The organism is Priestia megaterium (assembly GCF_041941685.1).
Lineage (GTDB): Bacteria > Bacillota > Bacilli > Bacillales > Bacillaceae_H > Priestia > Priestia megaterium_C.
In genome coordinates this window covers 1-57671 of record NZ_CP130966.1, presented here as the reverse complement: position 1 = coordinate 57671, position 57671 = coordinate 1, and the positions used below count along the sequence as shown (strand labels likewise).

General features: G+C 33.7%; 60 protein-coding genes and 5 pseudogenes (1 of these 65 running past the window's edge). 31 read left to right on the top strand and 34 right to left on the bottom strand.

What is annotated here, in order from left to right:
• Positions 1 to 21 carry the 5' portion of a hypothetical protein gene (locus Q5794_RS31135; protein ID WP_374989606.1) on the bottom strand. 219 nt of this gene lie to the left of the window's left edge, so only the first 21 of its 240 coding nucleotides appear in the window; its start codon is at positions 19 to 21; its stop codon lies off the left edge, out of view.
• A gap of 315 nt (positions 22 to 336) precedes the next feature.
• Here Q5794_RS31135 and Q5794_RS31130 point away from each other — a divergent pair, with 315 nt between their 5' ends.
• From Q5794_RS31130 to Q5794_RS31115, 4 genes are all read left to right on the top strand, one after another.
• Positions 337 to 648: a hypothetical protein gene (locus Q5794_RS31130; RefSeq protein WP_374989605.1), complete on the top strand. Its 312-nt coding sequence runs from the start codon at positions 337 to 339 to the stop codon at positions 646 to 648.
• A 235-nt stretch (positions 649 to 883) separates the two neighbouring features.
• On the top strand, positions 884 to 1720 hold the full coding sequence (locus Q5794_RS31125; protein ID WP_374989604.1) for an STAS domain-containing protein: 837 nt from the start codon (positions 884 to 886) through the stop codon (positions 1718 to 1720).
• Between the two features lie 643 nt (positions 1721 to 2363).
• Positions 2364 to 2636 (top strand): HU family DNA-binding protein, encoded by a 273-nt coding sequence (locus tag Q5794_RS31120; protein WP_116079361.1) that lies wholly within the window; start codon positions 2364 to 2366, stop codon positions 2634 to 2636.
• Between the two features lie 282 nt (positions 2637 to 2918).
• On the top strand, positions 2919 to 3083 hold the full coding sequence (locus Q5794_RS31115; RefSeq protein WP_374989603.1) for a hypothetical protein: 165 nt from the start codon (positions 2919 to 2921) through the stop codon (positions 3081 to 3083).
• A gap of 140 nt (positions 3084 to 3223) precedes the next feature.
• Here the strand turns inward: Q5794_RS31115 and Q5794_RS31110 are convergent, their stop codons facing one another.
• The 3 genes from Q5794_RS31110 to Q5794_RS31100 all read right to left on the bottom strand — a co-directional run bounded on the left by Q5794_RS31110 (position 3224) and on the right by Q5794_RS31100 (position 5873).
• Entirely contained in the window at positions 3224 to 4069 is an 846-nt protein-coding gene (locus Q5794_RS31110; RefSeq protein ID WP_214989226.1) for an STAS domain-containing protein, read from the bottom strand.
• 200 nt (positions 4070 to 4269) lie between these two features.
• Entirely contained in the window at positions 4270 to 4392 is a 123-nt protein-coding gene (locus Q5794_RS31105) for an FbpB family small basic protein (RefSeq protein ID WP_328257585.1), read from the bottom strand.
• Positions 4393 to 4820: 428 nt separating this feature from the next.
• The gene (locus Q5794_RS31100; RefSeq protein ID WP_374989602.1) at positions 4821 to 5873 is read right to left on the bottom strand and encodes a fatty acid desaturase; all 1053 of its coding nucleotides are present in this window, start codon (positions 5871 to 5873) and stop codon (positions 4821 to 4823) included.
• 937 nt (positions 5874 to 6810) lie between these two features.
• On the opposite strand from Q5794_RS31100, the gene Q5794_RS31095 reads away from it, so the two are divergent.
• From Q5794_RS31095 to Q5794_RS31075, 5 genes are all read left to right on the top strand, one after another.
• Positions 6811 to 7014 carry a cold-shock protein gene (locus Q5794_RS31095; protein WP_047934552.1) on the top strand — a complete coding sequence of 68 codons (204 nt, stop codon included), beginning with the start codon at positions 6811 to 6813 and terminating at the stop codon, positions 7012 to 7014.
• Positions 7015 to 7579: 565 nt separating this feature from the next.
• Complete coding sequence (locus Q5794_RS31090) at positions 7580 to 8980, top strand: DEAD/DEAH box helicase (protein WP_374989601.1); 1401 nt, start codon at positions 7580 to 7582, stop codon at positions 8978 to 8980.
• Between the two features lie 338 nt (positions 8981 to 9318).
• On the top strand, positions 9319 to 9489 hold the full coding sequence (locus Q5794_RS31085; RefSeq protein ID WP_214989313.1) for a hypothetical protein: 171 nt from the start codon (positions 9319 to 9321) through the stop codon (positions 9487 to 9489).
• A gap of 26 nt (positions 9490 to 9515) precedes the next feature.
• Positions 9516 to 9710 carry a hypothetical protein gene (locus tag Q5794_RS31080; protein WP_374989600.1) on the top strand — a complete coding sequence of 65 codons (195 nt, stop codon included), beginning with the start codon at positions 9516 to 9518 and terminating at the stop codon, positions 9708 to 9710.
• A 104-nt stretch (positions 9711 to 9814) separates the two neighbouring features.
• Positions 9815 to 10339 carry a hypothetical protein gene (locus tag Q5794_RS31075; protein ID WP_374989599.1) on the top strand — a complete coding sequence of 175 codons (525 nt, stop codon included), beginning with the start codon at positions 9815 to 9817 and terminating at the stop codon, positions 10337 to 10339.
• Positions 10340 to 10553: 214 nt separating this feature from the next.
• On the opposite strand, the gene Q5794_RS31070 is transcribed toward Q5794_RS31075, so the two are convergent.
• Positions 10554 to 10763 carry a hypothetical protein gene (locus tag Q5794_RS31070; RefSeq protein WP_374989598.1) on the bottom strand — a complete coding sequence of 70 codons (210 nt, stop codon included), beginning with the start codon at positions 10761 to 10763 and terminating at the stop codon, positions 10554 to 10556.
• Between the two features lie 749 nt (positions 10764 to 11512).
• On the opposite strand from Q5794_RS31070, the gene Q5794_RS31065 reads away from it, so the two are divergent.
• Positions 11513 to 11713, top strand: coding sequence for a hypothetical protein (locus Q5794_RS31065; RefSeq protein ID WP_374989597.1), 201 nt, complete (start codon positions 11513 to 11515; stop codon positions 11711 to 11713).
• Positions 11714 to 12010: 297 nt separating this feature from the next.
• The gene (locus tag Q5794_RS31060; RefSeq protein ID WP_374989596.1) at positions 12011 to 12190 is read left to right on the top strand and encodes a hypothetical protein; all 180 of its coding nucleotides are present in this window, start codon (positions 12011 to 12013) and stop codon (positions 12188 to 12190) included.
• A 339-nt stretch (positions 12191 to 12529) separates the two neighbouring features.
• Here the strand turns inward: Q5794_RS31060 and Q5794_RS31055 are convergent, their stop codons facing one another.
• Positions 12530 to 13711 (bottom strand): IS256-like element ISBame1 family transposase, encoded by a 1182-nt coding sequence (locus tag Q5794_RS31055; RefSeq protein WP_374989595.1) that lies wholly within the window; start codon positions 13709 to 13711, stop codon positions 12530 to 12532.
• Positions 13712 to 14052: 341 nt separating this feature from the next.
• On the opposite strand from Q5794_RS31055, the gene Q5794_RS31050 reads away from it, so the two are divergent.
• On the top strand, positions 14053 to 14217 hold the full coding sequence (locus tag Q5794_RS31050) for a Spo0E family sporulation regulatory protein-aspartic acid phosphatase (RefSeq protein ID WP_374989594.1): 165 nt from the start codon (positions 14053 to 14055) through the stop codon (positions 14215 to 14217).
• A gap of 193 nt (positions 14218 to 14410) precedes the next feature.
• Here the strand turns inward: Q5794_RS31050 and Q5794_RS31045 are convergent.
• Positions 14411 to 15420 (bottom strand): annotated as a pseudogene (locus Q5794_RS31045) (NADP-dependent oxidoreductase).
• Between the two features lie 117 nt (positions 15421 to 15537).
• On the opposite strand from Q5794_RS31045, the gene Q5794_RS31040 reads away from it, so the two are divergent.
• On the top strand, positions 15538 to 16125 hold the full coding sequence (locus Q5794_RS31040; protein WP_374989593.1) for a TetR/AcrR family transcriptional regulator: 588 nt from the start codon (positions 15538 to 15540) through the stop codon (positions 16123 to 16125).
• Positions 16126 to 16246: 121 nt separating this feature from the next.
• On the opposite strand, the gene Q5794_RS31035 is transcribed toward Q5794_RS31040, so the two are convergent.
• Positions 16247 to 17578, bottom strand: a complete 1332-nt coding sequence (locus tag Q5794_RS31035; RefSeq protein WP_374989592.1) for a DUF4179 domain-containing protein — start codon at positions 17576 to 17578, stop codon at positions 16247 to 16249.
• A complete protein-coding gene (locus Q5794_RS31030) occupies positions 17568 to 17777 on the bottom strand; it encodes an RNA polymerase sigma factor (protein ID WP_374989648.1) in 210 nt (69 codons plus the stop codon). Before Q5794_RS31030 ends, Q5794_RS31035 begins: the two co-directional genes overlap by 11 nt.
• Before the next feature lie 389 nt (positions 17778 to 18166).
• Here Q5794_RS31030 and Q5794_RS31025 point away from each other — a divergent pair, with 389 nt between their 5' ends.
• The 4 genes from Q5794_RS31025 to spxA all read left to right on the top strand — a co-directional run bounded on the left by Q5794_RS31025 (position 18167) and on the right by spxA (position 20830).
• Positions 18167 to 18442: a GlsB/YeaQ/YmgE family stress response membrane protein gene (locus Q5794_RS31025; protein WP_374989591.1), complete on the top strand. Its 276-nt coding sequence runs from the start codon at positions 18167 to 18169 to the stop codon at positions 18440 to 18442.
• A 30-nt stretch (positions 18443 to 18472) separates the two neighbouring features.
• Positions 18473 to 18598, top strand: a complete 126-nt coding sequence (locus Q5794_RS31020; RefSeq protein ID WP_255286116.1) for a hypothetical protein — start codon at positions 18473 to 18475, stop codon at positions 18596 to 18598.
• A gap of 379 nt (positions 18599 to 18977) precedes the next feature.
• Entirely contained in the window at positions 18978 to 19457 is a 480-nt protein-coding gene (locus tag Q5794_RS31015) for a site-2 protease family protein (protein WP_374989590.1), read from the top strand.
• A gap of 971 nt (positions 19458 to 20428) precedes the next feature.
• Entirely contained in the window at positions 20429 to 20830 is a 402-nt protein-coding gene (gene spxA / locus Q5794_RS31010; protein ID WP_374989589.1) for a transcriptional regulator SpxA, read from the top strand.
• Between the two features lie 177 nt (positions 20831 to 21007).
• On the opposite strand, the gene Q5794_RS31005 is transcribed toward spxA, so the two are convergent.
• The 6 genes and pseudogenes from Q5794_RS31005 to Q5794_RS30980 form a co-directional block, all read right to left on the bottom strand.
• Positions 21008 to 21184: a hypothetical protein gene (locus Q5794_RS31005; RefSeq protein ID WP_374989588.1), complete on the bottom strand. Its 177-nt coding sequence runs from the start codon at positions 21182 to 21184 to the stop codon at positions 21008 to 21010.
• 224 nt (positions 21185 to 21408) lie between these two features.
• Positions 21409 to 21777 carry an SAVED domain-containing protein gene (locus Q5794_RS31000; RefSeq protein WP_374989647.1) on the bottom strand — a complete coding sequence of 123 codons (369 nt, stop codon included), beginning with the start codon at positions 21775 to 21777 and terminating at the stop codon, positions 21409 to 21411.
• A 41-nt stretch (positions 21778 to 21818) separates the two neighbouring features.
• Positions 21819 to 22469 carry a hypothetical protein gene (locus Q5794_RS30995; protein ID WP_374989587.1) on the bottom strand — a complete coding sequence of 217 codons (651 nt, stop codon included), beginning with the start codon at positions 22467 to 22469 and terminating at the stop codon, positions 21819 to 21821.
• A gap of 326 nt (positions 22470 to 22795) precedes the next feature.
• Positions 22796 to 22984, bottom strand: a complete 189-nt coding sequence (locus tag Q5794_RS30990) for a spore coat protein (RefSeq protein WP_374989586.1) — start codon at positions 22982 to 22984, stop codon at positions 22796 to 22798.
• A gap of 17 nt (positions 22985 to 23001) precedes the next feature.
• Positions 23002 to 23199 (bottom strand): spore coat protein, encoded by a 198-nt coding sequence (locus Q5794_RS30985; RefSeq protein WP_374989585.1) that lies wholly within the window; start codon positions 23197 to 23199, stop codon positions 23002 to 23004.
• 97 nt (positions 23200 to 23296) lie between these two features.
• Positions 23297 to 23425: pseudogene (locus Q5794_RS30980) on the bottom strand (stress-induced protein, KGG, repeat-containing protein); the annotation flags it as partial.
• 176 nt (positions 23426 to 23601) lie between these two features.
• Between Q5794_RS30980 and Q5794_RS30975 the strand changes: the two are divergent.
• Positions 23602 to 24501: a YsnF/AvaK domain-containing protein gene (locus Q5794_RS30975; RefSeq protein ID WP_374989645.1), complete on the top strand. Its 900-nt coding sequence runs from the start codon at positions 23602 to 23604 to the stop codon at positions 24499 to 24501.
• A 128-nt stretch (positions 24502 to 24629) separates the two neighbouring features.
• Here the strand turns inward: Q5794_RS30975 and Q5794_RS30970 are convergent, their stop codons facing one another.
• From Q5794_RS30970 to Q5794_RS30955, 4 genes are all read right to left on the bottom strand, one after another.
• Positions 24630 to 24920 (bottom strand): YolD-like family protein, encoded by a 291-nt coding sequence (locus Q5794_RS30970; RefSeq protein ID WP_374989644.1) that lies wholly within the window; start codon positions 24918 to 24920, stop codon positions 24630 to 24632.
• Positions 24921 to 25428: 508 nt separating this feature from the next.
• Positions 25429 to 25602 (bottom strand): hypothetical protein, encoded by a 174-nt coding sequence (locus tag Q5794_RS30965; protein ID WP_374989643.1) that lies wholly within the window; start codon positions 25600 to 25602, stop codon positions 25429 to 25431.
• Positions 25603 to 25792: 190 nt separating this feature from the next.
• Positions 25793 to 27028, bottom strand: a complete 1236-nt coding sequence (gene fabF, locus Q5794_RS30960) for a beta-ketoacyl-ACP synthase II (protein ID WP_374989642.1) — start codon at positions 27026 to 27028, stop codon at positions 25793 to 25795.
• A 655-nt stretch (positions 27029 to 27683) separates the two neighbouring features.
• The gene (locus tag Q5794_RS30955) at positions 27684 to 28274 is read right to left on the bottom strand and encodes a recombinase family protein (protein WP_374989641.1); all 591 of its coding nucleotides are present in this window, start codon (positions 28272 to 28274) and stop codon (positions 27684 to 27686) included.
• Positions 28275 to 28944: 670 nt separating this feature from the next.
• Here Q5794_RS30955 and Q5794_RS30950 point away from each other — a divergent pair.
• The gene (locus Q5794_RS30950) at positions 28945 to 29415 is read left to right on the top strand and encodes a DinB family protein (protein ID WP_374989640.1); all 471 of its coding nucleotides are present in this window, start codon (positions 28945 to 28947) and stop codon (positions 29413 to 29415) included.
• Between the two features lie 376 nt (positions 29416 to 29791).
• Here Q5794_RS30950 and Q5794_RS30945 read toward each other — a convergent pair whose 3' ends face one another.
• Positions 29792 to 30778 (bottom strand): DUF3231 family protein, encoded by a 987-nt coding sequence (locus tag Q5794_RS30945; protein ID WP_374989639.1) that lies wholly within the window; start codon positions 30776 to 30778, stop codon positions 29792 to 29794.
• 243 nt (positions 30779 to 31021) lie between these two features.
• On the opposite strand from Q5794_RS30945, the gene Q5794_RS30940 reads away from it, so the two are divergent.
• Both Q5794_RS30940 and Q5794_RS30935 read left to right on the top strand, forming a co-directional pair.
• Complete coding sequence (locus tag Q5794_RS30940) at positions 31022 to 31150, top strand: hypothetical protein (RefSeq protein WP_374989638.1); 129 nt, start codon at positions 31022 to 31024, stop codon at positions 31148 to 31150.
• Between the two features lie 994 nt (positions 31151 to 32144).
• Complete coding sequence (locus Q5794_RS30935) at positions 32145 to 33164, top strand: DUF3231 family protein (RefSeq protein WP_374989637.1); 1020 nt, start codon at positions 32145 to 32147, stop codon at positions 33162 to 33164.
• Between the two features lie 686 nt (positions 33165 to 33850).
• Here Q5794_RS30935 and Q5794_RS30930 read toward each other — a convergent pair.
• Together Q5794_RS30930 and Q5794_RS30925 are read right to left on the bottom strand one after the other, a co-directional pair.
• The gene (locus tag Q5794_RS30930) at positions 33851 to 34309 is read right to left on the bottom strand and encodes a DUF3888 domain-containing protein (protein ID WP_374989636.1); all 459 of its coding nucleotides are present in this window, start codon (positions 34307 to 34309) and stop codon (positions 33851 to 33853) included.
• 248 nt (positions 34310 to 34557) lie between these two features.
• Positions 34558 to 35424 (bottom strand): hypothetical protein, encoded by an 867-nt coding sequence (locus tag Q5794_RS30925; protein ID WP_374989635.1) that lies wholly within the window; start codon positions 35422 to 35424, stop codon positions 34558 to 34560.
• A gap of 161 nt (positions 35425 to 35585) precedes the next feature.
• Between Q5794_RS30925 and Q5794_RS30920 the strand changes: the two are divergent.
• Positions 35586 to 35778: pseudogene (locus Q5794_RS30920) on the top strand (DUF4083 family protein).
• A gap of 118 nt (positions 35779 to 35896) precedes the next feature.
• Positions 35897 to 36244, top strand: coding sequence for a DUF3889 domain-containing protein (locus tag Q5794_RS30915; protein ID WP_374989634.1), 348 nt, complete (start codon positions 35897 to 35899; stop codon positions 36242 to 36244).
• Between the two features lie 54 nt (positions 36245 to 36298).
• Here Q5794_RS30915 and Q5794_RS30910 read toward each other — a convergent pair whose 3' ends face one another.
• The 5 genes from Q5794_RS30910 to Q5794_RS30890 all read right to left on the bottom strand — a co-directional run bounded on the left by Q5794_RS30910 (position 36299) and on the right by Q5794_RS30890 (position 40285).
• Positions 36299 to 36487 carry a PhzF family phenazine biosynthesis protein gene (locus tag Q5794_RS30910; RefSeq protein ID WP_374989633.1) on the bottom strand — a complete coding sequence of 63 codons (189 nt, stop codon included), beginning with the start codon at positions 36485 to 36487 and terminating at the stop codon, positions 36299 to 36301.
• A gap of 22 nt (positions 36488 to 36509) precedes the next feature.
• Positions 36510 to 37097 carry a PhzF family phenazine biosynthesis protein gene (locus Q5794_RS30905; RefSeq protein ID WP_374989632.1) on the bottom strand — a complete coding sequence of 196 codons (588 nt, stop codon included), beginning with the start codon at positions 37095 to 37097 and terminating at the stop codon, positions 36510 to 36512.
• A gap of 997 nt (positions 37098 to 38094) precedes the next feature.
• Positions 38095 to 38364 carry a hypothetical protein gene (locus tag Q5794_RS30900; protein WP_374989631.1) on the bottom strand — a complete coding sequence of 90 codons (270 nt, stop codon included), beginning with the start codon at positions 38362 to 38364 and terminating at the stop codon, positions 38095 to 38097.
• 574 nt (positions 38365 to 38938) lie between these two features.
• Positions 38939 to 39361, bottom strand: coding sequence for a MerR family transcriptional regulator (locus tag Q5794_RS30895; protein WP_374989630.1), 423 nt, complete (start codon positions 39359 to 39361; stop codon positions 38939 to 38941).
• 180 nt (positions 39362 to 39541) lie between these two features.
• Positions 39542 to 40285 (bottom strand): SDR family oxidoreductase, encoded by a 744-nt coding sequence (locus Q5794_RS30890; protein ID WP_307600171.1) that lies wholly within the window; start codon positions 40283 to 40285, stop codon positions 39542 to 39544.
• 334 nt (positions 40286 to 40619) lie between these two features.
• Here Q5794_RS30890 and Q5794_RS30885 point away from each other — a divergent pair, with 334 nt between their 5' ends.
• Entirely contained in the window at positions 40620 to 41078 is a 459-nt protein-coding gene (locus Q5794_RS30885) for a hypothetical protein (protein WP_374989629.1), read from the top strand.
• 295 nt (positions 41079 to 41373) lie between these two features.
• Positions 41374 to 41997 (top strand): annotated as a pseudogene (locus Q5794_RS30880) (recombinase family protein).
• Positions 41998 to 42602: 605 nt separating this feature from the next.
• Here the strand turns inward: Q5794_RS30880 and Q5794_RS30875 are convergent.
• Positions 42603 to 43916, bottom strand: coding sequence for an MFS transporter (locus tag Q5794_RS30875; protein ID WP_374989628.1), 1314 nt, complete (start codon positions 43914 to 43916; stop codon positions 42603 to 42605).
• 139 nt (positions 43917 to 44055) lie between these two features.
• A complete protein-coding gene (locus Q5794_RS30870) occupies positions 44056 to 45444 on the bottom strand; it encodes a PLP-dependent aminotransferase family protein (RefSeq protein ID WP_374989627.1) in 1389 nt (462 codons plus the stop codon).
• A gap of 582 nt (positions 45445 to 46026) precedes the next feature.
• On the opposite strand from Q5794_RS30870, the gene Q5794_RS30865 reads away from it, so the two are divergent.
• The 4 genes from Q5794_RS30865 (at position 46027) to epsC (ending at position 50073) form a co-directional block, all read left to right on the top strand.
• Positions 46027 to 46929 (top strand): kinase, encoded by a 903-nt coding sequence (locus Q5794_RS30865; protein WP_374989626.1) that lies wholly within the window; start codon positions 46027 to 46029, stop codon positions 46927 to 46929.
• 19 nt (positions 46930 to 46948) lie between these two features.
• Entirely contained in the window at positions 46949 to 47647 is a 699-nt protein-coding gene (locus Q5794_RS30860) for an alanyl-tRNA editing protein (protein ID WP_374989625.1), read from the top strand.
• A gap of 319 nt (positions 47648 to 47966) precedes the next feature.
• Positions 47967 to 49004, top strand: coding sequence for a cysteine synthase family protein (locus Q5794_RS30855; protein ID WP_374989646.1), 1038 nt, complete (start codon positions 47967 to 47969; stop codon positions 49002 to 49004).
• Between the two features lie 154 nt (positions 49005 to 49158).
• Positions 49159 to 50073 (top strand): serine O-acetyltransferase EpsC, encoded by a 915-nt coding sequence (epsC, locus tag Q5794_RS30850; RefSeq protein ID WP_374989624.1) that lies wholly within the window; start codon positions 49159 to 49161, stop codon positions 50071 to 50073.
• A gap of 300 nt (positions 50074 to 50373) precedes the next feature.
• Here epsC and Q5794_RS30845 read toward each other — a convergent pair whose 3' ends face one another.
• The 3 genes from Q5794_RS30845 to Q5794_RS30835 are packed head-to-tail and all read right to left on the bottom strand — an operon-like array spanning position 50374 to position 54116.
• Positions 50374 to 51582: an ATP-grasp domain-containing protein gene (locus tag Q5794_RS30845; protein WP_374989623.1), complete on the bottom strand. Its 1209-nt coding sequence runs from the start codon at positions 51580 to 51582 to the stop codon at positions 50374 to 50376.
• 57 nt (positions 51583 to 51639) lie between these two features.
• On the bottom strand, positions 51640 to 52902 hold the full coding sequence (locus Q5794_RS30840; protein WP_374989622.1) for an MFS transporter: 1263 nt from the start codon (positions 52900 to 52902) through the stop codon (positions 51640 to 51642).
• A 14-nt stretch (positions 52903 to 52916) separates the two neighbouring features.
• On the bottom strand, positions 52917 to 54116 hold the full coding sequence (locus tag Q5794_RS30835; protein ID WP_374989621.1) for a MalY/PatB family protein: 1200 nt from the start codon (positions 54114 to 54116) through the stop codon (positions 52917 to 52919).
• A 661-nt stretch (positions 54117 to 54777) separates the two neighbouring features.
• Here Q5794_RS30835 and Q5794_RS30830 point away from each other — a divergent pair.
• Positions 54778 to 55851, top strand: coding sequence for a SagB family peptide dehydrogenase (locus Q5794_RS30830; protein WP_374989620.1), 1074 nt, complete (start codon positions 54778 to 54780; stop codon positions 55849 to 55851).
• A 760-nt stretch (positions 55852 to 56611) separates the two neighbouring features.
• Here the strand turns inward: Q5794_RS30830 and Q5794_RS30825 are convergent.
• Positions 56612 to 56833, bottom strand: coding sequence for a DUF3006 domain-containing protein (locus tag Q5794_RS30825; protein WP_374989619.1), 222 nt, complete (start codon positions 56831 to 56833; stop codon positions 56612 to 56614).
• Positions 56834 to 56835: 2 nt separating this feature from the next.
• A pseudogene (locus tag Q5794_RS30820) lies at positions 56836 to 57137 on the bottom strand (ComEC/Rec2 family competence protein); the annotation flags it as partial.
• A 16-nt stretch (positions 57138 to 57153) separates the two neighbouring features.
• Between Q5794_RS30820 and Q5794_RS30815 the strand changes: the two are divergent.
• The gene (locus Q5794_RS30815; protein ID WP_374989618.1) at positions 57154 to 57333 is read left to right on the top strand and encodes a hypothetical protein; all 180 of its coding nucleotides are present in this window, start codon (positions 57154 to 57156) and stop codon (positions 57331 to 57333) included.
• The last annotated feature ends 338 nt before the right edge of the window (positions 57334 to 57671 follow it).

Below are 57671 nucleotides of genomic sequence, written 5' to 3'. Positions count from 1 at the left end.
TTTGATTTTAATTATTGTCATGTATCACCAAACCCCTTTCTCACTATTTAAAGAAATTTTACAAATTAAAGTTTAATCTATTTTAACATAGGGTATATTTATAAGTTATTACCTCCAATAACTGAAATAAAGATTTAAAAACTGAAATAAATTTGTAAAAAAGGTAAAAATTTAATTTTATATTAGGATTAAACGCTATACGACAAATGCAACATAGGTAGGAACTACAGATATATATGGTAAAAAAGATGTAAATAAAATATATGTTTTAGGGGTAAAGATACAAAGAATCTTATTTAAAAATGACATTTTTTGAGAGGTAGGAGGTATCTGAAATTGAGTAGTGCATCTAAATTTAAAATGCAAATTTACAGTCCTAGATGGGGGCAAAATGACCTTTATCATTTTATAAAAACAAAAGATGGTTGGAAGTTTGAAAACTATAGATGTAAGGGTGAAGTAGATAAAGGCGGTAATCCTTTGTTCTATAAAGCACTTGCTTCTGATTCTATTTCCTATCCTGATTATTTAGAAGGTTATATGTCTATCGCCTGGGAGAACGTTGACGGGTTAAATAAAAAACAAGTTCAGATTATTTTTGATGAACTATCTGAATGGGTATCGGCTAGCGAAAATGACCTCAATTAACCCTTTATCATGTTGAAAAAAATGAGCATGACCATGGGTATATCCAGGTTTAAAGGTTCATTATAAAAGCCTTGTTGTTTTTTATCTAAAAACATATCTAGTGTGGGTAGTACAAGGAAGGAGGACTTTTCTTTATATACAAAGAATGAAAATGAAAATAGATAATAATTCATTTAGAGATATTGATTACTTAAAGATAACTATAATCAGAAAACAAATAAGGGGCGTATTCAAAATGGAAATTATTTATAACCAGAGAGAGAAAATGACCGATTTTATTAGAGATAATAAACAAAATTTCCAGGATAAACTCTTATCAGAGGCGGTTAACGTAGCCACTAAGATTACTGACATTTTAGAAACTGGAAATATTGATCTTTTAAAAAATGCTCAAAAGTTAGCTCTATATGTCGTAGAACAAAAAGAAGAACAACTCATTGCTTTCGCTAAGCAAGAAGGGGTAGCCTGGGCGGAGTACTCCTTAACTCTTGCCTTCAAACTAGAATGGGTACAGGCCATTAGGCGAACCTTGTGGCATTTTCTCTATCAATATGATCGAATCAATAACCATTTTAATAGCCGTGAAGAATTTTATGATTTAGAGAAGAGTATTAATGATATGATTGATCAATTTCTTAACACTTTTCTCATTAGTTATTCAAAGTATAAAGATGAATTAATTGCCTCCCAGAGGGACTTAGTTGAACATCTATCAGTGCCCGTTATCCCACTTAGCCAATCTGTAGCTGTATTACCGTTGATCGGAATGGTTGACATCTATCGTATCCAAACGATTGAGGAGAAAGTTTTGATAGCCATCTCGGATTTAAAGATTCAAACATTAATTATAGATTTGTCCGGAATGGCTAATATGGAGATGCATGTCATTGACCATTTTCAAAAAATATTAACTGGCATTTCAATGATGGGAAGTAAAGCCATTCTTACAGGTTTACGTGCTGACTTGGTGCGGACAATGATTCACTCAGGAATCTCTTTTGAGGAAAAGGCAGAAGCAAAAGGGACGTTACAGCAAACATTAAAAGAATATCTAGAACTCCACCGAATGTAGGAGAAATAGAGACGTTTTCTCTATACGCGGAAATGCAGATGAGTTTGTGAAAATACATTCGTATTGAAAAAGGAAATAAGGTCTATTCTATCTTAGCAATGATTACTTAGATAACCCTAGAGTTATAACTCTAGGGTTGTTTTGCTATAGTATCGATAAAATACTAATTCTGCATATGATATACATCTTAAATCAACTTAATGAAAAAAAGCTGAGAACCTTAATTTCCTAGCTTTTTTGAGTTTCTATCGCTTGTTTAACCGTTGCATAGGTTTTAATAGATGAGAAATCGATCCCATTTCTAACAACGGTTTGGGCAAGTTCAGGTCGTATGCCTGTATACTAACTCCAATGATTTGTATTTTGTTTTATGTCTACTAATAAAGAGATAATTCTTTATAAATAATTTGACTATACTGAAGTAAATAGATAAATAAATCTATAAAAATTATAGTTATACTTTTCATCTAAGTACACTTATGCGGAATTTATCATACTAAACAATATATGGATTTTCGTATGTAAATCATACAAAAAAAGGGTTTTTTCACTTTCTATCTAATGTTATAAGGTAACAAGTGTGTAGAAGCTGTGTTAACATCTCTACATACTAATTTAAAATAATAGGAGGAGGTGTTTGAATATGAATAAAATGGAACTAGTTAGGGCTGTTGCAACAAAAGCAGAACTAACACAGAAAGATGCTGAAAAAGCTGTAAATGCGCTACTGGAAACAATTTATAACACACTTGCCAAGAAAGAAAAAATCCAACTGATTGGATTTGGGACATTTGAAGTGCGGGACCGTGCAGCACGAACAGGTCGTAATCCTCAAACAGGTGAAGAAGTAGATATTCCTGCTTCGAAAGTGGCTGCTTTTAAAGCAGGAAAAGAATTAAAACAAGCTGTTAAATAACATCGTATATTTGCAATTATTTATAGAAAAGTTCTGGGAATATTCCATAGAGCTTTTTTATTTACAAAATTGTATAAAAGTTTATGTGTTGATTTTAAAAGATTGAAACTTAGTTTTATAAATTAAATATTCATTTTTATTTATCTCTTTCACTTTTATACCTACAAATATATCATGCTTATTCAGTACCCCCTTAACAAGGATAAATATTTGAAAGTCTCAAAGTCCATTTCCTCTTTAAGGTAGAACTTTTTATAATTTATTCATAAGGGAGCTAATTTGATGTTAAAAGAAATCGAAATGTTGAATTTGGGAATTAATTTATGTAAACAGATTAAAGATTTATTAGAAGAAATCAATCGGGAAAATTCAGGTGAATATAATATATACCCAAAGGAGCACAAACCACATGTGGTTTGTGCTCCTTTGGGTAATAAATACAAATAAAAGAAAAACCTACCAATAGATTGACAATTTAATGCTTTATGGTATTAAGTTAGCTTATCATTATTGATAACTTGTCTGGCGTTAAGTAGTTTTTTGAAGGTAAATAGAATTCAATTCGTATACTATTTGGATAAGACTATTTATTCTAACGTATCTATGGTTAAATTCAAACTAAGAAGTGCTTGTTCGAGGTTTGATTTTACAGTTATTTTACTAAAATTAATACCAAGTTGTATCATGGTCTGAGCAACTTCAGGACGGATACCAATTAACATGGTTTTTACCCCAAGTAAATCTAATGCCTCAATGATTTTAAAAATTTGATGGGCAACCATAGTGTCCACAATCATAACACCAGAGAGATCAAATAGAAGGTGAGATAATTTCAATTCATTTGCTTTCTTCAACGTTTCGTCTAGTAAGAGAGAGGCTCTTTCCGTATCTACCTCTCCAATTAGAGGGAGTATAGCAATTCCTTTTGTGATAGGGACCATAGGGACGGATAATTCAAGGAAGGCACTCTTCGCTTTTTTTAATGTTTCATGATGGAAATTAACATAAGTCAAACTAAAAGCATAAACAGCCTTATCTAATAAAGGATCAATAATCGAGCTTAATTCAAATACAGTGTCTATCGGCATGTTGTATTTTTTTATTTCTTCTTTAAGTACTTCCCATATAAATTTCCGATAATAACTTGTGGTCTCTAAAGCCTCACTCAGAGAAACCCCTAGATTTGATGCCAATTCTCCTGACTCTTTGCCCCATTTCAATATTCGATCGAAACTTGTATTTTGATCGAGGTTTAACATGATTGCTTCTCCAAAATTGTTGATGAAGTTTGCTCTCATTTCAATAATTTTTTCATTTGTGAGATTGAAATTCCTTGTTTGTTTAAGGTCTACCATTCTATTTGTATGTACTTTATGTGCAATTTCATACTTTTTTTCTACGATTTTTTCTCCTAGAAAGTGCAAATTATTCATTAAATTTTGTCCTCCGATCTTACCTTATCTAAAAAGGTAATTTTCATTATTTTAACATTTAAAATATGGGCTACGTAATTAGTTTTTTAAGATAAGTAGGTTGTTCCTATCGTAGTAAAAGTCATTGTACTTAATTCTTTAATTTCGAGAATTCGCTTTATGGTAACTAGCTCTATAAACTACAAATAAAGCTAGCTGTGTTAAGCTAGCTTTATATTTTCATGGCACTTTTCTATAAGTTTTTCAATTGCTTGTTTATCTTTAAGCAATTCTTCTTTATTCTCTTTTACTAGATTTTCAAATAATTTTGTATGCTTACGCATGTTGGCATTTCTTTCTTTTATAGTGGACGGCTTTAACTATACCTTATCTAGGGGATTTCAGGTAATAAAACAACTTCACTGTTTACACTGGTTCTCGTACAAAATAGGTATATTCTTTTTATTTTCTCCTATTTTGTATTTCGATAAGATTCCCTTCAGGGTCTTTTGCAAAAACAATAGTTATAATACCAATATCTCAGTAGTTTTTCAATGATCTCCTCCCCATTTGGTACAAAAAACAGAACTTCATGATTGATGATACTAAAAGACGAAAAGAAATGATGTAATCGTACGAAAATCTCACAAAGTGCTCAAGTGAAAAATCCCGAATAAGGGACACTTTTTGTGTAGTGACCTTTATTCGGGTTATAGTTCAACTAATCCAGGTATTTTTTTATTAAAATTGAATGATTTTATCGTCTGGATATTCAATTTTCATCGAGGTTTGGTCTTTTGTTATTCAAATTCACGCGCGATTTTTTATTGTCTACGAGATGCTTAATTTCTTTGAAGCTTACAAAACGTTTATTTTGGTGATCTAAAAGTCGAAAACGAAGGGACTTCAAGCTTGTGCTTAGTGTAATGGTTGTTGCTTTCTGTAATGGTGGCGTAGACTCATGCGCCTTTTCTAGATTATAGTTTGGAACCCTTGGAGCCAAATGATGTACGTGATGGAAACCAATATTACCTGTTACCCATTGTAAAACTTTAGGGAGCTTGTAATAGGAGCTACCATCAACCGCAGCCTTCACGTAATCCCACTCCTTTTCGTTTTCAAAGTAGGAATCCTCAAATTGATGCTGTACGTAAAATAGCCAAATTCCAAGTGATCCTGTTACAAAAAGGATGGGAGCTTGAACGAGCAGAAAAGCTTGCCAACCAATAGCCCAACATAAAAGTGCATATACTGCAACAATTGAGAAATTGGTTAAATATGTGTTCAATCGTTCCTTTCGTTTCGCGTCTTTTCGATTCAATCGGTTAGAAACGAAGAAAAGATAGATGGGACCTAGTCCAAACATAACAATTGGATTGCGGTAAACTCGGTATGCTAACCGGCCCCAGTAAGAAGCTGCAACATATTCATCAACCGTCATGACCCACACATCACCAGTTCCTCGTTTATCTAAGTTACTACTCGTGGCATGATGAATGGAATGGCTTCGTTTCCACTGTTCATACGGAAACATGGTGATAACCCCACTGATTGTACCAAGGATATTATTCGCTTTTCGGCTTTTGAAAAATGATTGATGACAACAATCATGGAAAATAATGAAGATTCGGACCACGAACCCGGCTGTAACAATACATAATGGTAGTGTTAGCCAATAAGAAACGGACAAACTTTGATAAGCTAGAAACCAAAGTAGGAAAAACGGAAGGAATGTGTTTATTAATTGCTTTATACTCGATTTCGTATTGGATTTTTCAAAAGGTGCTACATTTTTTCTTAATTCAGTCGTTTTTTGTTTGCTCATGTGTTCCTCCTTGCCTCTTTACCGTGTTTAATATTCAACTCTTCTTTATATTAATAGTACATTATAGTAGCTGGTAATGAAAGATATAAACGTCAAGTAACTAGTATGACAACTGTCATACATGTGTGAATGTATTTTCTTAATGAAAGGAAAAGGATGTGGAGAAAAATTCAGTTTCATTAAAAAAGTATTAGCACTATTTCAGCCATAGCTATTTAAAAGTGCTCATAAACGTGTACCTTTCCAACAGGTTTTGAGCCACTATTTTTTTAATATAAGGCGAACAAAAAACTACCTCTACTATGATTGAACTATAGGATAAGGTAGTTTTTTCAGAGCTATGAATGTTCAACTGTCGTTCATTTTGGTATAAAAACTTTTTAACAATTTCATCATGTTACGCCCCGAAGTTCTTGACATTTTATGAATATCTTCATCATCACGCGTACTCAGGTACCAGCTTCCCTTGTCATCTTCATTTAATCTATATACCTTATTGGTTCTACTATCTGTATAAAAGTCTCTATCCTTCAGTCTCAAACGATCCCCCCTCTACCACGTATATACCCGGTATTATACCCAAGATATCCATTTTATAAAAAATTTCATCTACACAAAAACAGCAGGTTTCTTAACACGCTTACTATTTTGTATGTAAGCTACATATGTGCACAAATGGTGAAAGTCAATTGAATTTATGTACCATTAGTAGATCTTAAATTAATCTTTTTACAATAGAATTTTCACGTTTGAAAGGGCCGTTTTTCCTGCATTTGCTATATTCGGTTCTATATGTTATGATTAAGTTAATTATTTTTGTTCGGTGTAGGATTAAGAGAAGAGAAATCTCTTCCATAGAAATTTTCATCTTAAGATAGTATGGTTGGACAAGGGTAGTAATACAAGTGTGGAATATTCCACACCAGGAGGCAATATTATGGAACAAGGTACAGTAAAATGGTTTAATGCAGACAAAGGGTTCGGTTTTATTGAAATTGAAGGCGGAGACGATGTATTTGTACATTTCAGCTCTATTCAAAGTGAAGGCTTTAAATCGTTAGACGAAGGTCAAAAAGTAACGTTTGATATCGAACAAGGTCAACGTGGAGCACAAGCTGCTAACGTTCATAAAGTAGCATAATCAAAATGAGTAAAAAGACTCCACCTGGGAGTCTTTTTTACTTTTAATTCCACTAGCTAGAAAAACCAGACTTAAAAGTCTGGTTTTTTAGACAAAACGAACGGTACAAGGTGTAGACTAGTTAAAACATACACTGGAAATATAAAGCAAATAAGGATATCAATTTGTTAAGGAGTTTAATTGTAGTTAAAAAAATCAGAAGTTTTCGGTAATTTACACAAAAATGTAGGATATGAATTATTTTTGATGCAGATTAGAAGACTCATCTAAAAACCGTTCTTGAGCTCTCATTTTATGGCCACACAAAGGACCCTTTTGATGATTTTAATAAGAGAAATTTTTTCTCATCCAATCTTTATAGATCGGTCCTATAAGAAGTTATAAATACACGTAGGCGTGGTGGATAAAATAAGGCATGAATTCGCCTTGTACGGATACGTTAAAACAAGATGTTCGTTGATCGTAACATTGATTTATTAATACGCAGGAATGAAAAAGCGACATCTCTTTTTAAAGAGTGCTTTGCTCGTTTCTGAATTTAAGTAAGAGAAGGAGCACGAAATAGTTGAAAAATTTTTCTGATTTTCACTTAAGTAAAGAAATTGAAAAGGCCATTCATACCTTGGGTTTTGAAGAGGCTACGCCGATTCAGGCTGAAGCTATTCCAATAGCTATGACGGGGAAAGATTTAATTGGACAAGCTCAAACAGGGACTGGAAAGACAACAGCTTTTGGTATACCCCTTATAGAGCGAGTTGAGCTTGATGAAGAAGCGATTCAGGGAATCGTTCTAGCGCCGACGCGTGAACTGGCGATTCAAGTAGCTGAGGAGTTAAATCGAATTGGACAGGTAAAAGGAGTTAAAACGTTACCCATTTACGGGGGGCAGGACATTAATCGTCAAATCAAGGCCCTTAATAACAGACCGCATATTATCTCGGCAACCCCTGGACGTCTTATGGACCATATGAAAAGAAGGACGATTCGTTTAAATCATATTCGCACGGCTGTTCTAGATGAAGCAGATGAGATGTTAAACATGGGCTTTATTGAAGATATCCAAACGATTCTTGGTGGCATCTCTTCTCCCCATCAAACCTTACTATTTTCAGCAACCATGTCGAAGCAAGTACAAAGTTTAGCCCAGAAATTTATGAACAATCCTGAACTCGTGAGAGTAAAAGCGAAGGAGTTAACAGTAAAGAATATTGAGCAACGTTATGTGGAAATTCCAGATAATCGAAAGTTTGATGTTCTTTGTAATCTTGTAGATCTTCAAGCACCAGACCTTGCTATTGTGTTTGGACGAACAAAAAAACGTGTGGATGAACTTGCCGAAGGGTTGAAAAAACGTGGGTATGCAGCAGAAGGCATTCATGGAGACCTTACCCAATCAAAACGTGCCGATGTGATTCGTCAATTCAAGGAGCATACGATTGAGATTATGGTCGCAACCGATGTTGCAGCAAGAGGACTTGATATTACAGGTGTCAGTCATGTCTATAACTTTGATATTCCTCAGGATCCTGAAAGCTATGTTCATCGCATTGGTCGAACAGGACGGGCAGGTAATAAGGGAATGGCGGTTACATTTATAACTTCGAGAGAACGTCATCACTTAAAAGTGATTGAAGATGTTACGAAAACAAAGATGTCTAGACAATCGCCTCCCACTTCTAGTGAAGTAATGGCAGGAAATCAGGAAGCAATCATACACCGCGTTTTGAACACCATCGACAAGAGAGAGTTCGGGGAATATAAACCTGTGGCGGAAAAGTTATTAGAAGAAGTGGATTCTGTTACTTTATTGTCAGCCACTTTAAAGCTCTTAACAAAAGAATCCAATATGGCTCCTGTCCAATTAACGGAAGTGGCACCACTTCGTAATGAAAAGGCAAAAACGGAGCGTAAGAGAAGTAGAGGCAGAAAAGAAACCGTATGGCGTGAAAAAATGTATAGAAAATAATCCCTTACTGTTTTATGACTATGTACTTCATGAGTAGGTATTGAGGTTTATCACACCGTAAGGTGTCAAACTACAACTATCCCTTCGTGAACCAACTATCGAAGAAAGGTTGCTTACTTTTTTAACACATATATCAGAAAACCTATACGAATTGATGTAAGCCTTTCTCAGCTCCATTATAAGAATCACACGGCAACTTTAATTGGTAATCCTTATGATTGTGGAGAACTAAAAAAATATCAGGCAAAAGAACTGGGTAAAAATAAAGAATCTTAAGAGATTTAAATTATGTCTTAAGATAAATTTTATTATTTCTGATACGAGAGAGGATGAGGGCTATGAGCGTAAAACCATTTACTAATGGAGAAATAGTAAACATAAGAGTATCGAATGAATTAGTGACAATCTTAAAAAGTCATTATGTAAAAAACATGAAAAGATACTCTTATACGGTCAATAAATATCCAAGTACTTTTTTCTTTGAAGAAGAATTAATGAAACAAGAATAATAAGTAGATAAAGAGGTGCTACACCTTTGCTTAAATTTAAAGTTATTTTTGAATTTATAAATGGCAGGTCAAAGGAATTAAAATTTGAAGCCATATCAAAGAAAGAAGTCATTAGTCATATAACAAAAGATGAAAGATTCATTTCGAATGAAAAAGAGCTAGTGCATATCAATTTAAATAATGTGGTACAGTTTATGGTTACAGAAGAAAAATTTAATTAAATTTTCCTTTAAGGATACTGATTCCTCAGTGTCCATTTTTATTTTGAGAAAACAGGGAATCTTTTAAGACTCGTCGTATTAATATAGATAAAGAGGTGGTTGAATTGAAACTGGAACAACTAATTATCAATAATATTGAATTTAACGTTGAAAATTTCGAAGAAAAAACAATTACACATTCCACTACAGGGGAGCAGCTAAAAAAGATTGGTTTTGCATTTTCGGTTATAGGAAAAAAAGAGTATAACTTATATGACTTATTTTTTGAGAGCCCAAATTTTGAACTTACTATTGTTGATACAAATGAAAAACTTAAAATGAAAAATATTTCACACAGTACTTTCTATCAAGCAGCAGAGATATCAGATGACACAAAAGTCGTATTTAGAATTAAGTTACAACAAGAACCAGCCAAAGAAAAAGAACTTACAGAAGATCAGAAGTTGATGGTTAATGCCGTAAATGAGGTTGTGTTATCTAGGATAAGATTTAAAGTGTTAGTAGAAGTACTAGAAGAAAAAGGATTAATCAAAGGTGATGAATTATTTGGTGAGATTGAAAAAGTAGCTAAAAAAGACTTTGACACGTTAAAGAGAGAATTACTTTATGAAAAAGAGCTACTAAAATGAAGAAAAAAGCTGCCAGTCCAGACGGGCAGCCCTTCCTTAAACTCCAATTATTAGTTTTTGTCTAACAATTGGGGTGCAGTTCAATGGGAGTAGGGTAGTTTTTTCGTTTGCACCTCAGAAAAAAGAAAATGTCGGGAGGATAAATCCTCTCTTGTAGTTTGCTCAAAATTTAATGTCTCATTCACTCTTTTTCTTATGTCTTTGAGTTATATGTTTAAGATGAAAAGGGGTTGAATTCTAAGACTTTTACATCTTGAATGAATACTCTTTCCTTTGTAGATATATCTAATTTAGCTAATTTTACAATTTTATCTGTATCCTTAACAGATTTTATAATGACAAAGTCATTAACTATTTTATTATTTTTTAATACTGAGTAGTCTATCTTAAACATTTGTAGGTTTTCTGGGTTGTTTTTTAACATTATAGTTACCTCTTTTTTAGTAATTCTCATATCCTTCATTATACTTGGTCTAGTGTATATTTCTATAGGTGTTATGAAGGAGTATTGTAACATATATATATTAATTACTGTTTATTACAAAATAATAAAGTATTGGAGAATAAATAATCTATACATCAAAAACAGATAACTACCCCAATGCAGTAGGATAATAATATGCTGGAAAGTAAAACTAAGCATAATCAGCTTTATATAAACTAGCATATTGTATACATAGTCTAAGTATATGACATAACGTATAAAAAGGTTAATTACTTTTTATACGTACAATAAGGTTTATTTTAGAAGTTAAATAGACGTTTTTTTAATAGTTTTCTTATCGTATAAAAAGGTGTACCTTTTTAGACTATGTTGTACTTCAGAATTATCTGTAACAAAAGTAATTGTTTTTGTTACGTTAGATAAACACTACGAACAACATTCTGAAAGATACTTACTCATAAGTTATCAATTGACTTATACAATCGATTTACGTTACCATTGAACAAACTTAATACTCCAAAGGGGAGTAGCTGTACAACAAAAGTCGTCATTACGAAACAGGATGTTTCCGGCTTTGTTGGCAATCTTAATTGTTAGCAAGACCTTTGCCTACATTTTTAGTTAGGTGAAGTCTGTGTTTATACATCAAGCGCTTTTATCTACTAAAAAGATAAAAGCGTTTTTTGTTTTTTTATAGATTTAAAATAATTATGAGGAGTGATTAAATCATGTTCAAGAAACTGTTTGATTCACTAATGAATAATAAACATAAGCATTACAGTAGTAGTGATTACAAGAGAGGAAAATCAAAACCTTTTAAGAGTTATAGCAGTAGTGATGATTATAAAAAAGGTCGTGATCATCACGGAAGTTATGGACATCATCATTATAAGAGAAAAAGAAAGAGTGGCAGTTTCTTTAGTAGTTAAATAAGAAAAACCAAAGGCATTGGAGTGGTACTTTTTAAAGGAATCTATAACTGGAGTTAAGTAATAACATATATTTTTTCTTCATAAAGACTATTTTTTGTAGTGACAAGCATATGTATAAAAAACTCCATACTCCGGAGAAAGAATCCTTGGTGGAAGGCTGATGCAGAAGGGGCAGTCTTTGTTGTAGTTATTCTTTATAATTTGTATTAAATATAAATAAATATAAGCTAATTCTAGAAGCATATGTTTTACCTATCTAAAAGAAGGGAATAATATGATAAAGGGAGTGATTTTATGCAAGCCGATATGACGGTCGAAGAAGTCAAAGTCCAAATCCAGTACTTAGGAACAAATGGACAATCTCTAAAAAAGAAAAAAGTAAAGCAAACGCATCCAAAACTAATGAAAAATGCACTTTATTTTTTCCCTAGCTGGGACCATGCTATGGAAGAAAGTGGTGTAAATAGCGTATAATAAGCAGAAACTCAGTCTTTTTGACTGAGTTTTTTTATTAAATAAGGAAAGCTTTTATCGTAACAAATGCAATAAAGAAAATATTAAATGTCAGGCATTTAATAAATATCTTTTTACATAAAAGAATAATAACCAAAGTGTTAGATAATAAGTAATGTTTAACTTCATGTTACATATAAAAGTAAATGTTAAAGTATTTTAATTAATATTAGTTTATAAATTATTCAATTTGTAGAAAAAGCGTCCATTTTTCTATAATATATATAATAGTCAATACTTTTTGGGACCGTCAATAATTTTGTGTAAATACGAATTTCCTTTTCTTATAGACGTTATTCACTAGTTTGTTTTAAACATCATTTGTAACTCTGCGCGAGCTTGGTCAAAACCAATGTGACATCTTGTAGAAAAGCGCTGATTATACTGGTCAAATTGTGAAACGAGGAAGCGTTCAAGTGACTCTTCGTTTGGGAATTGTTCCTTACGCTTACTATATTTCTTGATTTGTTTATTAAAAGATTCAATGAGATTGGTCGAATAAATACTGCGCCAAATAGACTTAGGAAAGCTATAAAACGTGAACAAATAAGAGTTATTGAGCAATGGCTTTGTAACTTTTGGGTACTTTGACTTCCACTTTTCAATAAACGAATGTAGGGCCTGTTGGCCCATTTCAAGGCTTTCTGCACGGTACACAGATTTGAAGTCTTCACAGATTTCAGCTCGGTCGGATACACGAACTTTATGAGCAATCGTCCGTGAAAGATGGACGCAGCATGTTTGATAAGAAGAAGCTGGATAGATAGAAAAAACACTGTCTGAGATTCCTTTTAACCCGTCGGAAATAAACAACAGAATCTCCTCTGCGCCACGGGATTTGATGTCTTCTAAAAGTTCTTTCCAGACAAAGGCGGATTCGTTAGGAGCGATTGTATAGCCAAGCACTTCTTTTGAACCGTCTTCGCGAATGCCAACGGCAATATAGACAGCTTCTTTAGACACTGTATCCCGTTTTAAAGCAATATATGTAGCGTCTAGATAAACGCACGCATAGCGTGCACATAACGCTCGATCTCGGAATGCTTCTACCTGTTCAGACATCACCTTTGTCATATTTGAAATGGTTTGAGGTGTGTAATAGTGACCATACATGCGCTCCATCAAATGGGCAATTTCAGCAGTCGTTACACCTTTTTGAAACATATGAATAACAAATGCTTCAAGCGTATCATTGGCTCTTTTATAAGGAGCCACCGTCTGTTGCTTAAAGTCGCCATTCCGATCACGAGGAATAACGAGATGAAGTTCTCCAAACTCTGTGTGCAGTGTGCGTTCGTACGAACCATTTCGTGAATTCCCGGTATTAAATCCAATACGGTCATATTTTTCGTAGTCCAAAAAAGCCGTCAATTCGCTCGCTAAGAGCGTATTAACCGCATTTTCTAAGTGAGAACGGAAAATTTCCGTCACATCTTCTTTTTGGACTAGAGCTTGAACAAGATCTGTTGTAAACTGATTCATAGGAAGACCTTCTTTCTTTGAATTGGTTGTGGTGACTTAATTCTACAAGAAAAGGTCTTCCTTTTTGTATTTATTCATTTACACAAGATATTTTACCCTCTCTACTTTTTTTAAGAAAGTATGTTAACTATTACATACATTTTTAAAATAAAATCATTAAATTTAATCATTTATTACATAGTACTTCACCGTTATAAAAATTATAATTTTCGCCTTCCCAAATCATCAATTTTTAATAGCACTCAAAATTGTAAAAATTTGAGTGTTGAAAAATAAATTATAAAAAGTTAATGTGAAATTTATCAATATTTAACATGGAAAATAATTAGGTGATTATGGGGATGAGAAATAAACATGTAACACAGGAAGTCCTATTAGAAGAAATAGAGCGTATTAGGGAAATTATGATATATACGGCTTTAAAAGAAGGGCTTGTAAGTGATAACACGGTAAAGGTAAGTCAAGAATTGGATATGAAGTTAAATGAATTAGAAGAAATTTATTAAAAAAAGCCCTTACTTCATAAATAAGGGCTTTTTTGCATGTGGTTTCTGGTAACCATGGTTATGTTAACTAGCTCTGTATATCGTATTAAGTTAGAAAATTTTTTCAAAGTTTATTCGCGGTCCTCGCTAGTGGAACTCCGCAAAGTTTTGCGATGTTCCACTAGGAGTGCGATAATCATTCGAGCTGTCGTCCTTACACAACCGTGAGCACGATCTTGCCTTGGATGTGCCCACGGGCGGCTCGTTCGTGCGCCTTGCGAGCATCGGCAAGTGGAAACGTGCTGTCGATGGCGACACGAACCGTCCCGGTATCGAGCAAGCGCCCTAATTCCACTAGCTGCGGGCCGTTTGAGCGCACTTGGGTCATCGATACCGTGACGTCCAGCTTTGCGGCCTCCTCGGCGTCCGAGAAGCCTATGAATACTGGGAACAAAGCGCCGCCACGCTTGAGCGTACGCAAGAAACGACCGGTTGTTGAACCGCCGAGGGTATCGAGGACGAGATCAACGTCATGGACGATTTCCTCGGGAGGGCTCTTGGTGTAGTCAATGAATTCGTCGGCACCGAGCTCGCGAAGGAACGACTCATGCTTGCCCGATGCCACCGCGATGACATGTGCCCCCTTCCATTTAGCCAGTTGCACTGCTAAATGCCCCACGCCCCCGCGGCACCATTGACGAGTACCGTCTTGCCGTTGAGTGGCAGCGGGCGATGCGACTCCGGTTGAAACGGATTCGCTTCATTGTGCCCCAACTCGATCAGGAACTGCCAGCCGGTGAGACCTGCCATCGGCGCCCCTGCGGCGTGCACATGATCGATGCCAGCAGGTTTGAGTGCAAGATCCGACGCTGGTGCGGTAACGTACTCGGCATAAGCAGCGCTCTCCCCCATGCTAGGAAAGCGAACCATGCCGAAAACTTCATCGCCGATGGAGAAGCCTTGCACATCCGTGGCTACCGCCTCGACGACGCCCGACATGTCCGAACCCAGAATTAAGGGAAAGGACACCGCCGGCTGCCACTCAGGAGGAAGATCTTTATACCCCTCGCGCAGGTACCAGTCGGGGGGGTTGATGCCAACCGCGTGAACGCGGACAAGTACTTCCCCCGGTTTCAGTTCGGGAAACGGGGCCTCCTCGTAACGCAGTACCTCAGGGCCGCCGAATTCGTGTTGCCGAATCGCCTTCATTGTGTTTGTAGACATCGCTTTCTCCTTTCACACACATGTGTTATCCTTATTAGAGCAGTGCTCCACTTAAACGGAGCGCTGTTCCATTTATCATTATACGGAGCACTGTTCCGTTTGTCAAGGAGGAATCATATGCGAGCTGATGCGAAGAAAAACTATGAGCACATACTCGCAGTCGCGAGCGTCGTTGTAACCGAGCATGGCGTCGATGCATCGCTGCGCGATATCGCTCGCAGAGCTGGTGTGGGGCTCGGCACACTGTATCGTCATTTCCCGACGAGAGAGGCGCTGCTGGAAGCTTTGCTCCGCGCAAGCTTCGACGAGTTTACGACAAAGGCACGTGAGCTCGAAACTGCGAGTTCATCCGATGATGCACTTGTGTCGTGGCTACGCGACGTCGTTGCATTCACAGGAAATTATCAAGGTGTTGTGGACGCGATGATGGCAGCCAAGGAGGACCCGGAGTCTGCACTCCACGCTTCATGCGTCACGATGCGTACGGCAGGCACGCGACTTCTCACTCGCGCTCAAGCCGAGGGTCTGGCGCGTACCGACATGGATGGTGATGACCTGTTTTCGCTAGCTGCTGCGCTTGCGTGGCTCAGCAACCAGCCTTCGTCCGCGCCACGAGCTGATCATCTCTTCACTATTATCGCGAGCGCGATCTTGACGAATCGAGCGAGCAGCGATTTCAGGGCCAGCTGCACAACTGATGATTAAAAACAAGCCAGATTTTCCTTAGCGTACGTTTTCCGCGTTTTATTGGTGGTACCCCTTGAAATAGTGAACAATAAAAAGCTAAGTTTCTTAATCCTAGGAATAAGAAACTTAGCTTTATCTTTTATTTAGATACTTTAACAACTGTACCATTTACATTGATTGCTTTGATTTTCGATAAATCTAATGGAGAAGAAGGTAGAAATTTAGCTTTAACACTGTTATTGTTACTAAAGTTTTGCAATGGGTCGAGTGATTGACTGCTTCCATTTTTCATTTTCACACTCACTTTTATGTTATCAGTATCTTTAAATTGGCCTTTTCCGTATAGTGTTACACCTAGTGATGAAAGAGTCATTTTAGTTGCTTTCCAACTGCCAAAGTCTTCATTAAAGCTCAGACTCATTTCATTTTCTACAGAATGCAGTTTAAATGTAGTGCTCCAATCACCCTTTGTAAAATTACCGTTAGATACAAGGTCTCCCATTAATTTTAACTTACTAAAATCTTCATTATTTGCATTAAAAATATATTCCACATAGTTATTTCCGTAAACGGTTTTCCCCGATTTATCTACGCCATAATAGACGTTAGAAGCAGCATTTATCTTCTTTCCGGAAGGATCAACTAAATAAAAATCTCCGTGGCTATCTATATCTTCATCGGACCACTTTGTTTGAACGTGAAGTTGACCATCCACAAATCCAATATTTGATACATGCATAAATTTTATTTTTGGCAGAGAAAGAGTGGTTTCATTAGGCTTTAAGATTTCTATACTTTCTCCCTTGTCGAGTTGGTCAGTAATTTCCCCACCTCCTCCGGATGTACTATCCGTGCTAAGAGAAATTGTCTCTACTCTTTTATTCTTTAACTCTGACAGATCAGTATCTATCTTGATTCCTTCATGCTTATGCTTTTGGCTAAGGAAAGAGCTTATTCGCAAATTGATTTTTTTATGATTAAAGTTTGTGCCTCCGTTTGCTTGAATTCGTAATGTGGCTGTATTTGTATCTTTATTGTAATCAACAATTTGGCTATTAAACATATGCCCTTCAGTTAGTGTGTAATCATAAAGATCTAGCGTTTTATCTAGGCGGTTACCGGTTAAATCTTGCATCGTAACATAAATAACAGCCATTTCGTCATCATTCATGGCACCTACAACTTTCATTTTTATTCCTTTATCTTCACTAGTGGTCTCAATAGGTTGAAGAAACAAGGCAATGTCGGGACTAACAAGAGATAGTAAGTGGTTGAAGCTTGGAAATGTCGCTGCGCCGACACCTGCGGAACCCATAAGGAATAAAGCTGCAGCAGCCGGAAATACAATTGCTTTTTTAAACGTTCTTCTTGGTTGCTCTGATTTAGCCTTTTCTACACCGAGTTTGGCTCTCATATGTAATTCTTTTGGAATTTCAATTTGTTCAAGTTCTTGTTTTAGTTTATTCTTCATAAATACCAACGCCTTTCACTTGTTTACGAAGTTTAGCTAAAGCACGATATAAAATAGATTTGGCCGTGCCTAAAGGAATGGTCAACGTCTCAGCTATTTCCCTAAAAGAATAGCCTTCATAAAATTGTAAAATAACGACACTTTTTTCATCTTCATTTAATTCTTCCACTAATTGGTGAAGGGATAATGTAAGGGGAATATCTTCTTGTATTAACGCGGTAGTGATACTGAACTAGATACTAATTAGATAATGAAGTTAAGATTCTTTAGATACTATGTAGCTACTGCGGTAAGCTTGCCTGTCCACTCAAAAAATAACAAAGATCCCTTACTGCAGTAAGAGATCGGTAGATGATTGTGTAAGAGGTGCTTGACTTATAGATGCTAGGGGTTGTCCTAATGGTTTATTCTTTTTATGAAGTAGACGAGACATTGGAAGTTGTCCAAAAGAATAAAAATAGAGCGCAAGCAAAGCTATATGATCTTATTACATAAGGAGAAAAAATTATTGAGGAAAAAAATAACAGGATTAATGGATTTTAGTCGAGGGTAAAGCCAACTAACTATTTTAAAAGGAGAGAATGATTTATGGGAATTATATGGATGCTAATTGTAGGTGGAATTATCGGCTGGCTCGCTGGTTTACTTACAGGACGTGACGTTCCTGGAGGCATTATTGGTAATATTATCGCCGGTTTTATTGGGTCTTGGTTAGGTAGTCTGATCTTGGGAAGTTGGGGACCAGTCATTGGCGGTTTTGCAATCATCCCAGCCATTATTGGGGCAATCATTTTGGTGTTAATTGTAAGCTTTGTTCTAAGAAAAATGGGCCAAAAAAAGAATCATGGTCATCATGCAAAATAAATTGAAAAACATAAATTGGAGGGACTAAAGATGAGAGAAGAAAGTAAGTCTGTGTTAGATGGTTTTGTTGAAGATAATCAATTCGAATTAGATTCTTACCTTACTTATTTATTCGATCAACTTAATCATGAGAGCGAAATTCCGTCAGAAGCTTAATGAGAAGCCAGATATTTTGTTATAAAGAAAAAGACAAAAAAATAATAAATCAGAATGTAGGATAAGCGACCTTAGTAACTTTGTTTACGCTACATAGGGTCGTTTATTGTTATGGAGAATGTTTAAAAATAAAGTGAAGATATTCTTCTTTATAGGCCATGCTCAAAGATTATTGATCACTTTCACTACTGCTTTGTTAAAACCGATTGGTCCTATCCTTTGATTGAAGCCTTTTCAGAGTGTCAAACGGAGGATTGCATATATGATTAAAAAAGGCAGACCCTCTGCTGGAAAAATTCTGTCCACTATCAAAAAGGATTTACATATCTTAATAAGCTAGCCATTTATTAAATCATTTCATAATAAAGGAGGTGGAAGTGTGTTTGGATTCAATGATATGCCTAAATTTTTGTTTTCTTTCTTACTTGTACTACCACTTGTATCTCTTGTTCACCAATTAGGTCATTCTATCATGGCAATCTTTTTCGGAGGGAAAGTGGATTTTACCATTGGAAAAGGAAAAACGATTTTTAAATGGAGGAAAATTAAAATAAAATCTGTTTACTTTTTAGATTCTTTTTGTGTATATGAAAAACTAAAATACGATAACCGATTCACCCATGCTTGTGTCTATGCTGGAGGTGCCATTGCTAATTTAGCTTCTATTTTCCTTATAAATGGTTTAGTTATATCCGATATCCTTTCAGCAAGCCTCTTTTCTTACCAGTTTGTCTATTTTTCTGTTTATTATATTGTCTTCTCGCTGCTGCCTATTAAATTTACAGAAACAACTTCAAGCGATGGACGTGCTATTTATGATGCATTGAGATATGGAAAAATAACATGTAACCCTGATTAATAAAGCTGGAATAATGATGTGAAGCGCTGGGTTTGCGAAGCTACATGGGATTCCTTTTTACGTAATAAATTAGATGATAAAGATAAAATTACTTTAAATAATATGGTTAATTCAGCAATTAGTGTTGATGTTGATAAATAATTGATATCAAAAAACCTTCTACTCCTGTCAGGTAGAAGGTCATTTGTGTGATTGAAATGTCATTGTATACCCTGTTAGAAAGGTAACACATTTATTCATTGCCAATAAAATCATAATTTAAACAGATTACATAGGAAAACCCTCTATCCTATAGATAGAAGGCAAGATAGAAACATACTATAAACAAAGGTAGATGACTTAGATAACTTTACATTTATTTTTATACCCAAAAGGAAAGAACTTAAACAAATAAAAAACCCTTCTACTCATAGAGAGTAGAAGGTCACATGGATCACATACTGTTAAAAAAAAGTTAGTTGATTATAGATTTTAACCGAAAAAATAAAATTCAAACATCTTACATAAAAAATATCAATATGTAAAATACATTGTATTTCTTCTGATGCTAGAGGTTGGGCTATTGGCCTTTATTTTTCATGAGATAGTCGAAAAACCAAAGAATTTCCCGCCAACTGAATATATTAAGTTAGAGTCACCATTGAAAGACGTTTGTATAAAATATTGGTTATGAATGGCTATTCTATACGAACACAAGTAAAATGTGATCTATATCAAATTGGCCTTGTCATAGGTAGGCTTGCGATTGAATGCGATGGAAAAGAGTATCATTCTTTAAGAGCGCAAAAAGCATATGAACAAACTATGTTATAATAGTGGTGGGAATAATACGTGAATTATCTAATGTGTTCAACGCAGCAAAAAGCCATTTGTAGTATGCAAGTGGCTTTTACTTATTAGAAATCTATATACTTTTATTTACATTGATTAATTAAAGATAGAAAAAAATGCATATAGACGAGGTGTAAAAAATGATTAATCTATATACGACAACAAGCTGTGTTTCTTGCCGAAAAGCAAAGGCTTGGCTTGAGGAACATCAAATTGATTATATTGAGAGAAATCTATCGTATGAACCTATTACAGAAGATGAAATTAAAAATATTCTTAGTATGACAGAAAAGGGTACAGATGAAATTATTTCTACAAGATCAAAGATCCCTCAAAAGTTAAATATAGAGATAGATGCACTGTCGTTACAGGGTCTGTATGATTTGATAAAGAGCCATCCTATTATACTTAAACGACCTATTATTATACAAGATCGTAAAATACTGCAAATCGGATATAAAGAAGAAGAGATAAGAGCTTTTATTCCTCGGAAACTTCGTACTTTCACGATGACAGAACAGGCAGTAGTAGGTGGTCATTAGAGGGTAATAGAAGAGCGATCAACGGATGCCTTAACTTCTAAAGTAGATTGTAATAAAAGGCACCGGCAGTGTAGTAAGGTATATATTTCAGATTCTAAAAATGAGTAAACCAACTACATCTACATAAAAAGGAGAAGGGTAAAAAACCTTCTCCTTTTACTATATAATCCTTTATACTTAGATACTCTTCTTCATGCCGCATTCCCGACATTCGCGTAAAAAAACGCCACCTTTTACAGAACTTTTGAAGTAAGATGAATTGCAGTTGTCGCATCTGCCACTGAGCTTATCTGGATATTCAGCGTAGTCATATACTTTATCAAGATCTATTTCTTGCTGCTGTTTCTCTTCCATGTTGGTCACTCTTTTCTAATTGACTTTTATTAGATTACCACAAAAATTGAAGGTGGAATTATTTTATGTAAAACGAACATCAATTAGTTCACTTAACTTCATTTTGTTTTTTAATTCAAATACTTCATCGTTCGATGAAATATTATAGCTTTTCCCGATTATTGCATCTTTATAAAAAATGAATAAAAAGCCACCATGGAGGTGACTTATGTATGATTGATATTTTAGATTTCTATATATGTTCCTTTACGATTTCCATTTAGGACAATTCCCCATGGATATGAAAGGTTATTTTGTCGCATGTAATGATAGCATGTAATTTCTACCATTTGCTGATCGTTCATTAGTTTTCCTACTTCAAAAGCTAAACAACTTTGACCGGAATATACGAGATGAACCTTTTTTAAACTACTAAAATCATTTGGAATATTTATTAAAAGCTGATAAATAGTTTGAGTATACGTTTCAAGTTGATCCGTGTATTTAATTATATTATCATTGGGCTGGCTAACAGCTAAATGAATGATTGGACATGAAAATTGGTTTAGATCAGCATCCAAAATTTGTTGTGTTAAGCTGATGGCTATAACAATTTCTTCTGCAGAATTATTAGGATTTATTGGTGTAATGGTTTCTAGGGTGGGATAAGTTTTTCTTTTTTTCTACAAGGTGTAAGAGCATAATAAGTTTGATTAAATTTATCATATTCAAAATATTTATTGATATTTTCTCTTTCGAATAATTTTCCAGATAAAAAGATAAATGGGATAGGAGCTATTCCCGTGTACGCTCTGCTTTTATCTTTACTTTCTACTTTGAATACGGACATTTTTTCACTAATTATTTCTTGAATTTCTTTAGAAACAGTATCATTTATGCCTTTACGAAATAATCTTGTAAAATCTATTTCTCTTTCTTTAAATTCAAAAGAACTTAAGTTTAAATCTTGATGATGTTGTTCAATTCTTTTATCGAAATAACCATTAATATTCAAAATATAAAGACGATTTTTTATGTAGAAATAAAAAGCAACACCTAAAAGGAAAAGAACTAAGCCGACACCAAGTTGAACATAATTAGTTTCTACTTTCGTGTGATTCAAATAGGCAAAAAGTTTATCATCTAACATTCCGAAAGAAAAAATCATCATTTCTATACCTACAGTTATAAGAAGATCGGATAAGGCCTCTTCCCTTCTTCTTTGATTAAAATGTTTTATAAAGAATATTACTCCTAAAACTAGAACAATAGCTGCTATGACAAGGAAAATTGTACTTAAAGTCATATAAAAACCCCTCTCTAAAAATATGCAAAGATTGTAATATTATTGATTTTGGAAAATAAAGTCGTTTAACTTTATTTTTCTTCTTCAAGATATACAAAAATAGGACATAAAATATTTTTTATGTTATTTTATGGGAACATCTATTTTTTTCTTGCCACACATACACCACGTTTGACAATATAGCATTCTACATACTTATTTCCAAGTAATGTGGAGGGTATGCGTTAACCTTTCGCTAAATCTAACGCTTTATCGACCTTTTTTAAATCATGATTTACTTGCTCTTCAATATCATAGGCATGATACATTTCATTATCAATCATATATTAAGCGATCTTTTCACGAAGCTCAACAATTTCATCTAATTGCTTTTTTAATACTTTGCGAACTTCTGGTGTTGCCGTTTCTGTAAGCGATGCCGTATATGTTCGTACACCATTCTTGGCTGATAATAATAAATCTGTTGCAATAGCAAGATCATCTAATGTTTTAGTAAGAGTACTTTTAGTAGCCATTCTTCGATCCCTCCTATTTATTGAGCTTTCTTTAAATTTTTTTGTAATTCATCAATCGCTTTAGTAGATGTTTGGACGTCTTCTTCAAGAATCTTTTTTAATTTCTCATCCCCTACCAACTCCAACATCGCTGTGCCTTTCGTTACACACGAAGTTTTAAGCGTTAAGATTTCATGAACTTCTAGCGTTTCGTGCATGGCTAATTTTTTTGTCATGTCTCGATTCCTCCTTGTCATATTATGTGTTTCAGAACCTTATGTGTCTAAATAAGTATCTAGACAGGCTACCTTTTTAGATTTTTTAATTGTTAGAATTTTTATTGGTAGCTTTTTCGCCTTTTTCTCCAATCTCCTGGAAAAATTCTTTATCGTGATTTTTAGAAGTAGTTTCTCCACCTTTTCGTCCAGCCTCTTTTCTACTCATTTTTTCATTCTTTACCATGTTTGTTTCCTCCTGATGATTTTTTGACTTGTGAACTATATTCCTAACTTATTTCCATTTAAACAATGATTGTCTAATTGTTTAAATGTTTTAGAAAAAGATATCGGGGTATCACAAGTAGCATAAATAAATTTATTTATATAAAACATTTACTATACTAAGAGGAGGAACTACTCATGACAAAAAATGTGATAGGCACGTATGACAATGAAGAAGCTATTGTAACAGCTATTCAAAACTTAAAAATACAAGGATTTCAAGAGAAGGATCTTTCTCTGGTAACCAGCAAGGATATCGATAAAGAGGACTATTCGGAATTAGAAAGCAAAGAGGGAATTGATGTAAAGAAGATTGAAACAACAGAACAAAATCATCAAGATGAGTCGATTATGGATAAAATTAAACATATGTTTTCACCAGATTACCATAAAGAACCTCATAGAGATAAAGCAAGAGTAGAAAAGCGTTTAATTAACTTAGGTATCCCCCTTACAGAAGCAGGGTCTTATGCAGATGATCTGCAAAAAGGAAAAGTATTATTGTTAGCAAGAGCTAATAGAGAGACAAAAACAAATCCGTTCCTAGAAAAGAGAGAGGATTCTCCTTTTGCGAAGGGTGACTCCGTTTATGATAAATCATTATATGGGGAACATCGTGAGCGTGAACAGAACGTTCCAAAAAGTGCAGAAGAACATATTGAGCTAAAAGAAGAACAATTACATGTAGATAAAGAACGAGTCCAATCAGGAGAAGTTCAGGTCGATAAGGAAGTACTTCAAAAAGAGGAAACCGTCAATATTCCTGTCGAGCATGAGGAAGTGTATGTAGAACGTCGTCCTGTATCTGATAAAAGAACCAACGCACAGATTAGAGAAGACGACGAGACGGTTCGTATCCCTCTTGAAGAAGAAAAAGTTACTGTATCAAAAGAACCAGTGGTAACAGAAGAAGTAGTTGTAGGTAAACGAAGAAAAGAAAAGAATGAAAAAGTATCAGAGACTTTAAAGAAGGAAGAAGTAAATATTAAAAATCAAGAGACTCCTCTCACATCAAATCACGAAAAGTTAAATAAATAGGATGTAAAAAAGGAAGAAAAAAATTTAAATTTTAGAGCAAACTAAGGGGATAGGAACCTCAATTCCTACTATTCTTCATGTATGAGGTTCTAAGGAAAAAGCTACTTCTAAGGGTAGCTTTTTTCTTTTCAAACAAAACGAGCATCAATTAGCTCACTTAACCTCATTTTATTTTTCAATTCGAATACTTCATCGATAAAAATAAAGAGATCCCCCAGGGAATCAACAAATTGGATGAATCCTGTTTCGGTTATACGTTGCCCGTTCTTATAATATGTAAGGTATACTTGTTTATTGGTATGTAAGGCTTCAATCAAGGTGAAATTGATTTGTTCCATTTGCTCTTCTGTTAAAAGAGGTTGAGGTACTTCTACTTGCTTGTTTATGACTTCCTGTAATCCTATGTATTGCTCTGGCATACTGGCGAATGGGTACTTCTAAGGCTAGTTTAATGGGGGCAAATACTTCTGATTCCTTACATGTTAATTCAGCTACACATTATATAATTAATCAAAATAATGACATATACCAGTGTGCCAATAAAAAAGAAACAACAAATATGATTATACAAGCCCTTAATCAGTTATTTTTACCGAAGCTTACAAACCTTCACTTTCGTTTACCATACCTATCTTCTCCTAGCAGTATTCTGGACCATGCATTTGTCCTCTGTTTCCGCATTTCCTCATGCAACCGACAGACTCGTTACCAAGCATGCCGTTTCGGATGGAGATCATCCCCGCGTCTAGATGAGTAGCCCTAGCTACACTGTAAGAAAGCGACTTCTTGTCGCACTATAATCACTCTTTTAGGAACACACATCAAAAAAGAACCCTTGTCGCAGAACGGTTCTGGAGATGGTACGATATATGCTTTATATATTCTTAGTTACCGTAACAGAAATTATTAGTGGAATAAGCACTTGAATTAATTCAAGTGCTTTACAAATAGAACATTATCTTGACCTTGTTCAACTTCAAATCCCATTTTAGTATGATAAGCAACTGAGGCTTTGTTAACAAGAGAGATCATACAACGAACAATACTACGGCCATTTAGTTTAATTACATCAAAAAAATTGGTTATATAACTGTCTTCCAATGCCTTTCCCCCTATATTTAGAGTGAATGCCAACAAAGTTGTTTTTAAGACGATAAAGTGAAATAAAATTGATCCATTAGGTCATCTTGTAATACCCCCTAATGTTAAAGGACAATCATTCAAATATTAAGATAGTTAAACGTTAAGATAATGCTTAACCTATCAATTAATTCTCTTACTATCGTTTTATTTATACCGACAACTTTTTAAATAGCAACACGGCATTATGTCCGCCGAAACCAAAACCATTAGAAATTGCGTAGTTTACCTTTGTCTTAGCTGCATAATTTGGCGTATAATCTAAATCACAATCCTCATCTCGCGTTTCATAATTAATAGTAGGAGGAACTATATCTTCCATAATACTTTTGAGGGTTATAATAGCCTCGATCCCACCAGCTGCCCCAAAAAGATGTCCAGTCATTGATTTCGTGGAACTTACCTTTAAGTTATAAGCATGATCACCAAAAACACTTTTAATCGCTTTGGTCTCTGATTTATCTCCTTCAGGGGTGCTTGTCCCATGAGCATTTATATAGTCCACATCAGTGGATTTTACATTTCCCATATCTAAAGCCAATCTCATTGCATTTGCGGCTCCGGTATAATCAGGGGAAGTTATATGATAGGCATCTGTTGTCGAACCATATCCTACAATTTCTCCTAAAATTGTTGCTCCTCGTTTTCTTGCGTGTTCATACTCTTCCAGGAATAAAATACCTGCTCCTTCCGACATGACAAAACCATCACGACCTCTGTCAAATGGACGACTTGCCTTTTCTGGTAAATCATTAAAAGTGGACATTGCTCTCATTCTAGAGAACCCAGCAAAAGCCAATGGATTAATGGGAGCTTCAGCCCCTCCTGCTAGTATGCCATCGGAATATCCGTGTCGAATATTTAAAAAAGCCTCACCAATCGCTTGATTTCCTGTTGCACAAGCAGAAACAGGAGAAAAGCTAGGCCCCTTAAAACCAGTTCTTATAGAAATAATTCCTGACGCCATATTACTAATCATCATAGGAACCATAAATGGAGAAACCTTTCTTGATCCTCTTTCAATGAAAGCTTTATGATTATCTAATGTAGTATTAATTCCTCCAACACCAGAACCAATATAAACCCCCAATCGCTCCTTATTCAAACTTGGTAAATCTAGATTCGCCTGGTCTAGAGCTTGTTGAGCAGCAGCAACAGCATATTGTACGAATAAGTCATATTTCCCTAATTCTTTTTTATCGAGATATTGCTCTCCATCAAAGTCGGTAATATAACCTGCAATTTGGGTGCTAATATTATTAAAGTCATCAGACTTAATTTTTTTGATACCTGACTTACCTTCTTTAATACTTTCCCAGAACGCTTGAACCGTATTTCCTAACGGTGAAACGACTCCATATCCTGTGATTACAACTCTTCGTTCCATCAAAAACACTCCTCTAACCTTCTTTTTTACATACTATTTTAAAAAATCTTTAAGTTGTTTTAATATTTTACAAAAGAAATCATCTCTTAATACACGCTTATATTGTAATCAACCTTTGATGCATGTTTTATCTCAGAAATTTTTACGCTTGGATCATACTTTTTCACACTATGTCGGCTTTCGATCAGTTCAGTTAATGTGCTGTATATAGTTACATTGTTCAATTTTGTCACTCCTAATAAAGTAGTATGTTACTTTAAACAAATGGATACTTTCAGAACTCAATTTCTACTTACAAGTTACAAGTATTGCTATCATTTCCTCCGCAAAGAGTTTTGTATCTACTCCTACGTTGTTAATATTGTTTTCTCTGAAAATAATGGTTATGGCTTTCCCTCTGTATCCATCGCTTCGAACATTGCTTTTGTAAGATTTTCTACAAGTTCGTATTCTTCTTAGGGTAGTGATTAAAATCCAATTATTCCCACATTGAAAGTGGGTGATAGTCAAATTGTTTTATCATTTACCGTTTGTTTTAAGCTTAAAACCCTATTTTATAGTGACCATCCACTATATTACAACTAAATAGTTAATCCTCTTTACTTTAATCGACTATAGATAGCTGTTTATGTAGTGAAAAATAAAATTCTTTCTATTATTCTCCCGGAGTCACCGCATTTTTTATATTTTGATATTCTCTCCACCGACGATAAAAAGTAGCTTCACTTATATTGGTGATTTTACAGATTTCCTTTACAGGCTTATTAGTGGTTTCATGTAGTTCGATGGCATGCCTTACTCCATCATGCTTTAACGTAAATTTCGGTTTCTTCCCTTTATAAATACCTTTTCTTTTGGCAACGGTAATTCCAGCTTGTTGCTTTTCTTTAATCATTGTTCGATCAAGCTCACTAAATGCTGACATAACCGTTAAGATAAATTTGCCTGAAGGTGTTCGTGTATCGATACCTAAATTTAAAATCACTAAATGAATGCCGCGTGCTTCTAATTCTTCAATAAGTTCTAATAATTGTTTCGTGTTTCTTCCTAGACGATCCATTCTTGTCACCATCAACGTGTCACCTTTTACTAATTGATGAAGCAATTGTGTTAATTCTTCTTTTTGATGGTGAATACCAGATACTTTTTCTTGAACAATTCGATCGACGGTTGCCTCTCTCAATTGTTCAATCTGCGAATCTAAATGTTGATCAAAAGCTGAAACACGTGCATACCCAAAAATCATAAAAAACCTCCTCAAAATCAATAATCAAAAGACAAGTCTATATGATAGTTAAATTATACAGTAAAATCAACCCTCTCCTCAACTATCATTTAGGTATACCCTATTGATTGTAATTCAAGAACAACTCATCTCTTCTTGTAACAAAAGTAATCATTTTTGTTACAAGAGGATTATAAATAGAGAACTTTTTATTTAATAACGGAGTTATGGAGCATTATTTAATAATAGAAACATGCTCTATGCATCGATTAAAGAGTTATGATTAACTTACTTTAGTAAAAAATAATTTAATAATTGCTTAAATTGTAGAAAAAGTTAATATTTGTCGTCATATAGTGTAAATATTAAAACTAATATAATAAATGAAATAAGTTGATATTTACTCATTAAAATATTATGTTTTATAAACTTATCTTATTGTATAGATACAAAATGGTTATCCTTGCATATAAAGAACTTGTACTAAAAGAACAAGTAAAAAAAGAAGAAGAATTTAATCCTTTAGAAATAGAAAAAGGCAATCTATTAATAAAGTATAAACGACAAGAATAGATAAGTGATGTTAACTAGGTACGAATATTTTGAAGCACTAGAGGTACCTTAATTATATTCTTCTCCCTCTATAGATGGTATAATATGGATGATTGTATCAGTGAAAGGGGAGAAAGAGATGAACAAACTTGTATTCACGCAATTTGAAATCGGAAGAGAGTACTTTCTCAAAATCATAGAGGCTGTTTCTGAGGATCAAACTGATGTGCAGCCAGATGGTTTTAACAACACAATTCATTGGCATACAGGTCACGTTTTGACAGTTACTGAACAAACTATGTTTGGTTTTCCTCATGCAACAACCCATCTTCCAGCAAACTATATGGAATTGTTCGGAAATGGTACGAAACCAGCCGATTGGACGGGGGATGTACCTACTATGGAGGAGCTTATGATACAGCTAAAAGACCAATTGGCTCGTATTCAGCAAATTCCTGCTGAACAGTTAAACAATACCTTAGAAAAGCCATTTCTGGGATGTAAAACCTTTGGAGAGCTTGCGGGTGTTACACTGATGCATGAAGCAACTCATATGGGACAGATTCAGGCAATGAAGCGAATAATTGAACATATGGGTGTAAAAAATTGAATTTGACAAAATGATATAACAAAGTTATCCGCACGTATAGCCATTTTCTCCTTTTCTTTATGTTAAAAAGAGAGGGTGGGGTTCACGTTATTATCTTGTATTAGAGAGGCTTTATAAGATGTCTTCTTCAACTACTGGCTAGTCCCAGTAGTTTTTTCTTTTTAAGATGAATGTAATATATATTTTCAGTTGACATAATGTCTTTTTTCTGAACCCCTTAAAAAAGAGAGCCCCCTCACTTTTTTTGAGGGGGCTCTCTTGCCGGTTGGCACTCATACAAACACGTTTGTTTGAGTGCCAAGAGGGTCTTCATATAAAGACATTGTCAATTCCTTAATGCCTCCCAGCACGCCTACCATTGACAACTGTATAGTCCCTACTTTGAAGATAAGTCTTCTCTATCCGCAGCTTCGGGTGGTGTTTCCATCCATCCGTTTTCTATCATGATATCGGCTGCATCATTAACAAATCCTGATATATCTTTTAAAAAAATTGCATACATTAGAGCTAAATCGCGTCTTCCGTTTACAGCTACTGAATTTCCAAAATTTCTTACTCTCATCGAAAACATATCCATTTTATGAAATACCATTAATTTATCAGAAAAAGGAGGAGATGTTGAAGTTGTTACTAAATGATCAATTAATTCCGGAGAAGGCAAGTTATCATCGTGAAGTTTTTTTATATAACCTTCAATCGCTTTATAAGTAATTTCTTCTCCTTTTATAAATAGCTCTCGAATCTTTTTCGTTTTGGTAACTTGACTAAACGCCATTACTAAGGCTTTGCTTGCCAAGTTAGTCTCTAGATTATCGTATAAATGGGCAATTTCTAATGCATGTAAAGGTCGAACATCTCCAATAAAACCTTTTAAATAATTTTTGTGTGCTATATTTACTTTTTGTGGCGTCGGAATAATAGGCGATTTAATAACCAATCCTTTATTTATTGAAATATCTTTGATCTGTTCCCCCAATTTTATAGTCGATTCCATACAATGAAGGGAAAAATTCCTTATATCCTCTCTATACATTAACGGTATTCCTACACTGTAAAGACTAAGTCCTACTTTAGTTACATACCTTAAATAATGTACATAGAACTCGTCTTCAAATAATCTTGGGGCATCAAGATTCACATCTTCTTTTGTAAAACCATGTGGAATAGGAAAGTTCTCTTTTATAAAAATGTCTTTTATGGTTTTCTGAAATTCTTTACTTAAGCTTAGTGCATTTTCCAATAATTTTTTTATATCTTGGTCTTCAACATGTTGAAGAAAGTAACTTAGAATACATGTAGACATGCTGTTACCCATATATGTAGCCCAAAGTTTACCCATTTCTGCAGATGTTAATTTTTCCATGTATAATCTCCTGTATCCATTTTTTCTTAGATTTACCCTATTGAATAATATATATTCTTTTAATCCATAGAGATTCGAAAATTTGTTAAGTAACGTAAGATTTGAATGGATAGAAAATAACAAACACGAAACAAATAATAAATATAATGATTAAGCTTTTCATTACTATTTTGGAGTTAGTATAGTTTCATGGACACCATTTAATTAAGTCCTTACAATTATTTTTGAGAGGATGTGTCCGAAATGGAACGTAAACGTGCAGGCAAAAAATACAATGATGAGTTTAAGAAAACCATTGTGGATTTATATCATGCGGGAAACTCGGTTAAAGATTTAAGCAGCGAATTCAAAAGTAATTGTATTAGAAAATAAAAGATTTAAGTAATCATCGAAAGGAAGTCCCAGACTAGTCAGGGGCTTTTTTTGACTAAACACGTGTTAATGTCATTACAAGTGTGACTTCGATATTCGAATGGTCTCCATATCTACATTAGAGTGCAATTTCTAGAAATGTTTATTTCACAGAGTATATAAAATAGAGAGTTTGTATCGCTAAAAACAAGTCTGTAAAAGTATAGTTTATAGTCATTGTACACGCCTTTCTAGTTATATAATTGTATCTAATTCACTAATGTTATCTAAATAAATCCATTTAATTGATTATATTTCCATGCTTAATAGTCGACATTTATTTGATAAAATAATTTTTGACAAACCCTATATGCATTATCTGATATTTATACTTTGGGATTTTTTATGAAAGCTCACTTAAAAGGCATGCGTATTAATACGTATGCCTTTTAAGATTTTTTATTTTTATTAAACACAATTTATTATAAGTAAGTTTACGTAATGTAATTTATCGGAAATAATGTGCAAAGGAGACCTTCTTTTGAAAGTCTCCTTAATGTTGATTTTATCTAATATGATTAGCAGATGGATCAAATATTCAGCTAGCACCAGAATACTGATAAGTAAAATTGTTGTCCCTACTAATAATAGTCCGTTACTTATGACCTTGCTCTTTCGTTTGCTAGAAAATAGTCCCCATAAGATAAAAATGATTGCAATAAATATTAATATAACTCCTAACCCTATATTCAAGATCTCTTCGCCTCCTGGAATATAATAACATAAGAGCTTATTTCCAGTTAACATAAAACGTATTTTAGGAAATAAAACAGAAAGGGCTTCAAATAGGTATGAGGCCTTTATATTTATATAAAGAAAAGCTTAATTCATTAGCATATTTTCATAATAGCTTCCTTTCATTTAGGGTTTTATTCCTACTTATCCTAATCTTTATTCATAGGAAAAAATTTATTGGAGAAACTAATACAAATTATTAGAGTATGGAGGAAGTTAAGTGAAAGAGAAAAAACAGATTAGGCTAACCTCAGCAGAAATCGCTCAATTGTGGGCTCAATACTTAAGTGACAGTGCTAGTCAGTGTATATTACTTTATTTTTTAGAAAAAGTAGAAGATGAGGAGATCAAACCTATCATTGAATATGCTGCACAATTATCTAGTAGACATATACAAGAAATAGCTAACATACTGACTGAAGAGAAACATACACTTCCCCAAGGATTTAAGGTCGAAGATGATGTTAATTTAACGGCACCCAGACTTTATTCAGATACATATGTATTACAATTCATTCATCAAATGTCCAAGGTTGGTCTGACAGGCTATGCGGCTAGTTTATCTTCAACAGTAAGAAAAGATATTACAGATTATTACAAGACGTGCCTAATAGATACCATGACCTTATTTGAAATGTCCAAGGATACATTATTAACAAAAGGGATATATGTCAGATCTCCTTATTTTCCTAATTTAGATCATGCTGATTTTGTTGACAAGCAAAGCTTTATGTGGGATTTTTTTGGAGAAAAAAGACCTCTTACAGCAATAGAAGTAAGTAATCTTTATACTAACGCGCAAAGAAATGCGTTAGGTATTGCTACTCTAATGGGTTTTAGTCAAGTAGCCAAATCAAAGGATGTTACACAATTCTTTATTAAGGGCATTGAAATTGCTAAAAAACATGTTCAATTGTTTAGTGAAAAATTAGCAGAGAGTGATATTCCTGTCGCTGTATCATGGGCTGCAGAGGTAACAAATGTGACAAGTCATGTCTTCTCAGAAAAATTAATGATGTATTATGTTGCAACCTTAAATGCGTTAGGTATAGGTTACTATGGTACTGGTATAGCTCAAAGTCCTAGAATCGATTTAGGGGTCATGTATAACAAAATGTCCGTGAAAGTACAGATGTATGCAGAAGATGGAGCCAATATCATGATTGAAAACAAATGGCTAGAACAGCCTCCATTAGCTTCTGATAGAAAAGAGCTTGCAAATAAGAATAATCAATCCTAAATTTGAACAAACTATTCAAGACGCCGTGAGGCATCTACAACTAACTTTCTTCTTTAACAGAAAAAAACCTACCTTCTCCCTAACTCTAAGGTGGGTTTTTTCTGTTTTTTAAGCTGTATATGGTATGCATTTGTAGTTAACATAATGTCTCTTTCCGGTACACATCAAAAAAGAGAACCCTTCTCGCATAAGGGTTCTCATAAGGCTACGATTTCTGCTTTATGCAGCTTTTTATACATCCTTGATATGACTACGTTTTCTCTTCAGGTGATTGAAGGAAAGATGTATAAAAAGGCTACCTTTTATACATATGTTCTTACGGTAAAATGTAGTCTTTATGGAAAAAATATGCTATAATTTGTTTGCAGCTATCTTTTCGATATTTGTTAAACGTTTGAACCCTGTGAAAAAGCTACCTCGCGTCCACTGCCGAGGTAGCTTTTTATTTTGCTTACCTTTTGGCTAAACAAATTATAACCTAGTACTACATTTTAGATATGTACATGTATATATTTAACTTTTATTAACTATTAAAAACAGCTATGATCAACCACACATGTAAGAAAAGCCCTTAATTAATTTAGAGGACTTTTCTCCTATTTGTCGTCATCAAGAGTAAAACTTATACTAATTATTTTTATGAGATACTTTACGATTTACTTAACATAAAACGCACAATCGAAAGACTAATGTGTATATAGACCTCCATCCCTTAGGTGAGGGGGGATGCTATATGATTTTATATGTTTAAACTCAATGAGTTTTATGCCATCCATTTTCGGTACATCAGAACTTATCTGAAATGTAAAGCGATCCTTTCCAACAGGGTTATGAGCCCCTATCGATGGTTTCGTTTCGATAGTAATTAAAAAATCAAATCCACGAAATCCATTTACTCTTTTTACATTCACAACATTCATATTGTAAGGATAAACAGCAACTCTTTGTTTTAGCGTCTTGAAATAATACGCATTAGCTACTTCTTCAACTTGTCCGTTTAATATAACCATTAACATGTCGTTATACATTAAGAACTTTGAATCTTTAGTTGTGTCAATATCCCTTGTGTTCGCATAAGGTGTTGTTTCTAATCCAATACTTAGCAAAGACACGAAACAAAAAGATAGAATTAATTTTTTAAGCATAGATTTCTCCTAATGGTTTAATTTTTTTTAGTGTTTCTTCAGTAGGCTAATCTATGCAAATTTGATCAATGACTATAACAAAGACCGGACATAATTTATAAAGTTATGAACGGTCTTTATTAATTACTTCGTACGCTATATACAAAGAACAGAGGTATGAGGATATATAGTTTCTTAGTTTTAGTTTATAACATGATCCTTTTCATCATAGACCACAATTTTATAAGTATCACCTTTAATTAACTTCTTCATCTTTTTAGACTGGAAAAGGACTTCTCCTTCTTTTTTTCTAATACCTTACTTAAATTGTTAAAATCTCGAACCACTTCCAGCATTGATAATTTCTTCGCTAATAATTTTCCTTTTTTTATGGATTTGGAAGCCTCATCAAATAAATTCGCTTTTATTTGAGCATCTGCAAGGCAATACCAGTAATACCAGGCATCCAATTTTCTAATTTTATTTTTATAAAACTTTTCAATAATAGGATAATATGTAGAATATAATTCTTGATCATAAACTAGTTTTTCACCATTCCATTTTAATACATCTACAAGATAACTATCACCAAGGTACATATGCCAAGTTGCAATACCAACTTTTTGGTTCTCTTTTACTAGATCTATTTTATGGTATGGTTCTTCTTCAATTTCTTTGAAGGATGTATCATCCCAATGAATAACTTTAAGGTAACTTCCTGCTGGTGCTCCAATTGTAACTCCCCATAAGTAGTCCTTCACACCATTCCCTGTAATATCAGCTAGTCCTGAAAAGTCTAAATCTACTCCTTGAACTTGGTCATTAAATAGCTTTCTCCAATTTCCATCCTTTTCTTTTTTTAATATCATTACTCCAAATTGAGAAGGAGAGGGTTGCTCTTTTGCTTTAATTTCATAGGTAATAATGATTTCTTTTTGTCCATCATGGTTAAAGTCGTAAAATTGAATTGGTTTTCCGGATGAAGGTCTGTTAGCTTTTATAAGAATTGCATTAGACGGCTTGAAATCTTCAACAAGTTTCATTAGAGACGGACCCTGAATTTGTTCGGCCTGAACAAGTATTGAAGAAAAATTCATCCCTCCAAAGATCAATAAAATAATTAAGGTCATTTTCATTGTAATATGCCACCTTTAAAAGATATTACAATTAGTGTTTCCAAAAGCATTACGTATATTATAGAGGTAGTTAAATACCCATGTTTAGGTATTCTTTGTAAATGAGGGTCATAATAATATGTTATATTGTCTGAAAATAGAAAAGAGTGGAGTGGTATGTCATAGATAATTTCAACGTAATTTCAATAGTATATCTAATTATCATCATTGGTCTTATTGCTCTATTTGTTGTATCTTTTACATTATTCATTCGAAGATTGCTTATTAATTCTTCAATTAAAAGTATCCGTTCAATTGAAATTAAAAAAACTTGATAAAATCATAGAATTGCTTGAAATAGATAAAAAAACTTAATAAATAAGGGTTAGTATCACATGCAATCTTAATTACCATAATCAACGTTATCAGTACAGATTAAGGATAATACCTATAAAATAAGAACAGAATATAATAAAAACAGGAGGATTAATTAATGAATAAATCCTTAATAACCACTTGTTTATCTATTCTGTTTATTTTCATACCTTTTTTGAATAGTCCTCATGACATCAACACAGTAAATGCGGAAAAAGCGATTCCCTCACATGCCAAGTGGGGCAAGATTGCTATGCAAAAAGCTACTGAAAGATATCCATCAGCTAAAATTTATGATTACCTACACGTAAAGCGAGAACAGAAAGGGAATTATTCAGTTGAGACATTCAAACTGTGGCTTGATGAAAATAATAAAAAATTTGAAGTTATAGTTAATATTCATTTTGATACAAAATCAGAAAAAATTTCGAAGATAAGCTTACAAAAGGAAAATATCCATTCATAAAAGCGTCAGAATTGATTCTAACGCTTTTTTCTGTTGTTGAATATTTTTCTATCCTTAGAATAACAATTCATTGAAATGACTTTTATAAATAGTAATAGCCTTACCAGTTATGTAAGTTAAATCACCTTGATAATCAATGAATAACTCTCCACCTCTTTCAGAAGATTGAAAAGCATATAATTGTTTTTTATTTAGTCTTTGGCTCCAATAAGGAGCTAGACCACAATGGGCTGAACCCGTCACAAAATCTTCTTCTATTCCAATTCTAGGAGCAAAATAACGAGAAAAAAAAATCATACTTAGTTGAAGGACTGGTTACGACTAAACCCGTAACAGGCAGAGTAGCAAGGAGATCTAAATTAGGCATAAGCCCTTTCAATGACTCTTCATCTGCTACTTCAATAATGTATCGATCACTGTTTTGGGCAGCCTTTAAAATAGGTACGCTTACTAACTGTTGGAGAGTAGGTGTAATATCTATGGGGATAGGTGCATTAGTAGAGAAAGCTAATTGAATCCCTTGTTTCACTTTTTCCACTTTCAAATGACCGGATTTTGTCGTAAATGTAATAGGATGTTGGACCTCTATAACACCTTCCTCCCAAAGTATATGCGCAGCTGCTAGTGTACCGTGCCCACACAATTCTATTTCCTCTGAAGGAGTAAGCCACCTTAACTCATATATGTTACACTGTTGCTCTAGGAGAAAAGCCGTAATAGGTAGATTCAGCTCTTTAGCAATCCCTTGCATAACCTGTTTTTGAATTGGATTAGTTAATCGAATCACATAAGCTGGATTACCTGAAGTTAAATCTTGCGAAAAAGCATTTACTCGATATAAATAGGTACTCATGTTAAGTATCACTCCTTTAACTACCAGTTAACATAAAAGTTCAACAAGTCGATATAATTACCTTTAATTGATACTAAGAAGCAGAAAAATATATAAACTATCCCTTATATTTGCGGTCCAGTCGGGTAAGTTAGGGGCATCACTGCCCCTGCCTCCCCTAAGAACCGTGCAAGTCCCTTTCAAGACACATCGGCTCAAGCCTCCCCTAAGAACCGTGCAAGTCCCTTTCAAGACACATCGGCTCAAGCCTCCCATTGCAGGTCCATTTGCTGTCGTATCTTCATCACACACCATAACGGTAAGTAGAACGTACGCCGACGCTCCGAGTGGAGGTATACATAACAGTACGTTTCTTTCGTCAAAAGATAGCCACAACCTTATGTGCCTACGAGAGACCAACAAGAAGTCAGCTCCCTTTCGGGCCTATCATGGGTTTGTCCGTAAGGACGATAGTATCCGTCCAGTTATACAGTTTCCTGCTTTCCTGTTCCCTTTCGAGACAACGGCATTCGCTTTCTCTCGTATCCTTTACCCTCTGTCACATCGTTTGATCTTACGATCTCCCTACTGTATATACAGATGACAAAGGGCTTACCAAGTTCCGCATCTTATAGATACGACGAGGTTAGGTGGGTTCTTTACTCCGGGCAAGATACGGGACGCGTCACAGCAGCATTATGAATCTGCTTTTCCTCTTACCAATACCCAGGCAAATCTGTGCACTATCCTGAGCTAAAATTGACGAAGCTTACAAACCTTCACTAATGTTCACCATACTCATCTTCCCCTAGCAGTGTTCCGAGTCGTGCACTGACTCTCTGTTTCCGCATTTCCGCATGCAACCCACGAGCCCGTTACCAGACCCGCAGTTTTGGACGGGGATAGTTTTTGCGTCTAAACCAGTGGCGTAAGCCACACTATATAAAAGCGACTTCTTGTCGCACCATAATGGATTTTCTAGGAAACAAAAAAAGCAAGCATGCTATGCTTGCTTCTTTTAATTTTCACCAAAATTCATTGCAAAAAATAGCATACCTAACATGATAAGTAATGGAATTACAACAAAAGAGGTCAAACTAAAATATTTCATTAGCCCTTTTTCATGTTTTCCAAAAGCTATTACTCCACATGAAAAGCCTATAAGATAAATGACGATTCCTACATAAAGAATATTTGAGCTATATATTGATGTGAAATATTGTCCCACCCCAATAACAATTCCAAGCAACGATAACCACAATGAGTATTGACTAAAACGTTTTTTCAATTTGGTCCTCCAAGAACTAAACATTTGGTTAATGATACCATTTTTTATCTATCAGTTAGCATAAATACTCTTCAAGGAACCAAGAAAAAAATGAACCCATGCAGGACAAGGGTTCGGAGTAGGATGACTTTTATCGGATATGCAGCTTTTTATACATCTTTGACATACCAACGCTTTAGTAGGAGACGAACGAGAAAAAAATGTATAAAAAGAGCATGTTTTATACATATGCTCAAGGTTGTCCTATATTGCCTTATTTATAAATTTGTTGTACAATTTTTCAGACTTTTTTATGAATTGAAGCTTACAAATTCCCTAAAAGCTATCCGTCCTGCAACGATGGGGTAGCTTTCTTTTTTGGTTAAAGAGATTAGTCACCTTCAGGGTGATTTTTTAGCCTTGAGGCTAATGTTTTTCTAACGAAAAAAATATAAAAAGACCCTTGTGATTCGAACAACGAATTGCTATTTAAATAGAGTGAGAAGAGATAATTAGAAGAATGTCGTAATATCAATATTTATAACGAAGTAACAATTTCTTCAGAAGAATAAAAGTAGAAAAACTCTCATTTTAATCAATATTTCCACTCTGAATTCAGTCGATTCTCAATACTTCCTTCTCTAGAACAAACTTTACTATTGCCTATTTCATTACTATACCAATTAATTTTATGGTCAATCATTGCTTGATAAGACGTCAATTGATTTATTTTTGACTGTATATATTCATTTTGTTTTTTAAGCATTGATATGCGTTGATCAATTGTTTCATTCCCCTGCATTACGAGGGTCACAAATTCCTTTAGATCAGCAATAGTCATACCCGTAGCCCGAAAACAGCAAATATATTTAAGCCATTCAATATCTTTAGTTTCATAAATACGTCTGCCACTTTCATTTCGCTTAATAATCGGAGTAATACCTTCTTTTTCATAATAACGCAAAGTATGAATTGATAAGCCTGTTTGGTCTGATACTTGACTAATCGTGTAGCTCATAGTTAATACCTCCTGTCTCTTTATTATTTATTCCATCATTATCTGGAAGGTACGATCGGTTTAAACTGGTTGACTTGTTCAAGTTTTTAAATCAGTATTGAGTTAATTAACTATTAAATTTCTTGCAATTAAAGGCCCACTTACAAAAAAGTGAGCCACAAATATCAATATCTTTTTTTATTATAGTTCTTGTTTAGTTGGTCTTACAATTATTTCATTGACAGCTATATTATCTGGTTGAGAAATTGCATATAAAATCGAATTAGCGATAGCCTCTGCAGGAAGTCCAAATTCCATAATTTGTTCTTCAATACCTTTTTTAATTTCTTGATTAGAAATGCAATTGACCAATTCTGTATCTACTGCTCCAGGTGAAATAATTGTTGTACGAACATTATTTTCTACTTCTTCTTGCCTCAACCCTTCAGTAATAGCCCTTACAGCAAATTTTGTACCTGAATAGACAGCACTTGACGGAAAAGCTATGTGCCCTGCAACAGAAGAAACATTAATAATATGTCCTTGCTTTCTTGTTCTCATATAAGGGAGAACTGCAGCAATCCCATAAAGGACACCTTTAATATTTACATCAATCATTTGTTCCCATTCTGTCACTCTTTTTTCATGTAAATAAGAAAGTGGCATAAAACCAGCATTGTTAATTAGGACATCAATCTGTCCAAAGTTATCTAAAGTAAAACTTGCAAGTTCTTCTACCTCTTGTTGAGAAGTAACATCCGTTACTTTATATTCAACTGTACCACCTTGTTTTTCAATTTCTGACTTGAGTTTTCGTAATCGTTCCTCACGTCTTGCTGATAGTACAACTTTAGCTCCTTTATTAGCAAGTACTTTAGCAGTTGCTTCACCGATTCCACTTGAAGCTCCAGTTAAAATAACTACCTTCTCCTCAACATTTAACATTACTGATCAACCCTTTCTATTCTTAAGATGTTTCTCAGTATAATACCTAGAGCACGCTCTAGCTCAAGAGTTTTATAAAAAAATTTAGTTAGCCTAAAAAACAAAATAGTTCGTCTATGGTGAGGACTGTTCAATGTAGATAGTATAAAAAGGTACACCTGTTTAGACAGTAAAAAAGCTAATGACAAAACGTCTATGCTTTAATTCTCTTCATTTTTCAAAAAATCCTTTGTGTTTTTAAATATGTATATTTTATTTAGCACAATAAAAATCACGTATATTAGCTCTAATTGGAAGAATAATACTCTTATCTTTTGATTTGGAGGAATCTATAATGAAGAAAGCACATATCTTACTTGTTGGTAGTTGTTTATGTTCCATCATTTTTAGTTCTGTTAATACTTACGCTTATACACCAGAAAAGCTTCCTACGTCTCAATCATCAGACCATTGGAAAGTAAAGATAGACAAACCCGATGTTAAGGACTTGAAGGATAATGATGAGTTTAATACCTATAGTATCGATGTGAGAAACTTAGGTGGACAGGTTTATGATGCTACAGTAGAAATCTATAGAGATGAGCCAAATACAAATACTAAAAGCGAATTAATCACATTTAAAATACCTGATTCACAGAATTTCTTCCATCATCAAAATCAACCTATTTCGGTTGACTCAAAAAAGATTGCAGTAGTTGTAACATGGAAAGAAGAACCCTTTAGAGTTATGAAGGATGGAAAGAAATATTCTGCTCGAAAGTTTAGACAAACATTTTTATTTCCACAAAATTAAACTTAAAAGCCCTCTTTGTTTAAAAGGAGGCTTTTCTTTATTTACTCTTCATTTAAATAATCACCATTTTCGGAAAGAAAATATGTGTAAACACTTCAATTCCTTTAACACTTTGTAATAGATTTAAATATCGCGTCCGTAAAAGTATACCTTTACGGATTTTTATTTCGGATAGAAAATCTATCATTTTTATCGTTCGTTTAAGTTTGAAAATAAATTACGAACGCACTCTAAAATTCCTACACTTTTACGAACGTTTTTGGTAGAATAAGAGAAAAACAAAATGAGTATAAAAATGGAAAACAGAAGATTTGGATATATACGTGTGAGCAGCCGAGATCAAAATGAAGGTCGTTAACTTCAATCTATGCAGGAAATGGGCATTTCTTCTCGTGATATTTTTTATCGATAAATAAAGTGGAAAAAACTTCAATCGAGAACAGTATCAATTACTAAAGCGAATGATCCGTAAAGGAGATATTCTTTACATCCATTCACTAGATCCTTTTGGTTGTAATAAAGAAGAAATCTTACAAGAGTGGAATGCGATAACAAAAGAGATAGAGGCAGACATTGTAGTCTTGGATATGCCTTTGTTAGATACAACTCAGTATAAGGACAGTCTCAGAACAATTATTGCGGACTTAGTTCTACAAATCATGTCTTGGATGGGCCCAAGAAGGATCGTATTTGCAAGCGCCAACGAGAGGGGATTGGTGCTGCATTGAATAAGGGTGTATCGTTTGGACGACCCAAAGCTAAAGTCATTCAAGAATTTATTGAAGCTTATAACCGATGGAAACGAAAAGAAGTTACAGCTGTAGAAGCTATGAAGGAAGCAAATATAAAAAAGACAACATTTTATAAATTAGTTATGGTATATGAAAGTACATTAAATATGAAGACCATATTACAATAGAAGAAACTCGTGAAAAGTGATTCTATCTACGAGCATTTTAATGAAAGAAGATAACCTATTGTCTAAATACATAAGTATTTTCTTCTTGAACCTTTTTATAGGAGTTATTCTATATTTCATATTAGGCTCTCTTTTAATGAGTGGTGAAAATGCAGCAGAGGAGGCCATTTTTACCTTTGGATTCATCATTATTATATTTCTTTCGTTTCTAATTGCACAAATGTACTACTTAATCCATTTAGTAAAGAAGAAATAATAGGTATTGATACCCGAGATCTTTGTATCACCTATAATGAGAAAGAAGCAGCTTTTTCTACTAAGTATATAAAATTTGAGAAGTTATGAAGGACTTCAAGAAAAGTAAGGTTCTTAAGATAATTGATTAGTCTTTGTAGAATAGAGATAAAGAAGCTTTTTTACGTTTAATAGAGGAACTTAAATCTGTATTTTAATAAAAACAATATAATATAGAAGAAACTAGTCATAAGAACTATACATGAGGTGAATTTTCTGTAAAAATAAAAAAGGACCTTAAAATTAAAAGTCCTTTTTATCGTCTTATTAATCTAATTAGAGAGAAACTAATTAACTTACTCATTTTGTATTTAAAGTTCTTTATTTACTTTAAGTATAATTTCTTTTTTACCACCACGGGCCCATATTACAACTGGAATTAATATTAGAGATAAAATACCTCCACTTAATGATAGAATTGCATAACTTGAATGAGCTACAACCATTCCAGATAAAGCACCACCTGATGCACCTGCTAATGCAATTAAGACATCTATGGTCCCTTGAGTTTTAGCGCGTGTTAATGGTTCCGTAGAGTCAACGATTTGAGCAGTTCCACTTATCAGCCCTAAATTCCATCCTAGTCCAAGTAAAGAAAGAGCAATTACCATGAGACCCATCGAACCACTTGTTGCCATAGCTGCTACAAGACCTGCCAAAAGTAAAGTGACTCCAGAAGCAATAGTCATCGCAGTTCGGCCAATTTTATCAATTAGAATTCCTGTGACTAATGAAGGGAGGTACATTGAACCTATATGAGCACCAATAACAATTCCTACTGCACTTAAACCATGGCCATTATGTTCCATGTGTACAGGCGCCATGGTCATGATAGCAACCATGACGGTTTGGGTAAGTACCATAACTGTAGCACCAATGGTTATTCCTCTTTTGTTATTTGCATGTCTAGGAGGTGCTGAATTATTTTGATCGTCAAGTTCTTGTTTATTCTTTTCTATTGCCTTTGCTATCAGTAAGGGATCCGGACGAAGCAGTACGTAAAATACAAGCCCAGCTAAAATATAAGCGACTGCTGCTAAAATGAAAGGTCCTGCAAGTGCTGGAACATTAATAGCTAAAGATAACTTTCCCATTACCTCTACTAAGTTTGGTCCTGCAACTGCTCCAAATGTCGTGAAAACCATGGCCATACTTACCGCAGTTGCTCGTTGATTTGCGTTTGCTAAGTCTGTCCCTGCATAACGAGCTTGTAAATTGGTTGCTGTCCCTGCTCCGTAAATAAGGAGAGAGGCAAATAGGAGAAAGATACTATTTATAATTGCTGCAACAACAACTCCAATTGATCCAATTCCCCCAGCTATAAAGCCTGTCGCAAGCCCGATACGACGTCCATATCGTTGAGATAGTCTTCCTACTATTAAAGCAGCTCCTGCTGATCCTAGAGTAAATACAGCAGCTGGTAACCCTGCTACTGCCTCCGTCCCAAGCATTTGTTGGGCAAGAAGTGCTCCTACAGTTACTCCCGCAGCAAGACCGGCACCTCCAAAGATTTGTGAAAGACCCACAATGAATAATGTTCTTTTGTATAGCTGTGCTTGTTTTTCTGCAGAATGAATGTAAGCTGATTGGTTACCTAACTCTTTTACATCATCTTTATGTAGCATAATCTAACCTCCCTTTCTAGAAAGCAAACTCTATATATTTATACTTCCTATTAATTTCCTATAATTATCCAACTAGGTTTAAATCATCTTAACATGTAAAAAAGAACCATACAATATAATAATTGTATGGCGAACAATATTAGATAATATCCTTTAGTAAACGTTTAAGAATAATCAACCCTTGTTCAAGCTCTTCGATTGTTTCTGATGCACAAACAGATACTCTTACAGCTCGTTCTGGGCAACTATTGCCAACTACAAAACGTTCAGCCGCATACACTTGTACCCCTTGTTGTGCAGCTAAGGATTCAAATTCAGCGCCTGTAATTTCCCCTGGCAATAATAACCAACGAAAGATACCTGTATCTACACCGAAACATGTATAGTCTGCCAAATATCGGTTCACGAGTTGGTTTCTACGAATTGCTTCTTGCTGATGCCCATCTATTAAGGTTTCAAATTGATTAGATACTATAGTACGCGCTGCGAGTTCTGCTAATAAAGGTGAAACTGAGATATTTAAATTATAAAGCGCCTTTGAAATTGGCTCCTTAAATTGACGTGGAACTGCTACATAAGCTAGTCGTAGGCCCGGTGCTATTGCTTTTGATAAACTTGCAATATAGATGGCCTGTTCTGGGGCAAATGATGCGACTGCTGGTTGTGGATTTTGGTTGAGTAGATGATAAGTCGCATCTTCAATAATGAACTGATTATACTTTATTGCAATTGCTCCAATCTTTTTTCGGTTCTCAACAGACATACAGCAAGTGGTGGGATTATGATAATCTGGGATCAAGTAAATGCCTTTAATATTGTCATTTTTACATGTGTGTTCAAAGGCTTTTGGATTAAATTGATTGTTCTCTGATTTAATCGGTACTAATTGTACACTAAGCATTGCTGCAACAGTCTTTAAGCCCGAATAAGTATGATGGTCAACGCCAATACGATCTCCAGGCTGACAAAGACCCGCCAGTACGGCAGCTATTGCATTTTGACCGCCATTTGCAAATAAGATTTGGTCAACTGTTGTTTCAAACCCGCCTCTTTGGATTATCTTTATAGCTGCATCTTTTTGCCAAATGCTTTCTCCTGCCCGACCATACCCAAACCATTTTTCATAATCCGTATCTTGCACCATACTTTTCAGTTGGAGGAGTAGTGGCTCATATGAAACATTATCTGGCAGCGTTGCTCCCATTTCAATTAAATGCTTCGGTTTTGTATCTGCAAGTAAATATGCATTTGATAACGCATCATAGGATACAAATGTTCCACTTCCAACACTTGCACTTAATAGCCCCTTTAACTCACACACTTTAAAAGCTTTTGAAATGGTACTTAAATTTAAGTCTAAATAATCGGCCAGTTCTCGCTGTGGAGGAAGTTTTGTTCCTGGCAATAAATTCCCATCTATAATATCTTGTTTTAATTGCCTAGCGAGTGATTGATAAATTGGCCTTTTTGTTTTATCAACTGATGGCTTCCAGCTCATCGGAAAGTTTTCAAAAGAATTAATCGGCATAATACACTTCCTTTTTTATACAATTATAAGGTTGTAGTTGTTATAAATCTATTATAATTTTCTTTAATATTGCTCTCTGCTGTGAAAATCGAATAGTGATTATTTTGAAAAATCTAATCTTTTCCCTCATTAATATAGAAGAAAATAGATAATCCCTATCGGAATTTATTATATTTAAAATATTTAAAAAATTTTAAAAAATCTAATTTACATATCATTTTTTTTAATGTAGTATAGTTTTGTAAATATTTACATTGGTTCCAACTAATACAATTTTAAGTTATTTTATTTTGAAATTTAATTACAGTTTAATGATTTCTTGAGTAATACTCGATAAAAAAAGTAACAAATTTTATTTAAAGTGTACTATTTTTCATTTTTTGAAATTTCAAAAATCTACTCACGAAAAATTTTTTTTACTAATCTTTGTTATCAGAAATTTTATTACTAGTAATTCTTTAATCTAAAAGCAACTCACCTTATGTTTATTGTAAATAAAAATTTATTTGCTTACATCTTTCAGATTCTGCTGATACTGAATATAAAAAATAATATTAAATTTCAGAGAAAGGTGACGTTCCTATGATTCCAGTAAGTTTAAACAAAACACTTAGTGTAACAGAAAGTGCTTTCGGAACCTGTGGGGAGCTTGTTCAGGGATGTATCGATGGTCAGAATTTTATGATTACTTTTCCTGTATCTCTGCATTCTCATGTTGAAGCAACATTTATAAGTGGAGGAGAAATCATAATTAGCCCTAGTTACAAGAAAAAAGCTGCAAAGGCTGCAGAAATATTGCTTAGCTATCTAAAAGAATTAGGATTAATTGATAAGGATTTGGGAGTTTCTCTTAATATTGAATCGGATTTAATTGAAGGGAAAGGAATGGCTAGTAGTAGTGCCGATATTGTAGCGGTGTGTCGTGCAGTTTCGAAACTCTGTAATTATCCCATTACCCCTTGGCAAATATCAAAAATTTCGGTTTCTATTGAGCCTTCAGATGGAGTAATGTATGAATCCTCAGTGGTGTATGACTTTTTTGAAGGAAAATTACTTCAAGAGATAGGTCCTATAATGCCCATGAGTTTAGTGACTATTGATTTTGGAGGTACTGTAGATACAGTTGAATTTAAGAGAATACCCTATACACAAGAAGAAGAAAAACAAATTTTCAAGGCCTATCATCTAGCAATACGTGGAATTAAAAGTCGGGATATTCAACTTTTAGGAGAAGCTACAACAATAAGTGCTCTTATAAATCAACGCCGGCACTATAAAAAAGAATTGAATAATATTATTAATCTGATCCCTGAATTGGAAGCTTATGGAGTTGCAGTGGCCCATAGTGGATCGATTATATCCTTGTTATTTGATTTGGAAAGTTATACCAAAATCGAATTAGCTAAAAGTAAGCTTGAAGATTTGTTTCCAAAAGCAATAATTCAAGAATTTAATGTATTAAGTAAAGAAAGTTTAACTAAATAATTTTATTGGAGGGATTTATGTGGTACAAAAACTTTTTCTCGAAGAACCTTATCTGAAGGAATGTACTGCTACTATTACTAAAGTAGATGGAAATAAAATTTTCTTAGATCAGACAGTTTTTTTTCCTGAGGGTGGAGGACAACTCGGTGATCAGGGATGGATTGAAGATTATGAAATCATTGATACACAAAAAATTGGTGGGAAGCAATTTTTTCATAAAGATTTCCCGGTTATAAAGGTTGGTACAGAAATCGTACATACTTTAAAAGAGCCCGTAAAAGATTTAGCCGAGGGAATGAAAGTTCGAGCGAAAATTAATTGGGAAAGACGGCATAAGCTAATGAGAATGCATTCTGCAGCTCACCTTGTTTATTACTATGTATTTGAAACTTACGGAAAGATGCACGTGAAAGGATGTAGAATTGCTGAAGACAAAGCTCGATTCGACTTTTTTAGTCCAGATCGTCGTCTTGATCGTGAAGAGTTAGATAAAGTAGAAAGGCTTGCAAATTCAATAGTGGAAGCTAATCTTCCTATAAGTAACTTTCCCGTAGAGGGTGAACCAGAAGCACTAGTTTGGGTTTGTGGCGATATGCGCATTCCGTGTGGTGGTACACATGTAAGGCAAACGCAGGATATTGGCAAAATATCAGTTAAGAGAAACACGAGAGGAAGAAGTATAGAGAGAGTATATTTAACAATTGAAGACGGAAATTAGTAGGTACAATGTTATTAATACCTTGGATAATTTGGCAGATCTGGGCAGGAGATAGTAGCATTTCATCTTTACCTCTAAATCACTGGGGAATACTTTTGTCAATTGGAATAATACATGCTGCTTTAGTATTTAGTCTTTTCTGGAATAAAGTCCTTACAAGCCAAGCATGTAGGCTTTATTATGTATCTTGATCCACTTAGCCGGTCCCTTTTTCAAAAGTAGTACTCCACCAACCTTTGTATATATCGACTTGTATTATTAAATATTTTACAAAGATAATAATCACTTCAAAATCTTAAAATTGGAGAGGAAGATAATGATGTTGAGAGAAAATATAATAGAAGCAATTGGAAACACCCCTTTAGTAGAACTTAGGCTAAACCAATCAGCCGTAGGAAGAGTTTATGCAAAATTAGAAATGTTAAATCCTTTTGGTATGAAAGATCGGGCTGCAAAACAAATTATTATGGAGGCAAAAAAGAATGGAGATTTAAAAGACGGCGCTCCAATCATTGAAAGTTCCTCTGGAACTATGGCGCTAGGACTTGCGTTGGTTGGAACTTATTTAGGACATGATGTTCATATTGTGACTGATCCACGTACTGATAAACTAACTATTGCTAAATTGAAAGCTCTGGGGTGCAAGATAGAAACAGTTCATGAGATGTCCGATCGTGGCTGGCAAAGTGCTCGTCTCGATAGATTAGATGAGCTTCTTCGTAATAATCCTAATGCTTTCTGTCCTCATCAGTACGAGAATATTGATAATCCAAGAGCTTATGAGAGTTTAGCAAATGAAGTCCTTAAAGAGTTGCCTGAAATTAATATTCTAGTAGCTTCTGCGGGTAGTGGTGGTTCACTTTGCGGAACAGCACGTGCTTTAAAGAAAAGTAACCCAAATTTACGTGTGGTAGCCGTAGATGCTGTAGGCAGTGTAATTTTTAATCAACCTGACATACCTGATCGTTTACAAGGTGGACATGGAAATAGTGTAGTACCACGTAACGTAGACTTTTCAGTAATAGATGAAGTGCATTGGCTCAATGATGAAGAATGTTTCTCAGCTACTTTAGAATTAGCTGAACATGAAAAAATTTTTGCAGGTAATAGTTCTGCAGCTGTTTATGCTGTTGCTCGTTGGATAAGTTCGCAGGTAACAGAAGGTACTAATATTTTAACTATATTTCCGGATAGAGGGGACCGGTACCATCATACTGTTTATAATGAAGATTATCGTAAAGAAAAAGGTATGAGTAATCTCTTTATACCTAGTTCTCCAAAAATGATTAACTATGGAGAAATTGTTAAAAATTGGTCCTATGCATATCTACAAGATAAAAAGGAGCCTGTTCTATAAAACTAAGTAAAGGAAGATAAAGATATATAAATTTTAGGGAACATTATTCAGTTTACCTTTTGAAAATAAAATAGTGTTCCCAACTATCTATAGCATTATAAATTGATTGAAAAGTATTCATTATATATGGTAACTTTTGCGGAGGCTTAATTAAATGGAAGAAAATGAATATTTCAATAATGAAATTGCTAGGGTTGCAAAATCACTTGAAAGTATAAACAAAAGTTTTTTTAAAATAGAAGAAAATATAGAGTTTGCTGATAAACAAAAAATATATAAGATACTTCATCACTACCGTTCTGCACTTTTCCCTAACACCTACGGCAAATTACCAATCAATAATACTAAAATCAGTATTTTAATCGATAAGAAATTAAAAATGGTAGCTTTAGAGCTAAAAAATCTAATTAATAAAGTACTAATAAATAATGATAAAGATCAAAGTAGTAATGATTTCTATAAATTTAAAGTAGATCAAATGGTTATGAAAGTAATAAATAAGTTTCCAGAAATTAGAAATAAGCTTCAAGGTGATATTCAAGCAGCCTATGATGGAGATCCTGCAGCAATTACCATGGAAGAAATCTTACTTAGCTATCCCTCAATAGAGGCAATAAGTACACACAGAATATCGCATGAATTGTTTATTCTAGGGATCCCAATAATCCCTAGGATAATGTCAGAATATGCTCATCGGTTAACAGGAATTGATATTCATCCAGGGGCAAAGATTGAAGAGCGTTTTTTCATTGATCATGGGACAGGTGTAGTGGTTGGTGAAACATGTACAATAGGAAGGAATGTAAGAATATACCAAGGTGTAACCTTAGGTGCTAAAAGCTTTTCAGTAGATCACCAAGGCAATATAATAAAAGAATTAAAGCGACATCCTACTATAGAGGATAATGTGGTTATATATGCTGGAACAACGATTCTTGGAGGGAAGACTGTAATTGGACATGACTCTGTAATTGGTGGAAACGTATGCATAACTAGTTCTGTACCTCCTCATTCTAAAGTTTATAACTCTCAACCAGCACCAATCATAAAAAATACCATGAAGATATAAAAAATAGGATCCAGATTCAAAACCTTAAAATATCTTCAATCAGTCCTTCAAACTTAGATATAGCAATATAATTATTAAAAAAAGTTCACGATTAGTATAGAAATCGAAATTTATTCCGGTGGAGTCATTATCTATTTGATCTAATTTTATTTACAGAAAGATGGTACCACGAGTACCATCTTATTTTACATGGTTTAGAGGAAAATAATTCGCTTTTTATTTAATCAAAACAAGAGATCATAAGGCTACAAAATGCTCTTTTAAGAAAATTTTGCGGTCTTATGATCTCTTATATTACTATCAAGTAAAAATATTAGACTCAAGCGAATTTTGTTGCTTAGTAATTAAGTATTTTGATAAATCCTCTTTTAAAAAACGAATCATTTCTTCAAAATCCCTTGTTTCTGCAAAAGCAAAAGCAAAAACAGGATATTCTTTATAGTTTATTTTTCTCATTTGTAATAAGTTACTAAAGAATGTTGAAAATCTTTCATAATCTACATAAACAATATCGCTAATGTCTATGCTTTTGGGTATATCAGCAACATTAATTGAATAATAATTATCTTCTTTTCCCTTAAAAATTTCATTCCAAAAAGGTTCTTTTTGTTTAAAATAATATTCGTATGGATTAAGGTTGAAAGCGAATTTCATAAGCTCTGATGTACACCATCCTGCAAATCGTAGGGGGTTTATTTCAATTGGAACTATTGTTTTGTTATCTATTACCCTAAATTCTACATGCACAGGGTATCCTTTTAAATTAAATATCTTCCCTAGTTTATCTAGTTCCTTTGTAAACTGATTTAGGTATTGATTAATGATATCTTTATGAGTGTAATATATACGATCACTAGTATCTTCTTCTGAGGAGAAAAGATGTTTTAAGATATTTAATATAATTGGTTTTCCTTCGGAATTGTAATATGCATCAATTGCAAATTCTTCGCCAGCTAAATATTCTTCTATGATAAATTCACTGGTATCTATTACATGCTTAGGATAGAGCAATTCAGCTTTTTTTCTCTCGTTTTCTATATTCTTTACTACATTTTTATATTCATCAAAATTATTTATTTTATAAACATTCATGCTAAAAAAGCCAACAGACGGTTTTAAGATGAACGGAAATATACAATCCTTCCTATTTAAATTTGCTAATTCTTCTGTACTAATACCTTTGAAATTAATATTTGGATACATATCTTTAGTCATTTCACGAAATTGAACCTTATTCTTAAGAAGTTGAGTTGTTTTTGTAAATTCCTTGTTTGAACTATAATCAAGTAAGCATGAAATTGCATTTTCAGAATTTAAATATACAAGGCTATTCTCCTTTAATTTATTTGTTAACTGCTCTTCACTAATAAACGTTGAAGGGTCTTGTTTATTAGGTAAAATATCTTTATTACATAAAAAAGCTGGCACATTTAGTTCTTTAATAGTTTCTAACAATAAATCAGAGATATATGGCCTATCCAATAGAATAACAGGTGAAAAGTTTTCCATGAATTTATTCTCCTTCAAAGAAATATACTTTTACTGAAGAATTTTAAAATTCTTCAATTAAGAAGCGTTAATTTCAGTTTCTACCTTAATCTGTTTGTCATCTAGAATTTTACCTAATAAACAAAATAGAGCCGGAACCATAAGAGAAAGTGAAGTAACTAAATAAGCAAGATGTACAGAAATATCACCTAAGTAACCTATAAGTAAAGTATAAATAATAGTAAGTACTAAGCTTGTCATTGAGATTGTTCCCATAGTTCTACCAATATATTTTTGGTTTACGTACTTATATATAATAGACTTAGATAATACCTTTACATTGCCTATAAAAAAGCCTAATACTATATAACATATAAAAGCCATAAAATATTGTGTTTGAATACTAAATATAACTGTGGAACCCCCAAGTAATAACAATGAGCACAGTAAATAAAAAGATATCTTTTTTCTTGAAGATATGATTAAACAAAAAGCTGCAGATAGTAAACTACCGATACCAGCGCCACTATCAATAAATCCAAGAGTAAATTCATTCCCTGTAACCATTTGATAATTGAAAGGTGCTAAAAGAATATTGATTGCATAGAAGAAAGGAAGAACTATACAAGATGTTAAACTAAAAAATAATATTTTTTTATTACCCTTTAAATAGTTGAGACCTTCTTTTATATCAGTAAAGTACTCTTGTACAATTGAATGTGTTTCCTCTATTTTACTTATAGGTTTATATTCAAAAACTTTGTAGATTTTATAAAAGAAGATTGCTCCTACTATATAAGTGACAGAAGCGATCATTAAAGTTAATTCTACTCCAGAGACGTTCATGACACTACCTGCCAATAATCCTGCCATCAGCATACCGACTTGCCATGCTGCCTGAAGAAAGGAGACCCCTTTTAAATAATTATCTTTATCAATTACATCCTTTATAATACTTTCTAAAGTCGGCATTAATATGTACCAAGCAATATAACTGAGAAAAATTGAAAAATAAAGTACAAAAATATTAAAAAATCCTAAATACATAGCTATAGGGATTAAGACAATAGTTAGAGCTCTCAGAATTGAACAAATGACACTTAATTTCGCTTTATTAGTTTTATCTATTAAAGCCCCTATAATTGGTCCTAAAATAGCAGACGGTAATATAGTCAATATAAGCATATAACCTATAGATATGACGGAATTACTTTCTTTTAATGTTACAACTATGATAGTTAGAGTTACAATACCTTCGCCTAAAAAGGAGGCTAATGATGCAAAGAAAAAATTTCTGAAAATAGATTGACGAAATAGTCCAAATACGTTAACAGCATTCATTGATAATCCTCCAATTAATTAGGTACCCCTGTTTTTGTTAGATTTTTAACAGCATTATTTAAACGGTTTAATGCCATTTCTAATGTCCGTCTAGAACATGCTATGTTAATTCTTTCAAAACCTTTACCTTCTACCCCAAATATATATCCTTCATCCATTGCTATTTTAACTTTTTTTAGCATAAAAGTTTCTAATTGTTTTTCGTCCAAACCTAATTCCCTACAGTCTAACCATACTAAATAAGTAGACTCAGGTTCTACTACCTTAATTTGCGGGATATTATGATTTATAAAATTCTTAAGGTACTCAAGGTTATCTTTTAGGTATAAAATTAATTCATTTAACCATTCTTCCCCGTACTTGTAAGCTGCCTCTAATGCTACTATCCCAAAAGTATTAGTTTTAGCGAGATAATAACTATTTAGTGTATTAATATATTTTTCTCTTAACTCCTTATTAGGAATAATAACATTAGCTGTTTGTAATCCAGCTAAGTTAAATGTTTTACTAGGAGATAAACATGTAATAGAATTATTCGCTAATTTATCTGATAAGGTGGCAAAAGGAATATGTTTAAACCCTGGTAAAACTAAATCACAATGTATTTCATCGGAAACTACTACTACATTATTTGCTAGACATTTTTCTCCTATTTTAATGAGGTCTTCTTTATCCCAAACTTTACCTATTGGATTGTGTGGGTTACACAAGATAAATAGCTTAACTGAAGAATCAATTTTGCTCGAAAAATCTTCTATATCCATATAGTATTCTCTTTTATGTTCGTCATAAATCAAGGGATTTTCCACTAAGACTCTTCCACTTTCTGTAATAGTTTCAAATATAGGAGGATACACTGGAGGCTGACAAATAATTTTATCTCCAGGTTTAGTGTAAGTTTCGATTATTAACTTTAAAGCTGGTAATACGCCCGGACTAAAAGTAATCCAATCTTTTTTTACTTTCCATGAATGGCGCTTTTCCAACCAGGTTATAAGAGCAGAATAGTAAGAGTCAGATCGAGTTGCATAACCAAAAACTCCGTGACTTGCTCTATTGGTAATTGCTTCAACAATCTGAGGACAAACTTTAAAGTCCATATCTGCAATCCACATAGGAAGAATCTCATCATCACCAAATAATTCTTTAACATCATCCCATTTTCTGGAATTATAACCTTTCCTCAAGATAGTCTCATTAAAATCATATTTCACAATTGAATACCTCCCTAAAATAAGAAAAATTACCTTTTTTTAGTATATTATAAATAACTCAATAAAAAAACAGAAAATATTAATAATTTTAAATAATTAGTTTATTTTTGTTTATTATTCCATTTTTTGTGTTAATATAGTGATTATTAATTGGAATAAAAAACCTATATTTTCATTTATATAGAATATATACGTTTAAAACTTACTTAAATTGTCATATCCGGCACAAGTTATTTAAATAAACAGAAAATATTAATAATTTTAAATTTTTAGTTTATTTATATTGATTTTTTATTTTTCTATGTTATCATAAGGTTGTCTACATGGTAGATAAATACATTAATAGAAGGAGTTGGATTTAATGAAAAAAGTTACTCGTGAAGTAAAACGTACATGTGCTTTAATGCCTGTATTAGCTAGCAAATAATATTTGCATGACTAAGTAAAAATACATATACGGGGGAGGGGCCTAAAATGAAAAAAGTTACTCGTGAAGTAAAACGTACATGTGCTTTAATGCCTGTATTAGCTAGCAAATAATATTTGCATAACTGAAAATAACCAAGCCACTGAATCACTATTCTCAGGAGCTTGGTTATTATTAATTTATTTAGTTTAAATTTAATTTACATATAAATATTTTTAGGAAGGAATTATTAAAATGTATACGTTAAACCCTAATTTATTTATTCAAATTGAGAATGGAGAATTTGTATTATGGGATTATAATAACCATGAACAGTATGCTCTGGAACCTGACTATTTAAATAGACTCCTAGAATGGTCAAAAGGATCAGTTACCGATACCAACTCTATTGATAAAGAACTATTAGAAGCTAATCTTTTAGTAAGAGAAATTCCTACTGAAGAAAAGTGGGGATGGGATGTTTTATCACACATCTTTCATAAAGGAACTCAGAATATTCCACTTACTGAAAAAAAGCTCTCCAATCCCGATGAATGGGTAGATGAATATCTTGATTTTTGTGAAGGTATTATTGATAAACAACCTAATTTATTTACTGAACATCCGGGAACGATAATTGAATTACCTAAGCCGGACATTTCTCTGTATGAAGAAGGGAAATTTATTAACGTGCTTAAAGATAGACAAACCTGTAGGGTGTTTAATGGTGAAACCATGCCATTAAATTATTTATCCACATTACTATTTACGTCATTTGGTCTTATACATGGTGAAGAGTGGAATGAGCTCTCTGAAAATGGTTTAGTTGCCACAGGAATGCGTAAGGCAAGTGCATCTGGTGGCGGATTGCATCCCGAAGAAGCTTATTTGTTAGTCTTTCATGTAGAAGGTCTATTACCAGGTTTATATCATTATAGACCTCAAGATCATAAGCTCACTCGCCTAAAAGAGGGCGAATTCGAGGATAAGATGATCGATTTATTATACGATCAATACTTCTCTGCAGGATTAGCCGTAGGTATATTTATCTCAGGAAGATTTGATAAAGCTTGGTGGAAATACCAACATTCTCGTGCGTATAGAAATGTTCTCCTTGATATAGGTCACTCTTCTCAAACTTTTCAACTCTGTGCTACAGCTCTAGGTTATCAAACATGGATTACAGGAGCATTTCAAGATACAGAGGTAGAGAAGTTTTTAGGGATTGATGGTAGGACAGAAAGTGCCTTATTTTTTGTAGGAGCTGGAATTGGCGAAAAACAGGGTATTGATCAGCGAACTATAGATAGATTGATATCTCGTAAATAAAATATCAAACAAAAATAATTGAAACTAATTTAAAGTAGAAGTGATGCCTTTACCTATAATGGGGCTCACTTCTATTAAAGTTTGAATAAAATTTCTTTTCAATAAGCAGCATTATAAACTTTCATATAAAAAGATTTATATTCCTACTTGATTAAACAACTATTGAAGGAGTATGGTAAATAGAATGGATAATAGTAAACAGCCTGTTAAGAAAGAGGAGAAGACAGAGAACAATAAGGGTTTTAAGAGTTACTGGAACGAAATAATAAGAGCTCTAATAATCACTAAATAAGTTTTTGGTGATAAGTAGATAAGTACCTCATAATTTGATTAACAAGTAAGCAACGTTTAATTTTTGGAAATGAAGAATTGTATGTTAATTGTGGAAGAAGTATGGTCATTTTTTGAGTTATATATTCAAACATAATTAATGTTTTATAAATTTAGAACTAATCTGTATCAGAAACGAGAAAACCTTGTATTTTTGTCGAAGATAAGGTCATTATCTCTGAATCGTAATAAGGATTGAATTGAAATAATGCAAAAAACGCTTAAAAAGTTAATTTAAGCGTTTTTTATATCTACCGGGTTAGGTAAAAACAATCTCTATGTATTCAAGCTAAGTAATTAAAATAGAAACACAAAGTAGACTTGACTAATTATTAGCTTTGTACTTTGTAAAATAAATATTCAATATTGGGGCTTAGTGTAACGAGAATGAACAGTTTTCACGCCAGAACAAGATCTAATGAATGAGCTGTTAATCTTCCCAAATCTCATTCATTAGACTTTCAATTTCTTTTGCTCTTTTCTGAGTTTCTTGTCTATCAATTTTCACTTGATTACCTGTAATATAAACGACATCTCCAACTTGTGTATTCTTAGGGAAAATATCTTTAGGGTAGTCCTTTGTCTTTCCTTCGATTTCAACAACAGCAAAGCCCTCTTCAAATCGATCAATAACACCTTTTATCTTTTTCATAATTACCTCGATTTTTTAACAGAATAAGATGTTCCATCACCTGTGATAATAATTGTACCACTTTGGTCTGTTCGCAGAATACTTGCTTTAGAGTTTTTTAGTAAGTTCACAACTTGAGAAGTAGGGTTCCATAACTATTTTTACCCACGCTGATGACTGCATACTTAGGTTTTACAGCATCTAAGAAATTTTTACTTGTAGACGTTTTAGCGCCATGATGGCCCACTTTAAGTACATCTGCACGTAGTGTTTTCTTTGTCTTAATCATATCTGCTTCTGCTTTTGTTTCAGCATCTCCTGTCCATGTCGTGAATCCATCTATGGAGAGATACATCAAGGTTTCGAACTATATTTCTAGTTTGGTGTTACAGTATGTGGCTCCTGAGAATTTTCATGCGTATAGCATTGATGAGTTGTTTATTGATGCAACGGCTTCTTTACATTTATTCGCTCAAACACCAGAAGAGTTAGCTCATCGAATTATCAATGAGATTTATTGAAAGACCTTTCTTACAGCTACAGCAGGAATCGGTCCTAATCTTTTATTGGCTAAAGTCAGCTTAGATCATGAGGCAAAGAACAGCCCCACAGGGGTTTCTTACTGGCGATATGAGGATATTCCCTTTAAGTTGTGGTCCATTCATCCGATGAAGGATTTCTGGGGGATCTCGTCTGCTACAGAAAGACGCTTAAACCGTTTAGGCATCTATACCATAAAAGAACTCGCTCTTTCTTCTAAGGAGATGTTACAAAAGGAATTTGGCATCATGGGAGAGGAAATTGTGCGCCTATAAGGGCGTGTATTGAAAGTGCTGATAGCAAGGCATCAGGTTAGATT

Excerpts from the sequence above, each read along its gene's own strand:
- Q5794_RS31125 (WP_374989604.1), top strand. The coding sequence starts at position 884 with ATGGAAATTATTTATAACCAGAGAGAGAAAATGACCGATTTTATTAGA.
- Q5794_RS31120 (WP_116079361.1), top strand. The coding sequence starts at position 2,364 with ATGAATAAAATGGAACTAGTTAGGGCTGTTGCAACAAAAGCAGAACTA.
- Q5794_RS31115 (WP_374989603.1), top strand. The coding sequence starts at position 2,919 with ATGTTAAAAGAAATCGAAATGTTGAATTTGGGAATTAATTTATGTAAA.
- Q5794_RS31110 (WP_214989226.1), bottom strand. The coding sequence starts at position 4,069 with ATGAATAATTTGCACTTTCTAGGAGAAAAAATCGTAGAAAAAAAGTAT.
- Q5794_RS31105 (WP_328257585.1), bottom strand. The coding sequence starts at position 4,392 with ATGCGTAAGCATACAAAATTATTTGAAAATCTAGTAAAAGAGAATAAA.
- Q5794_RS31100 (WP_374989602.1), bottom strand. The coding sequence starts at position 5,873 with ATGAGCAAACAAAAAACGACTGAATTAAGAAAAAATGTAGCACCTTTT.
- Q5794_RS31095 (WP_047934552.1), top strand. The coding sequence starts at position 6,811 with ATGGAACAAGGTACAGTAAAATGGTTTAATGCAGACAAAGGGTTCGGT.
- Q5794_RS31085 (WP_214989313.1), top strand. The coding sequence starts at position 9,319 with ATGAGCGTAAAACCATTTACTAATGGAGAAATAGTAAACATAAGAGTA.
- Q5794_RS31070 (WP_374989598.1), bottom strand. The coding sequence starts at position 10,763 with ATGTTAAAAAACAACCCAGAAAACCTACAAATGTTTAAGATAGACTAC.
- Q5794_RS31065 (WP_374989597.1), top strand. The coding sequence starts at position 11,513 with ATGTTCAAGAAACTGTTTGATTCACTAATGAATAATAAACATAAGCAT.
- Q5794_RS31060 (WP_374989596.1), top strand. The coding sequence starts at position 12,011 with ATGCAAGCCGATATGACGGTCGAAGAAGTCAAAGTCCAAATCCAGTAC.
- Q5794_RS31055 (WP_374989595.1), bottom strand. The coding sequence starts at position 13,711 with ATGAATCAGTTTACAACAGATCTTGTTCAAGCTCTAGTCCAAAAAGAA.
- Q5794_RS31050 (WP_374989594.1), top strand. The coding sequence starts at position 14,053 with ATGAGAAATAAACATGTAACACAGGAAGTCCTATTAGAAGAAATAGAG.
- Q5794_RS31040 (WP_374989593.1), top strand. The coding sequence starts at position 15,538 with ATGCGAGCTGATGCGAAGAAAAACTATGAGCACATACTCGCAGTCGCG.
- Q5794_RS31035 (WP_374989592.1), bottom strand. The coding sequence starts at position 17,578 with ATGAAGAATAAACTAAAACAAGAACTTGAACAAATTGAAATTCCAAAA.
- Q5794_RS31025 (WP_374989591.1), top strand. The coding sequence starts at position 18,167 with ATGGGAATTATATGGATGCTAATTGTAGGTGGAATTATCGGCTGGCTC.
- Q5794_RS31020 (WP_255286116.1), top strand. The coding sequence starts at position 18,473 with ATGAGAGAAGAAAGTAAGTCTGTGTTAGATGGTTTTGTTGAAGATAAT.
- spxA (WP_374989589.1), top strand. The coding sequence starts at position 20,429 with ATGATTAATCTATATACGACAACAAGCTGTGTTTCTTGCCGAAAAGCA.
- Q5794_RS31005 (WP_374989588.1), bottom strand. The coding sequence starts at position 21,184 with ATGGAAGAGAAACAGCAGCAAGAAATAGATCTTGATAAAGTATATGAC.
- Q5794_RS30995 (WP_374989587.1), bottom strand. The coding sequence starts at position 22,469 with ATGACTTTAAGTACAATTTTCCTTGTCATAGCAGCTATTGTTCTAGTT.
- Q5794_RS30990 (WP_374989586.1), bottom strand. The coding sequence starts at position 22,984 with ATGGCTACTAAAAGTACTCTTACTAAAACATTAGATGATCTTGCTATT.
- Q5794_RS30985 (WP_374989585.1), bottom strand. The coding sequence starts at position 23,199 with ATGACAAAAAAATTAGCCATGCACGAAACGCTAGAAGTTCATGAAATC.
- Q5794_RS30975 (WP_374989645.1), top strand. The coding sequence starts at position 23,602 with ATGACAAAAAATGTGATAGGCACGTATGACAATGAAGAAGCTATTGTA.
- Q5794_RS30970 (WP_374989644.1), bottom strand. The coding sequence starts at position 24,920 with ATGCCAGAGCAATACATAGGATTACAGGAAGTCATAAACAAGCAAGTA.
- fabF (WP_374989642.1), bottom strand. The coding sequence starts at position 27,028 with ATGGAACGAAGAGTTGTAATCACAGGATATGGAGTCGTTTCACCGTTA.
- Q5794_RS30955 (WP_374989641.1), bottom strand. The coding sequence starts at position 28,274 with ATGATTTTTGGGTATGCACGTGTTTCAGCTTTTGATCAACATTTAGAT.
- Q5794_RS30950 (WP_374989640.1), top strand. The coding sequence starts at position 28,945 with ATGAACAAACTTGTATTCACGCAATTTGAAATCGGAAGAGAGTACTTT.
- Q5794_RS30945 (WP_374989639.1), bottom strand. The coding sequence starts at position 30,778 with ATGGAAAAATTAACATCTGCAGAAATGGGTAAACTTTGGGCTACATAT.
- Q5794_RS30940 (WP_374989638.1), top strand. The coding sequence starts at position 31,022 with ATGGAACGTAAACGTGCAGGCAAAAAATACAATGATGAGTTTAAGAAA.
- Q5794_RS30930 (WP_374989636.1), bottom strand. The coding sequence starts at position 34,309 with ATGCTTAAAAAATTAATTCTATCTTTTTGTTTCGTGTCTTTGCTAAGT.
- Q5794_RS30925 (WP_374989635.1), bottom strand. The coding sequence starts at position 35,424 with ATGAAAATGACCTTAATTATTTTATTGATCTTTGGAGGGATGAATTTT.
- Q5794_RS30915 (WP_374989634.1), top strand. The coding sequence starts at position 35,897 with ATGAATAAATCCTTAATAACCACTTGTTTATCTATTCTGTTTATTTTC.
- Q5794_RS30905 (WP_374989632.1), bottom strand. The coding sequence starts at position 37,097 with ATGAGTACCTATTTATATCGAGTAAATGCTTTTTCGCAAGATTTAACT.
- Q5794_RS30895 (WP_374989630.1), bottom strand. The coding sequence starts at position 39,361 with ATGAGCTACACGATTAGTCAAGTATCAGACCAAACAGGCTTATCAATT.
- Q5794_RS30890 (WP_307600171.1), bottom strand. The coding sequence starts at position 40,285 with ATGTTAAATGTTGAGGAGAAGGTAGTTATTTTAACTGGAGCTTCAAGT.
- Q5794_RS30885 (WP_374989629.1), top strand. The coding sequence starts at position 40,620 with ATGAAGAAAGCACATATCTTACTTGTTGGTAGTTGTTTATGTTCCATC.
- Q5794_RS30875 (WP_374989628.1), bottom strand. The coding sequence starts at position 43,916 with ATGCTACATAAAGATGATGTAAAAGAGTTAGGTAACCAATCAGCTTAC.
- Q5794_RS30870 (WP_374989627.1), bottom strand. The coding sequence starts at position 45,444 with ATGCCGATTAATTCTTTTGAAAACTTTCCGATGAGCTGGAAGCCATCA.
- Q5794_RS30865 (WP_374989626.1), top strand. The coding sequence starts at position 46,027 with ATGATTCCAGTAAGTTTAAACAAAACACTTAGTGTAACAGAAAGTGCT.
- Q5794_RS30855 (WP_374989646.1), top strand. The coding sequence starts at position 47,967 with ATGTTGAGAGAAAATATAATAGAAGCAATTGGAAACACCCCTTTAGTA.
- epsC (WP_374989624.1), top strand. The coding sequence starts at position 49,159 with ATGGAAGAAAATGAATATTTCAATAATGAAATTGCTAGGGTTGCAAAA.
- Q5794_RS30845 (WP_374989623.1), bottom strand. The coding sequence starts at position 51,582 with ATGGAAAACTTTTCACCTGTTATTCTATTGGATAGGCCATATATCTCT.
- Q5794_RS30840 (WP_374989622.1), bottom strand. The coding sequence starts at position 52,902 with ATGAATGCTGTTAACGTATTTGGACTATTTCGTCAATCTATTTTCAGA.
- Q5794_RS30830 (WP_374989620.1), top strand. The coding sequence starts at position 54,778 with ATGTATACGTTAAACCCTAATTTATTTATTCAAATTGAGAATGGAGAA.
- Q5794_RS30825 (WP_374989619.1), bottom strand. The coding sequence starts at position 56,833 with ATGAAAAAGATAAAAGGTGTTATTGATCGATTTGAAGAGGGCTTTGCT.
- Q5794_RS30815 (WP_374989618.1), top strand. The coding sequence starts at position 57,154 with ATGGAGAGATACATCAAGGTTTCGAACTATATTTCTAGTTTGGTGTTA.